Annotated in this window: 57 protein-coding genes (2 of these 57 only partly in view); 33 read left to right on the forward strand and 24 right to left on the reverse strand. The window is 69.6% G+C overall.

Annotation, left to right across the window (positions count from 1 at the left end; genetic code table 11):
• The 4 genes from ACIO52_RS00860 to puuE form a co-directional block, all read left to right on the forward strand.
• Nucleotides 1-719 carry the end of a molybdopterin-dependent oxidoreductase gene (locus tag ACIO52_RS00860; protein ID WP_402640537.1) on the forward strand. Its footprint begins 2,536 nt before the window's first position, so only the last 719 of its 3,255 coding nucleotides appear in the window; its start codon lies beyond the left edge, outside the window; its stop codon occupies nt 717-719.
• Nucleotides 716-1,948, forward strand: a complete 1,233-nt coding sequence (locus ACIO52_RS00865; RefSeq protein WP_402640540.1) for a DUF6986 family protein — start codon at nt 716-718, stop codon at nt 1,946-1,948. The genes ACIO52_RS00860 and ACIO52_RS00865 overlap by 4 nt, the downstream gene beginning before the upstream one ends.
• Before the next feature lie 168 nt (nt 1,949-2,116).
• Entirely contained in the window at nt 2,117-3,091 is a 975-nt protein-coding gene (gene alc / locus ACIO52_RS00870; RefSeq protein ID WP_402640543.1) for an allantoicase, read from the forward strand.
• Nucleotides 3,088-4,047 (forward strand): allantoinase PuuE, encoded by a 960-nt coding sequence (gene puuE / locus ACIO52_RS00875; RefSeq protein WP_402640546.1) that lies wholly within the window; start codon nt 3,088-3,090, stop codon nt 4,045-4,047. The genes alc and puuE overlap by 4 nt, the downstream gene beginning before the upstream one ends.
• A gap of 41 nt (nt 4,048-4,088) precedes the next feature.
• Here puuE and ACIO52_RS00880 read toward each other — a convergent pair whose 3' ends face one another.
• Nucleotides 4,089-4,526 carry a MarR family winged helix-turn-helix transcriptional regulator gene (locus tag ACIO52_RS00880; protein WP_218722039.1) on the reverse strand — a complete coding sequence of 146 codons (438 nt, stop codon included), beginning with the start codon at nt 4,524-4,526 and terminating at the stop codon, nt 4,089-4,091.
• 57 nt (nt 4,527-4,583) lie between these two features.
• Between ACIO52_RS00880 and ACIO52_RS00885 the strand changes: the two genes are divergently transcribed.
• On the forward strand, nt 4,584-5,420 hold the full coding sequence (locus ACIO52_RS00885; protein WP_402640549.1) for an alpha/beta fold hydrolase: 837 nt from the start codon (nt 4,584-4,586) through the stop codon (nt 5,418-5,420).
• Between the two features lie 18 nt (nt 5,421-5,438).
• On the opposite strand, the gene ACIO52_RS00890 is transcribed toward ACIO52_RS00885, so the two are convergent.
• The gene (locus ACIO52_RS00890) at nt 5,439-6,599 is read right to left on the reverse strand and encodes a lipase family protein (RefSeq protein ID WP_402640552.1); all 1,161 of its coding nucleotides are present in this window, start codon (nt 6,597-6,599) and stop codon (nt 5,439-5,441) included.
• A 505-nt stretch (nt 6,600-7,104) separates the two neighbouring features.
• On the opposite strand from ACIO52_RS00890, the gene aceA reads away from it, so the two are divergent.
• The 3 genes from aceA (at nt 7,105) to metE (ending at nt 11,981) form a co-directional block, all read left to right on the forward strand.
• On the forward strand, nt 7,105-8,394 hold the full coding sequence (aceA, locus tag ACIO52_RS00895) for an isocitrate lyase (protein ID WP_218722036.1): 1,290 nt from the start codon (nt 7,105-7,107) through the stop codon (nt 8,392-8,394).
• Nucleotides 8,395-8,555: 161 nt separating this feature from the next.
• Complete coding sequence (locus tag ACIO52_RS00900) at nt 8,556-9,425, forward strand: 3-hydroxybutyryl-CoA dehydrogenase (protein ID WP_218722035.1); 870 nt, start codon at nt 8,556-8,558, stop codon at nt 9,423-9,425.
• 225 nt (nt 9,426-9,650) lie between these two features.
• Entirely contained in the window at nt 9,651-11,981 is a 2,331-nt protein-coding gene (gene metE, locus ACIO52_RS00905) for a 5-methyltetrahydropteroyltriglutamate--homocysteine S-methyltransferase (RefSeq protein WP_218722034.1), read from the forward strand.
• Between the two features lie 43 nt (nt 11,982-12,024).
• On the opposite strand, the gene ACIO52_RS00910 is transcribed toward metE, so the two are convergent.
• Nucleotides 12,025-12,564, reverse strand: coding sequence for a TetR/AcrR family transcriptional regulator (locus tag ACIO52_RS00910; RefSeq protein WP_218722033.1), 540 nt, complete (start codon nt 12,562-12,564; stop codon nt 12,025-12,027).
• A 96-nt stretch (nt 12,565-12,660) separates the two neighbouring features.
• Here ACIO52_RS00910 and ACIO52_RS00915 point away from each other — a divergent pair, with 96 nt between their 5' ends.
• The 3 genes from ACIO52_RS00915 to ACIO52_RS00925 are packed head-to-tail and all read left to right on the forward strand — an operon-like array spanning nt 12,661 to nt 14,973.
• Nucleotides 12,661-13,938: a hypothetical protein gene (locus tag ACIO52_RS00915; protein WP_402640555.1), complete on the forward strand. Its 1,278-nt coding sequence runs from the start codon at nt 12,661-12,663 to the stop codon at nt 13,936-13,938.
• Between the two features lie 40 nt (nt 13,939-13,978).
• Nucleotides 13,979-14,398, forward strand: a complete 420-nt coding sequence (locus ACIO52_RS00920) for a VOC family protein (RefSeq protein ID WP_316576227.1) — start codon at nt 13,979-13,981, stop codon at nt 14,396-14,398.
• Entirely contained in the window at nt 14,398-14,973 is a 576-nt protein-coding gene (locus ACIO52_RS00925; protein ID WP_402640558.1) for a TetR/AcrR family transcriptional regulator, read from the forward strand. Before ACIO52_RS00920 ends, ACIO52_RS00925 begins: the two co-directional genes overlap by 1 nt.
• Here the strand turns inward: ACIO52_RS00925 and ACIO52_RS00930 are convergent.
• The 3 genes from ACIO52_RS00930 to ACIO52_RS00940 are packed head-to-tail and all read right to left on the reverse strand — an operon-like array spanning nt 14,963 to nt 18,010.
• Nucleotides 14,963-15,694, reverse strand: coding sequence for a ZIP family metal transporter (locus tag ACIO52_RS00930; protein ID WP_218722029.1), 732 nt, complete (start codon nt 15,692-15,694; stop codon nt 14,963-14,965). The two genes, ACIO52_RS00925 and ACIO52_RS00930, sit on opposite strands and share 11 nt — an antisense overlap.
• Nucleotides 15,695-15,700: 6 nt before the next feature.
• Nucleotides 15,701-16,906 (reverse strand): AI-2E family transporter, encoded by a 1,206-nt coding sequence (locus tag ACIO52_RS00935; protein WP_218722028.1) that lies wholly within the window; start codon nt 16,904-16,906, stop codon nt 15,701-15,703.
• Between the two features lie 51 nt (nt 16,907-16,957).
• Entirely contained in the window at nt 16,958-18,010 is a 1,053-nt protein-coding gene (locus ACIO52_RS00940; protein WP_218722027.1) for an NAD(P)-dependent alcohol dehydrogenase, read from the reverse strand.
• 116 nt (nt 18,011-18,126) lie between these two features.
• Between ACIO52_RS00940 and ACIO52_RS00945 the strand changes: the two genes are divergently transcribed.
• Nucleotides 18,127-19,212, forward strand: a complete 1,086-nt coding sequence (locus ACIO52_RS00945) for a trypsin-like peptidase domain-containing protein (protein WP_308248707.1) — start codon at nt 18,127-18,129, stop codon at nt 19,210-19,212.
• Between the two features lie 46 nt (nt 19,213-19,258).
• On the opposite strand, the gene ACIO52_RS00950 is transcribed toward ACIO52_RS00945, so the two are convergent.
• The 8 genes from ACIO52_RS00950 to ACIO52_RS00985 form a co-directional block, all read right to left on the reverse strand.
• The gene (locus tag ACIO52_RS00950) at nt 19,259-19,825 is read right to left on the reverse strand and encodes a vitamin K epoxide reductase family protein (RefSeq protein WP_218722026.1); all 567 of its coding nucleotides are present in this window, start codon (nt 19,823-19,825) and stop codon (nt 19,259-19,261) included.
• Nucleotides 19,822-20,580: a thioredoxin domain-containing protein gene (locus tag ACIO52_RS00955; RefSeq protein ID WP_218722025.1), complete on the reverse strand. Its 759-nt coding sequence runs from the start codon at nt 20,578-20,580 to the stop codon at nt 19,822-19,824. Before ACIO52_RS00955 ends, ACIO52_RS00950 begins: the two co-directional genes overlap by 4 nt.
• A gap of 73 nt (nt 20,581-20,653) precedes the next feature.
• Nucleotides 20,654-21,499 carry a PPK2 family polyphosphate kinase gene (locus ACIO52_RS00960; RefSeq protein ID WP_218722024.1) on the reverse strand — a complete coding sequence of 282 codons (846 nt, stop codon included), beginning with the start codon at nt 21,497-21,499 and terminating at the stop codon, nt 20,654-20,656.
• 15 nt (nt 21,500-21,514) lie between these two features.
• Nucleotides 21,515-22,972 (reverse strand): alanine/glycine:cation symporter family protein, encoded by a 1,458-nt coding sequence (locus ACIO52_RS00965; RefSeq protein ID WP_316576225.1) that lies wholly within the window; start codon nt 22,970-22,972, stop codon nt 21,515-21,517.
• 76 nt (nt 22,973-23,048) lie between these two features.
• Nucleotides 23,049-23,681, reverse strand: coding sequence for a class I SAM-dependent methyltransferase (locus ACIO52_RS00970; protein ID WP_218722022.1), 633 nt, complete (start codon nt 23,679-23,681; stop codon nt 23,049-23,051).
• Complete coding sequence (locus tag ACIO52_RS00975) at nt 23,678-24,937, reverse strand: trans-acting enoyl reductase family protein (RefSeq protein ID WP_218722021.1); 1,260 nt, start codon at nt 24,935-24,937, stop codon at nt 23,678-23,680. The genes ACIO52_RS00970 and ACIO52_RS00975 overlap by 4 nt, the downstream gene beginning before the upstream one ends.
• On the reverse strand, nt 24,934-26,352 hold the full coding sequence (locus ACIO52_RS00980) for an AarF/ABC1/UbiB kinase family protein (protein WP_218722020.1): 1,419 nt from the start codon (nt 26,350-26,352) through the stop codon (nt 24,934-24,936). Before ACIO52_RS00980 ends, ACIO52_RS00975 begins: the two co-directional genes overlap by 4 nt.
• Before the next feature lie 161 nt (nt 26,353-26,513).
• Nucleotides 26,514-27,200, reverse strand: a complete 687-nt coding sequence (locus ACIO52_RS00985) for a TetR/AcrR family transcriptional regulator (protein ID WP_308248706.1) — start codon at nt 27,198-27,200, stop codon at nt 26,514-26,516.
• 266 nt (nt 27,201-27,466) lie between these two features.
• Here ACIO52_RS00985 and ACIO52_RS00990 point away from each other — a divergent pair, with 266 nt between their 5' ends.
• The 6 genes from ACIO52_RS00990 to purU all read left to right on the forward strand — a co-directional run bounded on the left by ACIO52_RS00990 (nt 27,467) and on the right by purU (nt 32,413).
• The gene (locus ACIO52_RS00990; RefSeq protein ID WP_402640569.1) at nt 27,467-28,798 is read left to right on the forward strand and encodes a DUF445 domain-containing protein; all 1,332 of its coding nucleotides are present in this window, start codon (nt 27,467-27,469) and stop codon (nt 28,796-28,798) included.
• Nucleotides 28,799-28,892: 94 nt separating this feature from the next.
• Complete coding sequence (locus ACIO52_RS00995; protein WP_071932013.1) at nt 28,893-29,339, forward strand: helix-turn-helix domain-containing protein; 447 nt, start codon at nt 28,893-28,895, stop codon at nt 29,337-29,339.
• Complete coding sequence (locus ACIO52_RS01000) at nt 29,339-29,992, forward strand: heparin-binding hemagglutinin (RefSeq protein WP_305082669.1); 654 nt, start codon at nt 29,339-29,341, stop codon at nt 29,990-29,992. Before ACIO52_RS00995 ends, ACIO52_RS01000 begins: the two co-directional genes overlap by 1 nt.
• 73 nt (nt 29,993-30,065) lie before the next feature.
• A complete protein-coding gene (locus ACIO52_RS01005; RefSeq protein WP_342800085.1) occupies nt 30,066-30,359 on the forward strand; it encodes a DUF2516 family protein in 294 nt (97 codons plus the stop codon).
• 90 nt (nt 30,360-30,449) lie between these two features.
• A complete protein-coding gene (locus tag ACIO52_RS01010) occupies nt 30,450-31,502 on the forward strand; it encodes an alpha/beta hydrolase (RefSeq protein WP_316576223.1) in 1,053 nt (350 codons plus the stop codon).
• Between the two features lie 20 nt (nt 31,503-31,522).
• Nucleotides 31,523-32,413 carry a formyltetrahydrofolate deformylase gene (purU, locus tag ACIO52_RS01015; protein WP_218722017.1) on the forward strand — a complete coding sequence of 297 codons (891 nt, stop codon included), beginning with the start codon at nt 31,523-31,525 and terminating at the stop codon, nt 32,411-32,413.
• 4 nt (nt 32,414-32,417) lie between these two features.
• Here the strand turns inward: purU and ACIO52_RS01020 are convergent, their stop codons facing one another.
• Nucleotides 32,418-32,945, reverse strand: a complete 528-nt coding sequence (locus tag ACIO52_RS01020) for a GNAT family N-acetyltransferase (RefSeq protein WP_218722016.1) — start codon at nt 32,943-32,945, stop codon at nt 32,418-32,420.
• Between the two features lie 143 nt (nt 32,946-33,088).
• Here ACIO52_RS01020 and deoC point away from each other — a divergent pair, with 143 nt between their 5' ends.
• Nucleotides 33,089-33,760 carry a deoxyribose-phosphate aldolase gene (deoC, locus tag ACIO52_RS01025; RefSeq protein WP_255588735.1) on the forward strand — a complete coding sequence of 224 codons (672 nt, stop codon included), beginning with the start codon at nt 33,089-33,091 and terminating at the stop codon, nt 33,758-33,760.
• Between the two features lie 5 nt (nt 33,761-33,765).
• Here deoC and ACIO52_RS01030 read toward each other — a convergent pair whose 3' ends face one another.
• A complete protein-coding gene (locus ACIO52_RS01030) occupies nt 33,766-34,500 on the reverse strand; it encodes a DUF2993 domain-containing protein (protein WP_402640575.1) in 735 nt (244 codons plus the stop codon).
• A 105-nt stretch (nt 34,501-34,605) separates the two neighbouring features.
• Here ACIO52_RS01030 and ACIO52_RS01035 point away from each other — a divergent pair, with 105 nt between their 5' ends.
• Complete coding sequence (locus ACIO52_RS01035; protein ID WP_218722013.1) at nt 34,606-35,214, forward strand: hypothetical protein; 609 nt, start codon at nt 34,606-34,608, stop codon at nt 35,212-35,214.
• Here the strand turns inward: ACIO52_RS01035 and ACIO52_RS01040 are convergent.
• The 3 genes from ACIO52_RS01040 to ACIO52_RS01050 form a co-directional block, all read right to left on the reverse strand.
• Nucleotides 35,200-36,000: a class I SAM-dependent methyltransferase gene (locus ACIO52_RS01040; protein ID WP_316576222.1), complete on the reverse strand. Its 801-nt coding sequence runs from the start codon at nt 35,998-36,000 to the stop codon at nt 35,200-35,202. The genes ACIO52_RS01035 and ACIO52_RS01040 overlap by 15 nt on opposite strands.
• 24 nt (nt 36,001-36,024) lie before the next feature.
• The gene (locus ACIO52_RS01045; protein ID WP_218722011.1) at nt 36,025-36,552 is read right to left on the reverse strand and encodes a DUF2505 domain-containing protein; all 528 of its coding nucleotides are present in this window, start codon (nt 36,550-36,552) and stop codon (nt 36,025-36,027) included.
• A gap of 141 nt (nt 36,553-36,693) precedes the next feature.
• On the reverse strand, nt 36,694-37,179 hold the full coding sequence (locus tag ACIO52_RS01050; RefSeq protein WP_316576221.1) for a DUF2505 domain-containing protein: 486 nt from the start codon (nt 37,177-37,179) through the stop codon (nt 36,694-36,696).
• Between ACIO52_RS01050 and ACIO52_RS01055 the strand changes: the two genes are divergently transcribed.
• The 3 genes from ACIO52_RS01055 to ACIO52_RS01065 all read left to right on the forward strand — a co-directional run bounded on the left by ACIO52_RS01055 (nt 37,178) and on the right by ACIO52_RS01065 (nt 40,407).
• Nucleotides 37,178-38,311, forward strand: a complete 1,134-nt coding sequence (locus ACIO52_RS01055; protein WP_402640580.1) for a UDP-N-acetylmuramate dehydrogenase — start codon at nt 37,178-37,180, stop codon at nt 38,309-38,311. The genes ACIO52_RS01050 and ACIO52_RS01055 overlap by 2 nt on opposite strands.
• Nucleotides 38,312-38,474: 163 nt before the next feature.
• Nucleotides 38,475-39,650 (forward strand): Ig-like domain-containing protein, encoded by a 1,176-nt coding sequence (locus ACIO52_RS01060; protein WP_402640583.1) that lies wholly within the window; start codon nt 38,475-38,477, stop codon nt 39,648-39,650.
• A 487-nt stretch (nt 39,651-40,137) separates the two neighbouring features.
• Nucleotides 40,138-40,407 (forward strand): hypothetical protein, encoded by a 270-nt coding sequence (locus ACIO52_RS01065; RefSeq protein WP_218722008.1) that lies wholly within the window; start codon nt 40,138-40,140, stop codon nt 40,405-40,407.
• 75 nt (nt 40,408-40,482) lie between these two features.
• On the opposite strand, the gene ACIO52_RS01070 is transcribed toward ACIO52_RS01065, so the two are convergent.
• Entirely contained in the window at nt 40,483-41,841 is a 1,359-nt protein-coding gene (locus ACIO52_RS01070; protein WP_316576220.1) for an MFS transporter, read from the reverse strand.
• 178 nt (nt 41,842-42,019) lie between these two features.
• Here ACIO52_RS01070 and ACIO52_RS01075 point away from each other — a divergent pair, with 178 nt between their 5' ends.
• Complete coding sequence (locus ACIO52_RS01075) at nt 42,020-42,619, forward strand: NADPH-dependent FMN reductase (protein ID WP_218722006.1); 600 nt, start codon at nt 42,020-42,022, stop codon at nt 42,617-42,619.
• Nucleotides 42,616-44,073 (forward strand): DHA2 family efflux MFS transporter permease subunit, encoded by a 1,458-nt coding sequence (locus ACIO52_RS01080; RefSeq protein ID WP_402640587.1) that lies wholly within the window; start codon nt 42,616-42,618, stop codon nt 44,071-44,073. The genes ACIO52_RS01075 and ACIO52_RS01080 overlap by 4 nt, the downstream gene beginning before the upstream one ends.
• Before the next feature lie 9 nt (nt 44,074-44,082).
• Here ACIO52_RS01080 and ACIO52_RS01085 read toward each other — a convergent pair whose 3' ends face one another.
• The 3 genes from ACIO52_RS01085 to ACIO52_RS01095 form a co-directional block, all read right to left on the reverse strand.
• Nucleotides 44,083-44,265, reverse strand: a complete 183-nt coding sequence (locus tag ACIO52_RS01085; protein ID WP_218722004.1) for a DUF1737 domain-containing protein — start codon at nt 44,263-44,265, stop codon at nt 44,083-44,085.
• Between the two features lie 15 nt (nt 44,266-44,280).
• The gene (gene mscL / locus ACIO52_RS01090) at nt 44,281-44,736 is read right to left on the reverse strand and encodes a large conductance mechanosensitive channel protein MscL (RefSeq protein ID WP_255588734.1); all 456 of its coding nucleotides are present in this window, start codon (nt 44,734-44,736) and stop codon (nt 44,281-44,283) included.
• Nucleotides 44,737-44,925: 189 nt separating this feature from the next.
• Nucleotides 44,926-45,660 (reverse strand): SDR family NAD(P)-dependent oxidoreductase, encoded by a 735-nt coding sequence (locus ACIO52_RS01095; RefSeq protein WP_316576218.1) that lies wholly within the window; start codon nt 45,658-45,660, stop codon nt 44,926-44,928.
• An 81-nt stretch (nt 45,661-45,741) separates the two neighbouring features.
• Between ACIO52_RS01095 and ACIO52_RS01100 the strand changes: the two genes are divergently transcribed.
• The 5 genes from ACIO52_RS01100 to ACIO52_RS01120 all read left to right on the forward strand — a co-directional run bounded on the left by ACIO52_RS01100 (nt 45,742) and on the right by ACIO52_RS01120 (nt 51,067).
• Complete coding sequence (locus ACIO52_RS01100) at nt 45,742-46,566, forward strand: alpha/beta hydrolase (protein ID WP_316576217.1); 825 nt, start codon at nt 45,742-45,744, stop codon at nt 46,564-46,566.
• Nucleotides 46,567-46,693: 127 nt separating this feature from the next.
• Nucleotides 46,694-47,716, forward strand: a complete 1,023-nt coding sequence (locus ACIO52_RS01105; protein WP_218722001.1) for an alpha/beta hydrolase family protein — start codon at nt 46,694-46,696, stop codon at nt 47,714-47,716.
• Between the two features lie 362 nt (nt 47,717-48,078).
• A complete protein-coding gene (locus ACIO52_RS01110; RefSeq protein ID WP_402640594.1) occupies nt 48,079-49,062 on the forward strand; it encodes an alpha/beta hydrolase in 984 nt (327 codons plus the stop codon).
• Nucleotides 49,063-49,217: 155 nt separating this feature from the next.
• Complete coding sequence (gene mshA, locus ACIO52_RS01115) at nt 49,218-50,576, forward strand: D-inositol-3-phosphate glycosyltransferase (protein WP_218722198.1); 1,359 nt, start codon at nt 49,218-49,220, stop codon at nt 50,574-50,576.
• On the forward strand, nt 50,573-51,067 hold the full coding sequence (locus ACIO52_RS01120) for a YbjN domain-containing protein (RefSeq protein WP_218722000.1): 495 nt from the start codon (nt 50,573-50,575) through the stop codon (nt 51,065-51,067). The genes mshA and ACIO52_RS01120 overlap by 4 nt, the downstream gene beginning before the upstream one ends.
• Nucleotides 51,068-51,135: 68 nt before the next feature.
• Here ACIO52_RS01120 and ACIO52_RS01125 read toward each other — a convergent pair whose 3' ends face one another.
• Nucleotides 51,136-52,311, reverse strand: a complete 1,176-nt coding sequence (locus ACIO52_RS01125; RefSeq protein WP_308248700.1) for a lipase family protein — start codon at nt 52,309-52,311, stop codon at nt 51,136-51,138.
• A gap of 201 nt (nt 52,312-52,512) precedes the next feature.
• Between ACIO52_RS01125 and ACIO52_RS01130 the strand changes: the two genes are divergently transcribed.
• The 3 genes from ACIO52_RS01130 to ACIO52_RS01140 all read left to right on the forward strand — a co-directional run.
• Nucleotides 52,513-53,406 carry an ROK family protein gene (locus tag ACIO52_RS01130; protein ID WP_402640597.1) on the forward strand — a complete coding sequence of 298 codons (894 nt, stop codon included), beginning with the start codon at nt 52,513-52,515 and terminating at the stop codon, nt 53,404-53,406.
• A gap of 87 nt (nt 53,407-53,493) precedes the next feature.
• Nucleotides 53,494-54,231, forward strand: a complete 738-nt coding sequence (locus tag ACIO52_RS01135; protein WP_019049486.1) for a phosphoglyceromutase — start codon at nt 53,494-53,496, stop codon at nt 54,229-54,231.
• A 228-nt stretch (nt 54,232-54,459) separates the two neighbouring features.
• Nucleotides 54,460-55,325, forward strand: the 5' portion of a protein-coding gene (locus ACIO52_RS01140; RefSeq protein ID WP_402640601.1) for an Rpn family recombination-promoting nuclease/putative transposase. Its footprint extends 115 nt past the window's final position; 866 of the gene's 981 nt are visible here — the first part of the coding sequence; it begins with the start codon at nt 54,460-54,462; its stop codon lies off the right edge, out of view.

Raw genomic sequence — 55,325 nt, forward strand, 5'->3', positions numbered from 1 at the left:
TCCGGCAGTCCGACACCGACGTCGTCGGGCACGACACCGGCGCGTTCGGTTCCACCGGCACCATGGTCGCGGGCAAGGCCGCCTACGCGGCGGCGCTGGAATTGCACGCGATGCTGCTGGCCAGGGCCGCGAAGGTCAGCGGGCACCCGGAACGCGACTGCGTGCTGTCGGCGGCCGGGGTGCGATGCGGCGCCGAGCTGATGACCGCCGAGGAGCTGCTCGCCGACGGGGAGCTGATCGCGCACGGCACCCACGCGGGGACCCCGCGCTCGGTGAGTTTCAATGTGCACGCCTTCCGGGTGGCGGTCCGGCCGGGCACCGGCGAGGTGCGCGTCCTGCAATCGATCCAGGTGGCCGACGCGGGCACCGTGGTCAATCCGGTGCAGCTGCGCGGTCAGGTGGAGGGCGGGGTGGCGCAGGCGCTGGGTACCGCGCTCTACGAGGACATGCGCACCGAGCGGGGCGTGGTGACCACTCGGACACTGCGGCACTATCACCTTCCCCAGTTCGCCGACCTGCCCCGCACGGAGGTGTATTTCGCCGAAACCAGTGACGAGTTGGGCCCGCTGGGTGCCAAATCGATGAGTGAGTCCCCGTACAACCCGGTGGCGCCGGCCCTGGCGAACGCGATCCGCGACGCCGTCGGCGCCCGACCGGACCGATTGCCGATGACCGCCGACCGTGTGTGGCGGCTCATCCAGGAAGGAGCCGCCGGGTGAACTCCCAGCTACCCGAGCACATCCGCGCCCGCATCGACGCCACCCTCGACGCCGTCGACGCCGGCCTGCGGACGCGCTACCCGGGAGCGGGTGACCGGATCCAGCCGGTGCACACCGCCTATGTGGCCGCCGACCGCGCCGATGCCGACACCCCCGCCGAGTGGGGCGCGGCCGCGCTGGAGCTGCTGCACCGGCACGCCGATCTCCTCGTCGGCCTCGACGCCACCGACGCGCTGTCGGCCGTGCGCCGCAGGCTGACCGAGCAGCCGGTGCAGGACCTGCGGATCGACTTCGAGGACGGCTACGGTTTCCGCGCCGACGACGAGGAGGACGCGGCCGCGGCCGCCGCGGGCAAGGCCTTGGCGAGCTGGGCCGGAACTCCCGGCGCTCCCAGCTCGTTCGGCGTTCGCACCAAGGGATTGGCCGCCGCCGAGCGCAGGCGCGCCCTGCGGACCCTCGAACTCGTGCTCGACGCGGCGGGCGGGGTCGCGCCCGGCTTCGTGTTCACCGTCCCGAAGATCCGCGCGGCCGAACAGGTCTCGGCGATCGTCGATCTCTGCGCCGGGATCGAGGCGGTGCACGGGCTGCCCGAGCGGACCCTGCGTTTCGAACTCCAGATCGAGAGCCCGCAGGCGATCATCGCCCCCGATGGCACGGCGCCGATCTCCCGGATGATCACCCTGGCCGACGGGCGGTGCAGCGCACTGCACTTCGGCACCTACGACTACACCGCCGCCTGCGGCATCGCCGCCACCGATCAGGCCCTCGACCATCCGGCGGCCGACCACGCCAAGGCCGTGATGCAGGTCGCCGCCGCCCAGACCGGGGTGTGGATCTGTGACGGCTCCACCCAGATCGTGCCGGACGCCGATCCCGAAGGCGCGTTGCGCAATCACCATCGTCTGGTCGAGCGGGCCCTGCGGCGCGGCTACTACCAGGGCTGGGACATGCATCCCGGGCACCTGATCACCCGCTGGCTGGCCACCTACGACTTCTTCCGCACCGCCATCGACGTCGCCGTCCCGCGCCTGCTGGCCTATCTGGACCGGCGCTCCGGCGGCGTAATCGATGAGCCCGCCACCGCGGAAGCCCTCGCCACCACGGTGCTGCGCGGCCTGCGCTGTGGTGCAGTCACCGCCGACGAACTCCGCACGCGGGCACCGGAACTCACCGTCGCGGTGCTCGAGGCGCTGGTCGCGCGCACGTACGCGCCACAGGATGCGCGATGACCCACCGGGGAGTGCCGGGGCATCGGCAAGCCAACGCCATGCGGCTCGGGCGATGTCGCGCTCGGACGACCGCGGCGCGCCGCTGATTCGAGCGGCCGCGCGGCGAGACGCGCAGGCAGTACTCCATGGCGGGCTGGGCCCGCAGCACCTGAGGCATAGGAGGCAACGGTGACCACACACCTCGGCGGCGACGATTTCACGCTGCTCCCCGATCTGGCGGTTCGATCCCTCGGCGGGTCGGTGATCTGGGCGAACGACGAGTTCTTCGCGGAGAAGGAGAACCTGGTCAACCCGGGTCCGTCGGAATATCGACCGGCCACCTTCGGGCACAAGGGGCAGGTCTACGACGGCTGGGAGACCCGACGGCACCGGGGCAGGCCCGGCGACGACAGCGCCATCGTGCGGCTCGGCGTGCCGGGCGTGATCCGCGGTGTCGTGGTGGACACCGCCTGGTTCAAGGGCAACTACCCGCCCGAGGTGTCGCTGGCGGCGCTGGCGATCGAGGGGTATCCGCCCGCCGAGGAGATCGCCGCTCGCACCGACTGGGTCACCCTGCTCGACCGGGTGAAGGTGGGTGGCGACAGCCGCAATCCGTTCCCCATCGACAGCGAAAGCCGCTGGACCCACGTGAAACTCACCATGCACCCCGACGGCGGCGTCGCCCGCCTGCGCGTGCACGGCGAGGGCAGACCCGACCCGACGCTGTTGGGCCTCGGCCCGCTCGACCTGGCCGCGCTGGAGAACGGCGCACTCGTCCTGGACTGCTCCAACCGCTTCTACAGCTCGCCCAACCAGCTGCTCTACCCCGGCCTGGCCAGGGTGATGGGCGACGGCTGGGAGACCGCTCGACGCCGCGACGACGGAAACGATTGGGTGCGCATCAGATTGGCCGGTCCGGGCGCGATCCGGCTCGCCGAGATCGACACTTCCTGCTTCCTCGGCAACAGCCCCGGCGCGGCTTCGCTCACCGGCTTCACCAACGACGGCACCCAGGTCGAGCTGCTGCCGCGCACCGATCTGCTGCCCGACACCAGGCATCGGTTCGCGCTCGCGCCTGCCGCCGCTTCGGTGGAGGAGGTACGCCTCGACATCTATCCCGACGGCGGCCTCGCCCGCCTGCGGCTCTACGGGGAGCTGGGATGAGCACAGTATCGCGCGGCGATTCCGTGAGGGGCGGCGATCGGGTGACGGGTGGGCGTGAGATTCGTGACTTCGTCGGCTATGGCCCGAATCCGCCGGATCCGCAGTGGCCCGGCGGCGCGCGGGTCGCCGTGCAGTTCGTGCTGAATTACGAGGAGGGCGGGGAGAACAACGTCCTCGACGGGTCGCCGCACTCGGAGACCTTCCTGTCCGAGATGACTCCGGCCGAGGCGTTCCCGAACCGGCACATGAGCATGGAATCGCTCTACGAGTACGGCTCCCGCGCCGGGCTGTGGCGGGTGCTGCGCGCCTTCGAGCGGCGCGGGCTGCCGCTCACCATCTTCGCGGTGGCGCGGGCCATGCAGCGTAATCCCGAAGCGGTGGCGGCCTTTCGGGAGCTCGGCCACGAGATCGCCTGTCACGGGCTGCAATGGAAGTCGTATCAGCTCATCGATCGCGATATCGAGCGCGCGGACATGGCCGAGGCGGTGCGCGTGCTCACCGAGCTGACCGGCGCGGCCCCGCTGGGCTGGTACACCGGCCGCGATTCGCCGAATACCAGGGAGCTCGTCGTCGAGCACGGCGGATTCGTCTACGACTCCGACTCCTACGCCGACGATCTGCCGTACTGGACCGAGGTGCGGGGTCAGAACCACCTGGTCGTGCCGTACACCCTCGACACCAACGACATGCGCTTCGCCTCCCCGGCCGGCTTCGCCAACGGCGACGAGTTCTTCGCGCACCTGCGCGACGCGTTCGACGTGCTGTATCGCGAAGGCGCCGAGGGCAGTCCGAAGATGCTGTCGATCGGTTTGCACTGTCGCCTGGCGGGCCGGCCCGCGCGGACCGCGGCGCTGGAACGGTTCCTCGATCACGTGCAGGCCCATGACGGAGTGTGGATCGCCCGGCGGATCGACATCGCCGAACATTGGCGCAAGGTGCATCCGCCGATGGTGTGAGAAGTCCGGCCGCGCTCCCGAATTCGAGGGGCGCGGCACTTCTATCGTGGTTCCGTGCCCCGCGGGCGCAAGTGCCGGGCGAGGACGTCCAAGGCCTGGAGTACCTCGGCGGTCGCGGCCGGGTCGGCGGTGGGCAGAGCCGCGGCGACGGCCGCGTCGATGGTGGATGCGCGGATCTGGGCGACCCGCGCCGAGATCCGTTCCGCCGGGCGGATGACGGTGCGACGGCGGTCGCGCGGGTCGGTGGCGGTGGTGATCGAGCCCGCCTCCTCGAGCCGGGCTACCGCCGTCGACACCGCGCTCTGCGGCAGTCCGGTGCGGCGGGCGATCTCGCCGACGGTGCTGTCCGGGTGGGCGACGATGTCGCTGGTGACCACCAGCACCGGGCGGTGCCCGCCGCCGAGACCCGCCGTGGGCAGGGCCTCCTCGCCGATCTTCATCAGCGTTCGCCCGAGCAGGAACAGTTCGACTCCATCCATACCGCTCAAGTTACATCACTCTTGATGTATCAAATTTGATGAATTACGGTGGGTGGCATGAGCACGATTCACGCCGACACGCTGCCGGTTCCCGACGCCGAGCTGTACTACGAGGTGCGCGGCCACGGGCCGATGCTGCTGATCTCGCAGAGCGGGGAGGGGGGCGCGCGGCGCAGCGAAGCGCTGGTGCGGGAACTGGAGGCGGACTTCACCGTCATCACCTACGACCGGCGCGGGCTCTCGCGCAGCCGGATCCACGGCACGCCGGGCGCGTCGATGGCCACCCACGCCGACGATGCGCACCGGCTGCTCGCCGCGCTCACCGACGCGCCGGTGGCGATGCTCGGCTGCAGTATGGGCGCCTCGATCGGGCTGCACCTGGCGGTGACGCATCCGGGGCAACTGAGCACCTTGATCGCGCACGAGCCGGTGAGTCCGTGGCTGCTGGCCGCGACCGAGCGGGCCCATCACCTGGCGGAACTCGCGCAGTGCCAGGAGGTCTTCCGCGCGGAAGGCTGGCGGTCGGCGCTGGCACCGATGGTGCGCACGCTCGGGATCGATCCGGCGAACCAGGATGTCGAGCCCGGGGTGCGGCTCGCGCCGATCACCGCCGAGCGCGCACGCAACTTCGAGTACTTCCTCGGCCACGACTTCACCGCCGTCCGGGCCGACTGCGTCGATGTCACGGCGCTGCGGGAATCACCGGTGCGCATCGTGCCCGCGACCGGGCGCACCACCGGGCCGCAGGTCTTCGACCACAAGTGCGCGCGCGAGCTGGCCGAGCTGCGAGACGCGCCGCTGGTCGAATTCCCCGGCGGTCACAACGGGAATCTCACCCATCCCGCCGCGTACGCCGCCGTCGTGCGCGCGGTCCTGGCGCGGACCCGGCCCTGACCGGGCCGGGTCCGGTGCTCAGGCGAAGAGGCCGTGGACGAACGGCAGCGAGTCGACGAGGGAGGCGTTGACCGTGCCGTCGTGGTCGGTGGGGTAGGTGCGGACGGTGACCGGCTGGCGGTTCGCGGTCAGCACCGCGGCGAAGCGCAGGGTCTCGGGGGTGACCACATCGGTGTCGCGCAGGCCCTGGCCCAGGAACACCGGCCGGTCGTAGCCGGATTCCGGCAGGCCCATGTAGCGCGCGAGCAGCCCGCGCAGATCGGGAATCGACGAGAGCGGGCGGGCGAGCAGGCTGCCCAGGCTGGGCTTCGCGGCGGCGAGTTCGTCGCCGAGCGGGCCGATGCAACCGGTTTGGGCGCGGACGACCCAGTCGCGGCCCGACTCGGTGAGCAGGCTGTCGATGTCGAGCTCGGGGAAGGTGGTGCGCAGGCCGTTGAGGATGTAGAGCACGTAGGCCGACAGGTGCGCGCTCAGCGCGATCGGCGGCATGCCGGGGCCGAGTAGGCCGATGACGTCCTCGATGTAGGCGGGCACGCCGGTGCCGACCGCGCCGCGATAGTCGAGGGCGGAACCGCCGAACTCGGTGGCGTAGCGAGCGGTGAACACCGCGGCGCCGCCGCCCTGCGACTGGCCGACCACGGCCCACTTGTTCGACAGCGCCGGGTACTGCGTGGTGGCCGCGCGCACCGCGTCGACCACGTTGTGCGCCTCCACCACGCCGTTGAGATACGGGTGCTCACCCGGGCCGCCGAGGCCCGCGTAATCGGCCGCCACGACCGCGTACCCCTGGCTCAGCCAGGTGCCGAGGTAGGCCCAGTCGCGTTCGACCGCGGCGGGGCCCGCCACGCTGTACGCGCAGTCGTCCCCGAGGCCAACGGTGCCGTGCGCCCACGCGATCACCGGCCACCCGCCCGCGGGCGCCTCGCCCGTCGGGAAGTACACGGCGGCACTGGTCGTGGTCGGCTGGTCGCCCGCGGTCGTCGACCGGTAGAGCAACCGCTCGGCGCGCGCCGAGCCGGGCAGCGTCGCTGCCGGGGACAGTGCCTCGACGCCGACGACACTCCCGGCCCGCGGTGCCGGCTGCGCGCTCGCCGCCATCGGCACCAGGCTCACCGCGGCCGTCGCCGCGACCACCGTCAGCGCGACCTTCGACGTGGCCGCGATCCTCGAAATCCTCATGGGGTCACCCTCTCGTCTTCGCGGACGAGTGTCCAGGACTGCCCACCGCGCCCCCGCTTCCGGGGTGCGCGTCGACCTCGGGCGAATGCAGTGACGACACGCACACCATTCCTGCCCGGCGTGGTGTGTGAAACAGCTCACAAGGTGCGAGGGTTGGGCGTGTCGGGCGGCGCCCGGGCGGGAAGCGCTAACAGTACGGGCGTTATGCTAAAACTCCTGGTCAGCGCTACCGGTCGGTAGGGCGGGTGCTTGCAATTAGCCCGCAAATTTCGCAAAGTTAGCAAACGCGGCGGCAAACCTAGCTGAGATTCACATAAGCAACAGGTAGACGGCTATTTCCTGGTGTGCCATCGTGTGGAAGTACACCCCTCAGGCCCTAGCTAGTCCTAGCAAGCCTGCAAATTGCTTCAGCAGTACGAGTCGCGCAACCGAAAGCGTTAAGCCGCCGGTTGTTTCACGGCTGGACCGTAGGAGCACCGACCACACCGAGGAAGTGGAGTCAGAGATGTCGACTGTCGGCACCCCGAAGACCGCTGCGGAGATCCAGCAGGATTGGGACACCAACCCGCGCTGGAAGGGCATCACCCGCAACTACACCGCCGAGCAGGTCGTCGCCCTGCAGGGCAACGTTGTCGAGGAGCACACCCTCGCCCGCCGCGGTGCGGAGATCCTGTGGGACCTCGTGAACAACGAGGACTACATCAACTCCCTCGGCGCCCTCACCGGCAACCAGGCCGTGCAGCAGGTTCGCGCCGGCCTGAAGGCCATCTACCTGTCGGGTTGGCAGGTCGCCGGTGACGCGAACCTGTCCGGCCACACCTACCCCGACCAGTCGCTGTACCCGGCGAACTCGGTCCCGTCGGTGGTCCGTCGCATCAACAACGCGCTGCTGCGCGCCGACGAGATCTCCAAGGTCGAGGGTGACAACTCGGTCGCCAACTGGCTGGCCCCGATCGTGGCCGACGCCGAGGCCGGCTTCGGTGGCGCGCTGAACGCCTACGAGCTGCAGAAGGCGATGATCGCCGCGGGTGCCGCCGGTGTCCACTGGGAGGACCAGCTGGCGTCGGAGAAGAAGTGCGGCCACCTCGGTGGCAAGGTGCTGATCCCCACCCAGCAGCACATCCGCACCCTGACCTCCGCGCGTCTGGCCGCCGACGTCGCCGACGTGCCGTCGGTGATCATCGCCCGCACCGACGCCGAGGCCGCCACCCTGCTCACCACCGACGTGGACGAGCGCGACCGTGAGTTCCTGGACGGCACCCGTACCGCCGAGGGCTTCTTCGGTGTGAAGAACGGCATCGAGCCCTGCATCGCGCGTGCCAAGGCCTACGCCCCCTACGCCGACCTCATCTGGATGGAGACCGGCGTGCCGGACCTCGAGGTCGCGCGCAAGTTCGCCGAGGCCGTCCGCAGCGAGTTCCCGGACCAGCTGCTGGCCTACAACTGCTCGCCTTCCTTCAACTGGAAGGCGCACCTGGACGACGCGACCATCGCGAAGTTCCAGCGTGAGCTCGGCGCGATGGGCTTCAAGTTCCAGTTCATCACCCTGGCCGGCTTCCACTCGCTGAACTACGGCATGTTCGACCTGGCGTACGGCTACGCCCGCGACGGCATGACCTCGTTCGTCGACCTGCAGGAGCGCGAGTTCAAGGCTGCCGCCGAGCGTGGCTTCACCGCCGTGAAGCACCAGCGTGAGGTCGGTGCCGGCTACTTCGACACCATCGCCACCACCGTGGACCCGAACACCTCGACGGCTGCCCTGAAGGGCTCCACCGAAGAGGGTCAGTTCCACTGATCCGCCGGGGTTGCTTCGACTAGCAACACCATTTCCTCTACTCCGGTAGGGGTGTACGCCCTCCCACGCCGAACAGCCCCGGTGTGGGAGGGCATCCCTATAACTTGGTCGTCATGACCACCCCAGCCACCCCAGAGCCAGACACACAGCAGGAGCGGGACGTGAGCAGCGAGAAGATTCAGCGCGTCGGCATCATCGGCGCCGGACAGATGGGCGCGGGCATCGCGGAAGTGTGCGCACGCGCGCACGTCGACGTCCTCGTCTACGAGACCAGTCGCGAACTCGCCGCCGCGGGCCGCGCTCGGATCCTGCGCTCGCTGGACCGTGGCGTGAGCAGCGGCAAGATCACCGAGCGGGAGCGCGAGCAGGCGGCCTGGCGGCTGCGCTTCACCTCCGATCTCGGCGACTTCGCCGACCGTCAGCTGGTCGTGGAGGCCGTTGTCGAGAACGAAGAGGTCAAGACGGCCATCTTCAGCGAGCTGGACAAGGTCGTCACCGACCCCGACGCCGTGCTCGCCTCCAACACCTCCTCCATCCCGATCATGAAGATCGCGGTCGCCACGGCGAACCCCGAGCGCGTGGTCGGCCTGCACTTCTTCAACCCGGTCCCCGTGCTGCCGCTGGTCGAGCTGGTCACCACCCTCAAGACCAGCGAGCCGGTCGCCAAGCGCGCCGAGCAGTTCGCCGCCGACATCCTGGGCAAGCAGGTCGTCCGCTCGGCCGACCGCTCCGGCTTCGTCGTCAACGCGCTGCTGGTGCCGTACCTGCTCTCGGCCATCCGGATGGTCGAGTCGGGCTTCGCCACCAAGGAAGACGTCGACAAGGCGATGGTGCTCGGCTGTGCCCACCCCATGGGCCCGCTGGCGCTGACCGACCTCGTCGGCCTCGACACCGTGAAATCGATCGCGGACTCGATGTACGCCGAGTTCAAGGAGCCGCTGTACTCGGCTCCGCCGCTGCTGATGCGGATGGTCGAGGCGGGCCTGCTGGGCAAGAAGACCGGCGCCGGCTTCTACCAGTACGGCAAGTAGGGGTTTGCTCCCCGGAGGCCACCGTCATCACCGACTACGCGATGACGGTGGCCTTCGGTCATTTCGGGGGTGTTTGCAGGGGGAACGGCGAAGGCCCGCGCGCGCGGCCTAAGCTGCTGTTGCCGGACGCGTCAGCGTGGCCCGGCGATATGTCGAGCGCAGCAATGCGCGGGTCCGGCGTCGTCCGGGTGCCGGCGCAGGTGATCGAAAGGGAGTATCCCGGTCATGGTCAACGTCACCGATGGATTCGGGTCGAGCGTTCTCGGATATCCGAGGATCGGTCCGCACCGCGAGCTCAAGCGTGCGCTCGAGTCGTATTGGCGCGGATCGCTGGAGCGCGAGGAACTGCTCGCCGTAGGCCGGGACATCCAGGAGCGCCAGTTCAACGAGCTGGCCGCGACCGGGCTGACCCAGGTGCCCGGCAACACCTTCTCCTTCTACGACCACATCCTGGACAACGCGCTGCTCTTCGGCGCCGTGCCGTCGCGGTTCAAGGAGCACCAGGAGGGCATGCACCCCCTGGACTTCTACTTCCTGATGGCGCGCGGCAACCCGGACCTGCCGCCGCTGGAGCTGGTGCGCTTCTTCGGCACCAACTACCACTACCGCCAGCCCGAACTCGACGCCGACACCACGTTCTCGCTGCATCCGGAGGCCCTGCTCGACGAGTGGGACCGGGCGATCGCGCGCGGGATCGAACTGCGCCCGGTCGTGCTCGGCCCGGTGTCGCTGCTGCTGCTGTCGAAGGCGGGCCACGTGCCCGGCGAGGCCGAGTTCGACACGCTGAGCCTGCTCGACAAGCTGCTGCCGTTCTACGAGGAACTGTTCGAGATCCTCGCCAAGCGCGGCTCGACCTGTGTGCAGCTCGACGAGCCCTGCTTCACCGGCGAGCGATCGGCCGCCGAACTGGCCGCCTTCGACAAGGCCTACCAGCGGCTGGCCAAGGCGCCGCTGCGCCCGCGCATCCTGGTCACCGGCCAGTACGGCGATTTCGGTGAGGCGCTGCGCATCCTGGCCGCGAGCAATGTCGAGGCGATCGGCCTTGACCTGTCGTCCTATCGGATGACGCCGGAGGAGCTGGCCGCGATCCCGGGGATCAAGCGCAAGCGTCTCTACGCCGGTGTCATCAGCGGCACCAACGTCTGGCGTGCCGACCGTTTCGTCACGTTGAGCTACCTGAACTCGATCGCCGAGGTCTGCCCCGACCTGGTCGTGTCCACCGGCACCACGCTGCTGCACGTGCCCTACGACGTGCTCGCCGAGTACGACATCGACGGCAACGTGGCCGACCGGCTCGCCTTCGCCAAGCAGAAGGTGGGCGAGGTGGTCTCGCTGGCCAAGGCGCTCACCGAGGGGCCCTCGGACAACTGGCGCAAGCGCCCGACCGAGGTGCACTTCAAGCAGAAGCACGCCGTGCGCCAGCGCGTGTACGCGGTGACCCCGGAGATGCGCGAGCGCGAGCCGTACATCGAGCGCCGCGCCGCCCAGCAGGAGCGGCTGAACCTGCCGGTGGTGCCCGCGACCACGCTCGGCTCGTTTCCGCAGAGCGTCAGACTGCGCCAGGCCCGCCACGAGGTGGCCCAGGGCCGGCTGTCCGAGCAGGACTACCGCAAGCAGGTCGAGGCCGAGATCGAGGCGACGATCCGGCTGCAGGAGGACATCGGCCTCGATGTCTTCGTGCACGGTGAGCACGAGCGCAACGACATGATCCAGTTCTTCGCCGAGCAGTTGGACGGCTTCGCCACCACCCGCTTCGGGTGGGTGCAGGTGTACGGCTCGCGTTGTGTGCGCCCGCCGATCATCTACGGCGATGTCTCGCGGCCCGCGCCGATGTCGGTCGACTGGACCACCTACGCCCAGTCGCTGACCGACAAGCCGGTCAAGGGCATGGTCACCGGTCCGGTGACCATGCTGGCCCGCTCGTTCGTGCGCCAGGACCAGCCGCTCTACGAGACCGCCGACCAGGTGGCGCTGGCCATCCGCGACGAGGTGGTGGACCTGGAGAAGGCGGGCATCGCGATCATCCAGGTCGACGAGCCCGCCATCCGTGAGCTGCTGCCGCCGCGTCCGCAGGGGCGCGAGGAGTACCTGCGCTGGGCGGTCGGCGCCTTCAAGCTGGCCACCTCCGGTGTGCGGGCCGACACCCAGATCCACACCCACATCGGCTACTCCGGGCGCACCGAGGTGGTCGACGCGATCGAGCAGCTCGACGCCGACGTCACCGCGATCGTGGCGACCCGCTCGATCGAATGGGTGATGCAGGCGCTCACCGAGGACGTCGCCACCGGCCACGGCCTCAGCCACGGCGTCGGCCCCGGTGTGTACGAGAGCCGCTCGGCCCGCATCCCCGATATCGACGAGCTCGACGAACTGCTCACCCAGGCCGCCGAAGCGGTGACCCCGCAACGACTCTGGGCCAACCCGGACGGCGGCCTGAAGACCCGCCACTACTGGCAGCTCGAGCCCTCGCTGCGAAACATGGTCGCCGCCGCGCGCCGCGTGCGCCGCCGGGCACTGGCCGCCGAGGCGGCCGAAGCCGCGACCGCGGCCGAATAGCTCGAAGGGACAACGGGCGCACCGGTATCCGGTGCGCCCGTTGTCATGTCCGGGGGAGCAGGGCCCGGACCCCTGCGGTGAGCTGGGTGGGGGTGGGGGCGTGCTCGGGGTCGATCAGCCATTGCAGCAGCAGGCCGCCGATCATCGTCTGTAGGACGGCGCCGAGATCGCGGTCGTCGCCGAAGGCCTCGGACAGACCGCTGCGGGCCAGTTCCTGGGCGGCGCCGAGTTCGGCGCGGAGTTCGGGGGAGTGCAGCGCCTGATTGAGGCATTCGGCGTTGGCCTGCCAGAGCGCGCGGTCCTCGCCGAACGAGGTGATCAGGCGCTGCCAGAAGTCCTCGAGGCGGGCGGTGGGGTCGGTCGGGTCCGCGGCGGGCAGCGAGTCCAGGATGTGCTGCACCGCGGTGGCGCTGGACTCCAGCATCGCCTGTTGCAGCAGCTTGTCGCGGGTGCCGAAGTGATAGTTGATGGCCGCCAGGTTGGTGCCGGAGGCGGCGACGATGTCGCGCACGGTGGTGCGGGCGTAGCCGCGTTCGGCGAGGCAGCGCTTGGCGGCGTCGAGCAGATCTTCTCGGGTTCCCACCCGCGCACGATAGCAAGGACCGCATACGCCTGTTTGTGACATCGGTTTCAAACAAACGTCAGTGACAAGTGTTTGAAACAGTTGTATGTTGGCGTCATGACCGCTCAGCGCCCGATTTCCCCGCTCGAATCCACCTACTTCGGCACCGACACCACCCTCGGCAACGTGCCGACCGCCGGAATGCCGCTGTTCCTCGCCAGCACCGTCTACGGCTCGCTCGACCTCGCAATCCTCCGACGGGTGCTCGACGAGCTGGCCGCCGCGCACCCGCTGCTGCGCAGCCGGGTGGTGGGCGATCGCTTCGTCCGCGACGACGAGTTCCGCCCGCGCCTCGATGTCGTCGAGGGTGGCGACGCCGAGTACCTCGCACTGATCAACGCGCCGCAGGACTGGCGCGACGGGCTGTTCCGCGCCTACCTGCTGCGCGCGGGCGCGCGGCAGCAGATCGTGCTCGTCGTCCATCACGGCATCTCCGACGGTCGCTCGGGGTTCGCGCTGCTGGATCGGCTGTGGCGGCACTACACCGCGCACGTGACCGGAGACGCTGTGCCGCAGCCTGATCCGGATCAGCGGCTGCCAGAGGCGATGGACACCCGCCTGGCCGAGGTGGTGACGGCGGCCGAAGCGGACTCGTGGCTGGACGACTTGCGGGCGGGCGCGATGACGATGAGCCCCGGCGACGCCCCGCGCGTGCTGCCCCGCGACGGTGACGGGACCGGCGCCGACCCGCTCGGCCGGTTCGCCATGCAGCGCATCGAATTGTCCGCCGAGGCGACCGCCGACCTGGTGGCAGTGGCACGCGCGCAGGGGATTTCGGTCAACAGTGTCGTCAGCGGCGCGGCGCTGGCCGCCGTTCGCAGCCGGTTCCCCGAGCCGGGCGCGCTGCCGCTGTTCTTCGGCTACGCGGCTGATGTGCGCGGTGCGGTCCACCCGCCGGTGCCGGTCGAGACGATGGTCAACTACGCGTCGGGCTCCGGGATTCTGGTGCGTGCCACCGGTGACGCCGGTCCGCTCGAGCTGGCCCGGATGGTCGAATCCGGCTTACGCGCCGGGCTGGAACGCCGCGAGCCCGCCCGCTTTCCGCTCGCGGTCCAGCGGGTCGCCGACGAGTTCACCGCCGGCCTGCTGTCGTCCCCGCCGACGCTGGCCATCTCCAATATCGGCCGCCTGCGGCCACATTCGTTCCCCGACGACCTCGCCTTCCTGCGTGACGACGTCTTCGCCATGGGCCCGGCCATGCCGCCGAAGCTCACCGTCTTCACGATCGCCGGCCGACTCACCCTCCAGCTCGAATACGACACCGCCCACTACAGCCGTTCTCGCATGGACAAGCTGCGCCTCACCCTCGCCGAGCTGCTGCACGACCTGCACTGACGACCTGGCTTCGTTACGGTACGTACTGTACTGTTTTGGCTTGGACCCGACGACCTGGCCGGACTCCCTGCGCGTCGCGCAGGTCCGGATCGCCCGCCCGACGGACCGTCTCGACGAGGTGGTGCGCTTCTACGTCGACGGGCTGGGCCTGCGTGAGCTGTACCGATTCGACAACCACGCCGGCTACGACGGAGTGATGCTCGGCCTGCCCGGCACCGACTACCACCTCGAATTCACCACCCACGTCGACGGCAGTCCCGGCACGGCGCCGAGCGCCGAGAACCTGCTGGTGCTCTACTTCGACGGCGAGTCCGCCATGTTCGACGCGGTGCGCAGGCTCGGCGAGTTCGGCGCGCAGCCGGTCCCCGCCGAGAACCCGTACTGGGCGGCCAACGGCGGCATGGCCTTTCCCGATCCGGACGGATGGATCGTCATGCTCGTGCCGCGGCCGGTGTTCTGATGCCGGGACGCGCGCGCGAGGACCGCATCGACGCCGCGGTGCTCGCCGCGACCCGGGAAGTGCTCGCCGACAGGGGTTATGCCGAACTGTCCATCGGCGAGGTGGCGACCAGGTCGGGGGTCCATCGGCCCGCGATCTACCGGCGCTGGCCGTCCAAACGGCATCTGGTCGTCGCGGTGGTCGCCGAGATGCTGGGCGTGCGGCCGACACCCGATACCGGCGACCTGCGCGCGGATCTCACCGTGGCGCTGCGTGAGCTGGTCGCCGCGCTGCGCGACACCTGCCTCGACCGGGTACTGCCCGCGCTGGTCGCCGACCTCGCCAACGATCCCGACCTGCGCGCGCACTTCCTGGCGACGGTCTTCGAACCGCGCCGGGCGAGCACCGCGACCGCCCTGCGCGCGGCGATGGCGCGCGGTGCGGTCGATCCGGGCGTGGACCTGGACTTCGTGCTGGACGCGGTGGCCGCGCCGATCTACTTTCGCGCGCTCTTCGGACACCTGCCGCTCGACGACGCGCTGGTCGATGCGTCGGTGGACGCGGTCGTGCGCCTGGTGCGCCCGGTCAGTGACTGATCGCGGCGACGCCGAACATCGCGGCCACGCCGGTGACGGTGCTCAGCAGGGTCAGCCGGGACGGGTGCTCGGCGTGCGCCTCGGGCAGGATGTCGGCGGTGGCCAGGTAGAGCAGGAAACCGGCGAAGTAGCCGAGGTACAGGCCGATCCACTGCTCGGGGACATGGATGAGGGTGCCGAGGATCGCGCCGATCACGGGGGCGACGGCGTCGAGCCCGAGTAGGGTCAGCGCCCGTTTGCGGGCGTTGCCGTACAGCGTGGGGATGGTGAAAGTGTTGAAGCCGTCGGCGAAGTCGTGGCAGATCACCGCGATCGCCACCGACATGCCGACGGTGGCGCCCGCCTGGTAGCCGAGGCCGATGCCGAAACCGTCCAGGGTGCTGTGGAAGATCAGGCCCGCCGCGGCGAGCAGCCCGACCGACTCGAATCCGTGGTGGTGCGAACCGAATTCGCCTTCGTGACCGGTGTGGATCGCGACCGCGCGCTCGAGGATGTGGATGCTGAGGAACCCCACCACCGCCGCGATCAGCACCACCGGCACGCCGTACACCTCGCCCGAGGACTGCTCGAGCGCCTCGGGGATCAGATCGAAGGCGACCAGCCCGAGCATGACGCCGGCGGCCAGCCCGAGCACCAGATGCTTGCGGTCGCCGATCCGCATGGCGACGAAGCCACCGAACAGCGTCGACAGCATCGACACCAGGGACAGCAGGATCGCCATGACGGCCTACTCCTCGCTCTGCTCGGCGGGTTCCGGCTGCTTGGACTTGCGCTTCTTCTTCGTCGGTGGCGGGGTGTCGGCGTCCTCGGTGACCTCGTAGCGCCGCACATAGGCCCCCGCGAAACCCTGTAGCGTCGCCGTCACCGGGATGGCCAGCAGCGCGCCCGTCGGGCCGAGCAGGGCCGCGCCCGCGATCACCGCGCCGAAGGCCACCGCCGGATGCATGTCCAGGGTGGTCGCCGTGATCCGCGGCTGCAGCACGTAGTTCTCGAACTGCTGGTAGCCGACGATGAACAGCAGGATCCACAGCGCGGTGATCGGATCGTGCACCAGCGCGACCAGCACCGGCAGCGCGCCGGCCAGGTAGGTGCCGACGGTCGGGATGAACTGCGAGACCACGCCGACCCACAGCGCCAGCGCGAACGCCGACGGCACGTCGAGCACCCGCAGCGCGACGTAGTGGGCGACCGCCGAGCACAGCGCCAGCAGCGCGCGCGAATAGATGTAGCCGCCGGTCTTCTCGACCGCGATGTCCCACGCCCGCAGCACGTGCTTCTGCTGCTTGGGCGGCAGCAGCGAGCACACCCAGGTGCGGAAGCGCGGGCCGTCGGCGGCGAAGTAGAAGGTGAACAGCAAGACCCCGAGCAGTTGGAAGATCGCGCCGATCGCGACCGTGCCGATGCCCCAGACGTTTCCGGCCAGACCGACCAGATAGCCCTCGATCGTCGAGCTCCACTCCGAGGCGTACTTGGTCAGGTCGTCGCCGGAAAGATCCTGGTGGAACGTCGAATTGAACCAGTCGACGAGGTCCTGGACATAGTCGGGCGCGTTGCCGACCAGCATCGTCACCTGACTGATCAGCAGCGCGCCCAGCGTCCACACGAACGCGACGATCACCAGCAGCAGCACGCCGAACACCGCACCGGTGCCCGCGCCGCGCCGAACACCGCGGGCGGCAAGCCAATTCACCGCGGGCTCGATCGCGAACGCCAGGAACAGCGAGACCAGCAGCACGGTCAGCAGGCCCTGCAACTTACCGAGGATCCAGAACGCCGCGATCAGCCCGGCGACGGCCAGCATGGCATACAGCAGGGACCGGGGCAGCCAGCGCGGCGGCGTGCGGACCGTCCAGAACGCGGGCAGCGCCGGGCCGGTCGCCGGCGCCTGCGCCGGTGCGGCGGGGCCAGAGGTCGATTCGTCGTCGGCAGCCACCCGGTCACGGTACCGAGGACGCGCCGATTTCCGCGCGCTGGCGCGCGGGGCTCAGATGGTCGCGGTATCGATGACGAAGCGGTACTGCACGTCGCTGGCGACGACCCGCTCGTAGGCGGAATCGATCTCGTCGGCGGAGATCAGTTCGATCTCCGCGCCGATGCCGTGCGCGGCGCAGAAGTTCAGCATCTCCTGGGTCTGGGCGACGCCGCCGATCATCGAACCCGCCAGCGAGCGGCGGAACGCGGCCAGGTTGCGGCCGGTGACGCTCATCGGCTGATCGGGCAGACCCAGGATGACCAGGGTGCCGTCGAGCGCGAGCAGGCGCAGGTAGTGGTCGATCGGCAGGTTCGCCGAGACGGTGTTGATGATCAGGTCGAACGTGCCGCGCAGCTGGCGGAAGGTCTCCCGGTCGCTGGTGGCGTAGTAGTGGTCCGCGCCCATCCGCAGGCCGTCGTCGCGCTTGCGCAGCGACTGACTCAGCACCGTCACCTCGGCGCCGAGCGCCGCGGCGATCTTCACGCCGACGTGCCCGAGGCCGCCCATGCCGATGATCGCGACTTTCTTGCCCGGCCCGGCGTTCCAGTGCCGCAGCGGCGAGTACAGGGTGATGCCCGCGCACAGCAGCGGCGCGGCGACGTCGAGGCCGATGCCCTCGGGAATGGCGACCACGAAGCTCTCGCCGACCACGATCTGGGTCGCGTAGCCGCCCATCGTGTAGCCGCCGGGCTGCACGGACTCCGGGACGGGGGTGTTGTAGGTCCAGGTGGCGCCGTTGGTGCAGTACTGCTCCTCACCGGCCAGACACGGCACGCACTTGCCGCAGGAGTTCACCAGGCAGCCGACGCCCACCCGGTCGCCCACCTTGTACTTGCGCACCGCGGAGCCGGTGGCCGCGACGATGCCGGCGATCTCGTGACCGGGCACGCACGGGTACTTGCTGCCGCCCCACTCGTCGCGGGCGGTGTGGATGTCGGAGTGGCAGATGCCCGCGTACTTGATGTCGATCAGGACGTCGTCGGGGCCGAGTTCCCGGCGCTCGATCGTGACCTTCTCGAAGGACCCGTCGGGGGCGGGGATGGCGTAGGCGGCTGCGGTGCTCATGAGGACATGCCTACCGCCGCATGCGTCGTTTGCCAACCGGCGCGGCCGGATCGATACCGGACATCCGCGTATCCGGGTCACAATGGAGGAGTCGGCTCGCGAGAGAGGACAGGCTCGTGCACGCTGTCGGACGGGTGTTCGCGACGGTGGTCGTCGCGCTGATCGGCGTGTGCGCCTTCCTGGGATATCGCGGTGACCTGGTACTTCCCTGGAAGCCGCACGCGCAGGAGTACGTCGCGGTCGCCCAAGCGCCGCCGCAGGCGCCGCTGGATCCGGTGGTGGTCGCGGCCCGGGTACAGCCCGTGCTGGTGAATATCTCCGTCGACGCCGCGATGTTCGGGACCAGCGCCGCCGGTTCGGGGATCGTGCTCACTCCGGACGGACAGATCCTGACCAGCCACCACGTGATCAAGGGGGCCGAGGCGGTCTCGGTGACCGATATCGGCAACGGGCTGGTCTACGAGGCCACCGTGCTCGGTTACGACTCGACCGCCGATATCGCGCTGTTGTCGCTGGCGGGGGCGTCCGGCTTGCCGACGGCCCGGCTCGGGTCCTCGGCCGAGCTGCGGATCCGTCAGGACGTGCTGGCCATCGGCGACGCGGGCGGTGACGGCGGCGAACCGACCTCGGTCGCCGGGCCGATCACCGACCTGGACGCGAGCATCGTCGCGATGAACTCCGCCGACCTGACCCGCAAGTCGCTGCGCGGGATGGTGCAGATCGCCGCGCCCGTCGTGGGCGGGCAGTCCGGCGGCGCGCTGGCCGACAGCTCGGGCGCGATCGTCGGGGTGATCACCGCGGCTTCCGGCGAGCGCCCCGGCTCCGATCGGCCCAAGCAGGCCAACGGCTACGCGGTGCCCATCGATACCGCCATGGGCGTCGTCGCCCAGATCCGCTCCGGCACCCCGACCGAGACCGTCCACATCGGCCCCACCGCCACCCTCGGCGTCCAAGTCGTCGACGCGAAACCGGCGGGCGCCCAGGTCAACTGGGCCTTCTACGGCCAGCCCGCCCGCGCCGCGGGCATCACCACCGGCGACATCATCACCGCCGTGGACGGCCGCCCGATCACCACCGCCCGCGCCCTCAGCGCCGCCATCAACACCCGCAAACCCGCCGACCGCATCCGCCTCGACCTCACCGCCCCCGACGGCACCACCCGCGCGATCGACGTGGTCCTCGCCGAAGGCACCCCGAACTAGACCAGCGGTTACCGCCGCTCTCCGGGGGTTCGCCGGGACGTCGGGCTCACACCAGGCTCAGCCAGTAGTCCTGGAACTTCAGGAAGACGAGGAGCAGGACGACGGCGTAGAAGACGACGACCAGGGTCCAGCGCCATTCGGCGAGGATGGCCATGATGCCGCGGGAGCGGCCCCAGGTCTCCTGGGTCGTGACGGCGAACAGCAGGGGAGTGACCGCCCAGACGACCATGCAGTACGGGCACAGGGCGTTGATGCGGTAGAGGCTCTGGAAGATGAGCCAGCAGATGGCGGCGACGCCGAGGACGGTGCCGAGCCACAGGCCGCCCCAGATCCAGCGGGGGAAGCCGACGCCGACGACGGCGAGGACGCCGAGGGTCACCACCACCGAGAAACCGACGATGCCGAACAGCGGGTTCGGGAAACCGAAGACCGCGGCCTGATCGGTCTTCATGATCGACCCGCACGAGAGCACCGAGTTGATGCTGCACGAGGTGACGTAATTCGGGTCGACGAACAGTTTGAAACGTTCGACGGTCAGCGTGAACGACGCCAGCCACCCCGCCAGCCCGGCGATCAGCAGCAGCCACGCCGAGCGGGCGGGGGCGGTGATCACTTGGCCGCGTCGGCGATCACGGACGCCAGGCCGTTCTCGGTGAAGATGGCGTCGGACTGGTTGAGCTCGCCGTTGATGAACACCGACGGCGTCGACTTCACGCCACTGCTCAGGGTCTGCTGGGTGACCTGGGTGATGTAGTCGTTGTACGGCTTGTCGTTGATGCAGGTGGCCACCGCGGGATCGGTGTAGCCGGCCTCGGTCGCGATCTGGACCAGCTGCTCGTTGCTCAGACCCGCGGTGCCCTCGGCGGGCTGCTTGGCGAACATGGTCTGCAGCCAGCCCTGGTATTTGCTCGGGTCCGACTTCGCCACGCAGAACGAGGCGTTGGCCGCGCGCGAGGAGTACTGGGTCGAGGACGCGCGATCGAGGAAGGAGATGATCTGGTACTCGATCACGGCGGTGCCGTTGGCGGCGGCCTCGGCCAGCGCCTCACCGTTGGCGGCCTCGAACTGCTTGCAGGCCGGGCACTGCAGGTCGGCGACGACGCGGACCTTCACCTTGGCGTCCGGATTGCCGATGCGGACCGCGCCGGACTCGGTCACCGAGCCGCCGGTCGCGGGCAGCTGGGCCGCGGACGTGGCGGTGTTCTCGGAATCGGAGCCCGACTTCTTGACGGCGATGCCGATGCCGATCGCCGCGACCAGGGCCACCAGGACGGCGGCGACGCCGACCTGGATCGCGATCTTGCGCTTCCTGTCGGCTGCTTCGGCCGCCGCCAGCGGATTCTGCTTGCCCGTGCTCACCGTTGTCACACGCCTTTCGTTCGTGGTCTCCCCACCGGGGACATCATGCGGGCCGAACCTGAGAGTTTCTTCAACGATCCGGTCAGGACTCCTCGAGCCTGCGCAGCTGCTCGGCGACATCGAAATCGGCGGGCGGCCAGTCCAGGTCCAGTCCGGTCAGCGCGTCGATCAACAACTCGGTCACCGCCAGGCGCGCGTACCACTTGTGGTCCGCGGGCAGCACGTACCACGGCGCGTAGTCGGTGTTGGTGCGTTCCAGAATGGTCTGATAGGCCTTCTGGTAGTCGGGCCAGAAGCCGCGCTCGGTGATGTCGGCGGGGTTGAACTTCCAGTACTTGTCGGGGCGCTCGAGCCGCTCGCGCAGTCGGCGTTTCTGTTCGTCGAGGGAGACGAACATGGCGACCTTCACGATCGTGGTGCCGGTGTCGGCCACCTCACGTTCGAAGGCGTTGATCAGGTCGTAGCGCTGTTCCCATTCCGACTGCGGCACGAGCTCGTGCACTCGCACGACCAGCACGTCCTCGTAGTGCGAGCGGTCGAACACGCCGATCTGGCCGTGCGCGGGCAGGCGCTTGCGGATGCGCCAGAGGAAATCGTGCTGCTTCTCCTCCTCGGTCGGGACGCCGAAGGACGCGTGGTCGACCCCCTGCGGATCGACCGAACCGATCACGTGGCGCACGATGCCGCCCTTGCCCGCGGTGTCCATGCCCTGCAATACCAGCAACACACTGTGCTTACCGCCCGTGCGACCGTGCGCGAACAGCTTCTCCTGCAGATCCGACAGCACGATGCCACGCTCGGTCAGCAGCGTCTTGCCGCGCTGCTTGTCACCGATGAACCCCGGCGTCGCCGAGGTGTCGAGATCGATGATCCGCTGGCCGTCGGCCCGCAACGCGGTGGTGACGGGTTCGGCCCAGTGTTTCGCCATTTCCCATGCCTACCACTACTGCGCGCGATCGACCGGCAAGCTCGACGCAATCGTTGCCTGCCAGCAGGCGACGCCGGCCGGGTCGGCGATCTCGGGCCGGTGCACGTACACCGGATCGGCGCCCGCGGCCTGCTGCGCGCGGTAGTCGGCCAGCAGCCGGAACGCGACGACGCCGAGCGGGATGATCGCGGCCAGGTTGACCAGCGCCATCACGCCCATGAACACATCGGCCAGGTTCCAGATCAGGCTCACCGAGCCGAGCGCCCCGCCGAACACGGCCACCAGCACCGCCACCCGGAAGGCCGTGAGCACCTCCGGCCGGTCGGTGATGAACTCGATATTGGCCCGGCCGTAGTAGAAGTTGCCGATCATCGAGCTGAACGCGAGCAGGAACACCACCGCGGTCAGCACGTGTCCGGCCCAGCCGCCGAGGCTGGTCTGCAGCGCGCTCTGAGTGAGGTCGGCGCTGCGCCGCTCCGACAGGTCGGGGTCGCTGGTCAGGATGATGAACGCGGTGATCGAGCAGATCAGCAGGGTGTCGAAGTAGACGCCCAGCGACTGCACGAGCCCTTGCTTCACCGGATGCGAGACGTCGGCCGCGGCCGCCGCGTTCGGCGAGGAACCGAGACCGGCTTCGTTGGAGAACATGCCGCGCCGGATGCCCTGCGCGATCGCGACGCCGACGCCACCGCCGACCACCTCGCGCAGGCCGAACGCGCCGCCGACGATATCGGCGATCACCCGCGGCAGATCGTCGATGTTGAGCACCACCACCGCGATGCCGAGCAACAGATACACGATCGCCATGACCGGTACGAGCACCTCGGTGATGTGGCTGATCCGGCGCACTCCGCCGAAGATCACCACCCCGAGCAGGGCGATCAGCGCGAGCCCGACAGCCACGGGGAACCAGTCGCCGTCGAGGTCCGGCAATGAGGCCCTGGTGGTGGCCACGATGGTGTTGGATTGCACGGCGTTGAACACGAAACCGAAGGTCACCGTGATGATGACCGCGAAGATCATGCCCTGCCAGCGCCGCCGCAGCCCGTACTGCATGTAGTAGGCGGGGCCGCCGCGGAAGGTGCCCGGCTCGTGCTCGGGCCGCTTGTACAGCTGGGCGAGGGTGGATTCGACGAAGGCCGAGGCCGCGCCGAGGGTCGCCATCGCCCACATCCAGAACACCGCGCCCGGCCCGCCGACGCTGATCGCGGTGGCGACGCCGGCGATATTGCCGGTGCCCACCCGCGCCGCCGCCGAGATGCTGAACGCGCCGAACGCCGACACCGACTTCTTGCCGTCGGCGGCGGGCTGTCCCTTCTCGGCGACCACCCGCAGCATCTCCGGCAGCATCCGCAACTGCACCACGCCGCTGCGCACGGTGAAGTACAGCCCGGCCGCGATCACCAGGGGGATCAGCAGCCAGTTCCAGAACACGTCGTTGCCATCGACGACGACCGAGTTCAGCGTGTCCATGCGGCGAGGCTACCGTCGGGCAATCGCGCGACCGGTCAGGCCGCGCCCGATGTCGCCCGATCCGCGTCCTGACCGGTCAGGCGGGCCGGGTGGCGTCGACGTACTGCATGAAACGGTGCACGCGCTGGTCGATTTCGACCAGCCCGGCCTCGGCGAACAGACGCGGGAAGGTGTCGCGACCGAACAGCCGCAGCCCGCTCAGACCCGCGGCCACGGTGCTGGCCCGGCCGAACAGGTTGTCCTCGCGAAAGCTGGTGGTGATCGCGATCCGGCCGCCCGGCGCGAGCACCCGGATCATCTCGCGGGTGGCCGCGATCGGATCGGGGATCAGGTACAGCGCGCCGAAACAGCAGACGGCGTCGAAAGTTCCGTCGGCGAAGGGCAGCATCCGCGCGTCACCGCGGACGTAGCCGACCCGCGGGCCCGCGTTGTCGGCGGCGGCCTTGGCCAGCATCGGCTCGGAGTAGTCCAGCCCGGTGACGAAGCCGTCACCGGCGAGGAACTCGCTCAGGTACCGGGTGAAATTGCCGGGGCCGCAGGCCAGATCGAGCACCTTCTTGCTACCGCTGAGCCGCAGCGTGTCCACGGCCTCGCGGCGATCGCTGCCGGTGGTGCGGCCGCTGGCCAGGTAGAACAGCGTGGGCCGCCACGCGTGCTCGTAGACCGCGGCCAGCGCGGGCGCGTTCATGGTCCTGCGGGCCAGGTTCACTGCCGTGCGACCTCGATCGTCATGCCCGCGCCGCGCAGCCGCTCGGTGAGCGCCTCGCCCATGGCCGAGGCGGGGGTGAGAATGCCCGCGCGCGGCGGGAGTTCGTCGAAGGCCAGGCTCAAACCGGCCTGGCCGAGCAGGACGGCGGTGGCCTGGTAGCCGGGGTCGCCGGTGCCGGAGAAGGTGGCCTGGTACTTGGCGCCGGAGCTGGTGCGGGCGAAGGTCTTCATGGTGAACCAGCCGCTGAGGCGCGCCTTCTCGCTGGGCCCGGTGCCCGGCTTGGGCAGGATGCGGTCGAGCAGCTTGCGCCCGAACGAGACGCGCGAGAGCACCGCGCCCGAGGCCATGCCCGCCACGATGCCGCCCGCGATCCCGGCCGCCACCAGCGGCGCCGCCGCCGAGTTGCCCGCGTTCATGACCTCGCGGTAGCGGAACTGCTTGCCGTAAGCCCAGCCGAGCAGGCCGTTGGTGCGGCGCACGACCTTGGTGTTGTGCGAGGCCATGATGAACGTGGTGACCCAGCCGTTGAGGCTCGGGTCGATGCTGTCGGCGCGGGCCAGCGCCTGGTCGGACTGGCGGCCGACGTCGGGCTCCATCGAGCGATCGGGGCTCAGCGAGTACGGGTGCGCGAGGATCTTGCCGCGGCCGGAATCGGCGGCGATGTCCTCCATCATGGCGCGGCCGGAATCGATGGTGCCGCCGCTCATTCCGCCCTTGAGGTAGGCGACCAGCGTGGTGTCCTCCAGCTCGCCGGTGTCGTCGGCGACGCTCGCGCGGTAGATCTCGTAGACGCTCAGATCCGACGGAATCGAGTCGTAGCCACAGGAATTCACGATCTTGGCACCGGAGTCGACGGCGACCCGCTCGAACTGCTCGATGGCGTCGTGGATGAACAGCGGCTCACCGGTGAGGTCGGCGTAGTGGGTGCCCGCGGCGGCGCACGCGCCGAGCAGCGGCATGCCGTAGCGCAGGTACGGGCCGACCGTGGTCACCACGACCTTGGTTCGCTCGGCCATCGCGGCGAGCGAGGCCGGATCGGTCGAATCGGCGACGACCAGTTCCCAATTCGCCGCGGCGGGGCCGAGTTCGGCGCGCACGGCGGCGAGCTTGTCGGCCGAGCGGCCCGCCAGCGCGATCCGCGCGTCGGCGGGGGCGGCGGTGAGCAGGTATTCGGCGGTGAGTTTGCCGACGAATCCCGTCGCGCCGAACAGGATCAGGTCGAACTCGCGGTGCTGCGGCACAGGGGCGCCTTTCATCGAGTGCTCGCCTTGCGGGCGCGCGGCTTCTTCGTCGGTTTCGGCGGGTGGGTGGTGAGCCAATCACGGTGGGCCAGACCGAGTTCAGTGACCGGGGGCTCGTCGTAGAGCCATTCCCGGGCGATCAGGTGCCAGTTGTTGGTGCTGTCGAGCTGGCCGAGCATGCCGAAGGTGAGGAAGTCGGCCCGGCGGGAGAACAGGTGCTCCGGCGGCAGATTCTGCTGCTTCATGCCGGTGAACTCGCTGGCCCTGGGGTCAACGGCCAGCAGGAACGCGCCGCTGGCGAGTTCGGGGGTGATGGTCAGTTCCTCGTCGACCAGACACCATTCGGAGGCGGCGAGTACGTACTCGAGACATTCCTCGGCGCCGATCTCGTCCGGCGAATCGATCACGCCGCGCTCGATCATCAACTGCCGCAGGTCTTCCGCGCGGTCCTCGGCGGCGGCGCGCAGGCAGAGGATCTCGAAGTGCACGAGTTTGGGGTCCATGCGGTTGAACAGGCCGAAGTCGAGGAAGGCCACCCGGCCGTCGCGGGCCAGCAGCACATTGCCCGGATGCGGGTCGCCGCAGAACTCGTTGAAGGTGAACAGCGAGCCGACGTAGAAGCGGTAGATGATCTCGCCGACCCGGTCGCGTTCGGCGGCGGGCAGATTCCGGATCTCGTCGAAGCCGGTGCCCTCGATGAACTCGCTGACCAGTACGCGGGTGGTCGAGAGCTCGCGCACCGCGTCGGGCACCACGATGAACGGGTGGTCGCGGTAGAGGTGCGCGATCTCGGACTGGGTGACCGCCTCGGCCACGTAGTCGAGTTCGGCCTCCATGTTCAGTTTCAGCTCGTCGAGCACCGCCGGGGTGATCCACGGCATGGCCGAGGCCAGCACCCGGCGGAACATGGTCAGGTTCTTCAGGTCGGCGCGTACCGCGGCGTCGACGCCGGGGTACTGGACCTTCACCGCGACGGCCCTGCCGTCGGGCAGGGTGGCCCGGTAGACCTGGCCGATCGAGGCCGCCGCGATCGGCTCGGGGTCGAATTCGGCGAACACCTCGGTCAGCGGACGGCCGAAGTCCTCCTCGACGACCGCGCGCATCGCGTCGAACGAGACGGTCGGCGCGGCGTTGCGCAGCACGGCCAGCCGCTGCTGGAACCGGTCGCGATGGTCCGGCGGCACCAGATCCAGGTCGAGCACCGACATCATCTGGCCGAGCTTCATGGCCACGCCCTTCATGGTGCCCAGCACCATGACCACCTGCTCGGTGGTGCGGATCATCGACTCCTCGGCCATTCTGGCGCGCACGGCTTCCGAGCGGCCGCGCATGGACAGTCTGGTCTTCTTCGAGCGGATCACCGAGCTCGCCGCTACCGCCCCCAGCTTCGTCCCGCGGGCAAGCCGGGATGTCGGCACGTTTTTCGCCATCGAGGTACCTCCATTGGTGCCGACGCGCAGGGTGGCCGCCGACGACACGAAGCGCACGCGACCACCCGCGGTGACGCAAGCCACAGCGCCCCGCTCGGTTCAGCGTAACGAACCGGGCGGCGATGTCGAGCCCGGCTCCGGCGATCGCGAGGATCGCCCGGTCAGGAGGGCTGGACGGGAATCTCGGGCAGCTGGTGGCTCTGCGAGGTGAAGTACTCGGGCGACCCGCCCGCCCTGGCGACACCCTCGATCGCCGACCACGCCATCATCGTCAGGTAGTCGATGACGTCCTGGCGCGGCATCGCCTTCTCGGTGGTCGTCCACCAGTGCGTGGCCAGCTGGATGCCGCCGACCAGCACATACGACCACAGCATCGCGCCGTCGGTGCGCACGCCCTTGGCGCCGGCCCGGTCGACGAGCACGGCCGTGACCACCTCGGCGAAGAGCCGTTCGAACTCCGCCAGCGAGGACTTGTCGCCCGCGGAGTTGCTCATGATGAACCGGTAGACCTCGGGGTCGTCGTCGACGGTGCCGACGTACTCGGTCATCGCGGCGCGCACCAGCTGGTACTCGTCGGCGTCGAGGTTGATCGCGCCGTACACGCGCGGCAGCAGCGTGGTCTCGATGAACCGCTGCATGGTGGCGTGCACGAGGTCGTTCTTGTCGGCGAAGTAGCGGTACAGCACGGTCTTGGACACGCCGATCTCGGTGGCGATCTCGTCCATGCCCGCCTGGCTGCCGCGCGCGCGGATGGCGTTGAGCGTGCCGTCGACCAGCTCTTCGCGCCGGTCGATCTTGTGCTGTCGCCACCGCCGTTTGCGGCCGTCGACAGGACCGCCGCCGCGCACGGTGGCGGCGCGGCCCGTCTGCTCGCCGATCTCGACAAGGTCTTCGGTGGACAGAACAGCCCCCTTGTGATCGATAGTGGCGTCTCTGGTTCTACAGCTTAGGCGCGCCGGTGTGGGGTGGCGCTCGTTTGGTCGACGTTGCGGCATTTACCACACCTCGGTGCTTACCCGCGCGTAAGACGAACCGGGCGGTTTTGCGGCGTCGGGGCGGGCGCCACGCGGGTTGGCGGCGGCGCGCTCGCCGCGCGCACAGCAGAATGGGGGCTATGGAGAAAGCTCCCGGCAACACGGCGGTTCTCACGCCGCGCACCGAGCCCGCCGCGCAACCAGCGGGTTTCGCGGTCATGACCGACGAGGCCGGCAAGAAACGTGACCTCTTCAAGATGAAAGCGCTGGCCACCGGATTCCTGCTGGTGGCCAGCGCGGTGTACCTGTTCTGCCGTTGGCTCGAATCGCGCGGCTCCGGCGGCGAGTGGGTCGGCTACGTGCGGGCCGCCTCCGAGGCGGGCATGGTCGGCGCGCTGGCCGACTGGTTCGCGGTGACCGCGCTGTTCAAGCACCCGCTGGGCCTGCCGATCCCGCACACCGCGATCATCCGCAAGAAGAAGGACCAGCTCGGGTCGAGCCTGGGCGCCTTCGTGGGGACCAACTTCCTCGCGCCGGACGTGGTGTCGGCCCGGCTGGACTCCGCGCAGATCTCGCTGCGGGTCGGGCGCTGGATGGCCGATCCGGGCCACGCGGCGCGGGTGGCCCAGGAAAGCGCGACGATCCTGACCGCGGTGGTCGGCGTGCTGCGCGACGAGGACGTCGAGCAGATCATCGACAACACGATCGTCAAGCGGATCGCCGAACCGCTGTGGGGTCCGCCGCTCGGGCGGGTGCTCTCGGAGATGATCGCCGACAATCGCCAGCTGCCGCTGATCGACCTGCTGGCCGAGCGCGCGCATCAGTGGGCGCTGGGTTCGCAGGCGACGATCGATCGGATCGTGCTGCGCGACGCGCCGCAGTGGGCGCCGAAATTCGTCAACACGCTGCTGTCCGAGCGGATCTACCGGGAACTGGTCGAATTCACCTGGAAGGTGCGGTCGAATCCCGATCACGAACTCCGCAAGGCCGCCGATCGCTTCCTCCAGGATTTCGCCGACGATCTGCAGCACGACGACGCGATGATCGCCAAGGCGGAGAAGGTCAAGGCCGAGATCATGGGCCGCGAGCAGATCACCGGCATGGCCGAGGCGACCTGGCGCGCGGCCAAGCGGCTGATTCTGGAATCGGCCGACGACCCCGATTCCACGTTGCGCCGCAAGGTGGCCGAGAATGTGCAGCAGCTCGGTGAACGCTTGCGCGACGACCCGGCCATGCGCGGCAAGGTGGACGGCTGGATCGACCGCGGCGCCCGCTATCTGGTCGGTAACTACTCGGCCGAGATCACGACCCTGGTGACCGACACCGTCGCGCGCTGGGACGCCGACGAGGCGAGTCGCAAGATCGAACTGCAGGTCGGCCGGGATCTGCAGTTCATCAGGATCAACGGCACGGTCGTCGGCGCGCTGGCCGGCCTGGCCATCTACACGATCTCGCAGTTGCTGTTCCACTGAGCCGAACTGTTAGCCGAACCTGTGCTAACAGGAGTGCTTGCAATAGCTAGCACCCTGATTTAGTATTGACCGTACAACCGCCAGAAGGTGAGTGATGGCAGACCAGCCCGAGGGACGTGTAGCGCACGCGGCACAAGACATCGGAGGGTTCATCAGGTCCCAGCGCGAAGCCGCGCAGGTGTCCTTACGTCAGCTCGCCGCACTGGCGGGGGTGAGTAATCCGTACCTGAGCCAGATCGAACGCGGATTGCGTAACCCCTCCGCCGAAGTACTCGCGCAGATCGCCAAGGCGCTGCGGGTGTCCTCGGAGGTGTTGTATGTGCGGGCCGGATATCTCGAGCAGCGCCCGCACAGCCCGGTCAGGGACGCCCTGCTCGCGGACACTTCGGTGACCGAGCGGCAGAAACAGGTGTTGCTGGAAATCTATGAGTCGTTTCGCCGGGAAAACGGGGAAGAAACCGGCTCAGGGGGGATCGAACGGGACAGCGACGTTTCGTTCACGACAACTGACACTCCGCCACGCCAGGAGAACGAAGACTGATGACCGAGAAGACCGCTACCGTGACCAAGCCGCTGTTCGCCACCGTCGGTGCCGGTGACGCCATCTACACCGCCGTGAACGAGGTCGTCGCCGACGTCCGCGAGCGCGTCGCCACCACCGATGTGCAGGCCCGCGTCGACGAGGCCCGCGAGCGCATCGCCAACGTGCCCGCCGACGTGCAGGCCCAGTTCGACACCATCCGGGAGCGCATCGCCGGCCTGCCGTCGGAGCTGCCCGAGGACCTCGCCGAGCTGCGCGAGAAGTTCACCCCGGAAGAGCTGCGCAAGCTGGCCGAGCAGTACTACCGCCAGGCCCTCGACATCTACGCCGACCTCGCCGTCCGCGGTGAGGAGACCGTCGACCGCCTGCGCGCCAACCAGGCCGTCGACGAGCAGATCGGTCGCGTGGAGAGCCTGTACAAGGATGCCTCCGCCCGCGCCGAGGATGCCCTCGCCAAGGTCACCGACCTGCTGGGCCGTGGCAAGGCCGAGGCCGAGGCCGTCGCCGACGAGGTCGCGGCTGTCGTCGATGCCGAGGTCGTCGCCGTGACCACCGAGGAGCCCGCGCCGGCTCCGGCCGCCAAGGCCCCCGCCGCCAAGAAGGCGCCGGCCAAGAAGGCCCCCGCGAAGAAGGCCGCCCCCAAGAAGGCCTGACGCAGCACCGCGCACAGCGGCCCCGCACACCACTGGTGAGCGGGGCCGCTGTTCGTATGATGGGGGAGTGAACATGGTGAACGGTCTGACGTCGCTGATCCTGCTGGCCCTGTGGGTGGCGGCCTTCGGCGCGACGGTGTTCGCGCTCATCCACGCTGTGCGTCAGCGCGCGGACGCCTTCACGGCGGTCGACAAGATGACCAAGCCGATCTGGCTGGCGATTCTCGCCGGCGCGCTGGTCTTCCTGCTGCTCGGCATCGCCGGCTTCGGCATGTTGACCTCGTTCATCGCGATCATCGCGACGGGTGTGTACCTCGCGGATGTGCGTCCCAAGGTCGACGAGGTGCAGCGCGGCCCGCGCTGGTGACGACGCGCGCCGAATTTCCGGCGCGGATCCCTCGCGGTTCAGTGGTACGCGGTGTTACTGTATCTGGCAGTAGCACAAAGGAGTGTGCCGATGCGTGCAAAGCTGCCGACGGCTCTGCTGAACCTGGTCGATTCCGCGTCCCTCGTGGTCAAGACCACCCTGGCGGCCCACCGGGCCGATCTGCGGACGCGAACCCACGGGGTCGCGGCGTTCGATCCGCCGACCGTGCCCGCGGACGTGATCCCCGTGGTCACCGCCGACGGCGCCCGGCTGCGAGTGCACGCCTACGGGCCCGTCGACGCGCCGGTCATGGTGCTGGTGCACGGCTGGACCTGCTCCATCGAGTACTGGAACGCCCAGATCAACGCCTTCGCCGGCGAGTACCGCGTGGTCGCCTACGACCAGCGCGGCCACGGTGAGAGCACCAACGGCTACGCCAAGCCGAGCCCGGCCCTGCTCGCCGACGACCTGGCCGACGTCCTCGACGCCGTGCTGCTGCCCGGTCAGCGGGCCGTGCTCGTCGGCCACAGCATGGGCGGCATGACGCTGATCTCCTGGGCCGGTCGTTTCTCCGAGCGCGTGGCCGATCAGGCCGCCGCGGTGGTGCTCACCAACACCGGCGCGCATTCGCTCGTCGAGGTGTCGACCATGGTCCCCGGCCTGAACCGGCCGCTGCGGATCCTGCGCGGCAAGCACCTGCCGACGCCGGACTGGCTGGGCAGGATCATCCTCGGCACCCCCGTGCTGTTCCCGCCGATCAAGCCCGTGCGCTGGATCTTCGCCCGCCAGGTGATGACGCTGGACACCCCGCGCCCGACCCTCGACTACGCGCTCTCGGTGGTCCGTGGTTGTCCGGCGATGACGCGCTCGCGCTGGGGCCTGGTCCTGGCCGAACTCCACCTGGGCGACGACGCCGCCAACCTCGTGGTGCCCACCACCGTGCTGGCCGGTGACCGCGACGACCTCACCCCGCCGCTGCACGCCGAGCGCCTCGCCGAGCTGCTGCGCCGCGCCGGCAACCTCGCCCGGCACAAGGTGCTGCCGACCGGCCATCTGGGCAACGTCGAACGCCACGACCTGTTCAACGCCGAACTGGCCGAGGTCATGGCCGCCGTCCGTGAGCCTGTGTACGCGGTGAGCTGAGCGCCTGCGAGGATGGGCGGATGAGTTCTGCCCCTGTGACCTCGGATGACCGCCGGTTCGTGCTGACCCTGGGCTGCCCGGACCGGCCGGGCATCATCGCCCGGATCTCCTCGTTCATCGCCGATTTCGGCGGCTCGATCGTAGAGGCCGGCTACCACTCCGACGGTGACATCGGCTGGTTCTTCACCCGGCAGGCGGTCAAGGCCGCGACCGTGCCGTTCGGCATCGACGAACTGCGCGCCCGCTTCGCCGAGGTGGCCGCCGAGTTCGGTCCCGAGACCGACTGGCAGCTGCACGACTCGGGGGCGCCGCGCCGGGCGGTGCTGCTGGTCAGCAAGGACGGGCACTGCCTGCACGACCTGCTCGGGCGCGCGGCCGCCGGCGAGCTGCCCGCCACCATCGAGGCCGTCATCGGCAACCACCCCGACCTGGCCGGGATGACCGAGGCGCACGGCGTGAAGTTCCACTACGTGCCGTTTCCGAAGGACCCGGCCGAGCGGGGCCCGGCCTTCGAGCAGGTCCGCGATCTCGTCGACGCCCACGATCCGCATGCCGTCGTCCTCGCCCGCTTCATGCAGGTGCTGCCCGCCGAACTGTGCGCGCACTGGGCGGGCCGGGCGATCAACATCCACCACAGCTTCCTGCCGTCGTTCGTCGGCGCGCGCCCGTACCACCAGGCCTACGCGCGCGGGGTGAAGCTGATCGGCGCGACCTGTCACTACGTCACCGCCGAACTGGACGCGGGGCCGATCATCGAGCAGGACGTCATCCGCGTCGACCACGCCGACGACGTGCGTGACATGGTGCGGCAGGGCCGCGACATCGAGCGGGTCGTGCTGGCGCGCGGGCTGCGCTGGCACCTGGAGGGCCGGGTGCTCGTGCACGGCCGCCGCACGGTCGTCTTCGAGTAACCGCTCAGAGGTCGTAGAACGGCGCCGGGTAGCGGAACTCGCCGGTGACGGCCGGGTCGTAGGCCGTCATCGGACGGACCTGGAAGAACTCCGTCCAGTCGGCCTCGTCCGGCACGATGCCGAGCCGGGCGCCGGGCACGAACCCGAAGCGGGTGTAGTAGTCGGGATTGCCGACCAGGCCGACGACCGATTCGTCGAGCGCGTCGGCGGCCCCGAGCGCGGCGTGCATCAACGCCGAACCGACCCCGGTCTTCTGATGGTCGGGATCGACGCCGAGCGGGCCGAGCGCGAGCACCGGGAACGGGCCGATCCCCGCCCTGGTGAGGCACAGGTGCCCGACGACGGTGTCGTACTCGAGCGCGACCAGCGACAGCGTGGGCATCCACGATTCGTCGGTGCGCAGCGCGTCGACGAGCGCTACCTCGGGTGGTTCGGTGATCGCCGGGTCGTCGGCGTAGTGGGGGGTGAAGGCGTCGCGGTGAATGGCGGCGATGGCCGCGGCGTCCGCTGGGGTCTCTCGACGGATCAGCACAATCGTCTCCGTATCCTCGGCGGCCGGCGCCGGTCGAAAACCGCCACGCTTAAGTCTCCCGGATTCGGGTACACCCGCGCAACGCTGTTCGCGTGGCGGCCTGCGCGGCGGCGGCCGTGTTGCGGTGTGTCATGCTCGAGACCATGACCGTCTCGACACCGCTGACCCGGGCCGACGTGGCCGCGATGATCGATCACACCCTGCTCGCCCCCGAAGCCACACCGGCCCAGGTCCAGGAGCTGATCGCCGAGGCGCGCACGCTCGGCGTGTACGCGATCTGCGTGTCGCCCTCGATGCTGCCGGTGCGGGCGCCGGGACTGGTCGTCGCGACCGTCGCCGGTTTCCCGTCCGGCAAACACCACTCGCTGGTCAAGGGCGCCGAGGCGCGCTTCGCGGTCGAGCAGGGCGCGGCCGAGGTCGACATGGTCATCGATGTGGGCGCCGCGCTGGCCGGTGATTTCAACGCCGTGCTCACCGACGTCATCACGGTGCGCGAGGCGACCACCGATCGCGGCGCCGTGCTCAAGGTGATCATCGAATCGGCCGCGCTCACCGACGAGGCGATCGTCGGCGCGTGCCGGGCCGCCGAGGAGGGCGGCGCCGACTTCGTGAAGACCTCCACCGGATTCCACCCGGCGGGCGGGGCCAGCGTGCACGCGGTCCGGCTGATGGCCGAGACCGTCGGCGGCCGCCTCGGCGTCAAGGCCAGCGGTGGCATCCGCACCGCCGAGGACGCGGCCGCGATGATCGCGGCGGGCGCCACCCGGCTCGGGCTGTCCAAGTCCGCCGCGGTGCTCGACGGGTTTCCCGGCTAGCGCCATCAGCAGGTGAAGTCGGCCTGCCGACCGTCGGGCGCGCTCTCGAGCGTGGTCTTGCCACCCGCGAGGTGCACGGTGACGCCGTCGTCGGTGACCCGCACCTCCTGCGCGCGCAGGCCGAGCGGGTAGCTCTGCAGGCTCTGGGTGAAGGTCTCGACGATGCCCTGCACCAGGTCGGTGGGCAGGCCGATGCCGAGCAGCTGCGCCGACTTGGTCTCCACCACGACATTGCCGTTGCGCACCATGGGCTGCACCTGCAGCTGGGCCAGGCCGCCGATCACGTCGAGGGTGAGCACGCCGGTGGTGCGCGAGGAGCTCACGCCGCTGACCATGCCGCCGAGGGTCTGCTGGATGCCGTCGTTGTTCCAGGTCACCTCGGCCGAGGAACCGCCGATGGTGCCGCCGCCGCGGCCGTGGTCGGTGAGCTCGATGTCGTCGAACTCCGCGTGCACCACCATCCCGACCGCGGGACCGAACTCGTTGTCCTCGCTGTCGATGGTGACCGAGCCGACCTTGCCGTCGAGGTAGGTGAGCAGCATCGGCTTCGGGCCGAAGCCCACGTCGATGGTGGACCCCATCTGCTGCTCGAACGAGCTGCTGATGCAGCGCGAGATCTGGTGGCGGGCATAGGCTTCGGTGCCCACGATCGCGGCCACCAGCAGCGCGGCGACCACGACCAAGGCGATCACCAGCGTGCGCCGACCTACCTTGGGGTGTTGGGGTGTCTGCGTGGTCATGGCATCGGATTCTTCCCGAACTTTCTGTGTCTGCTCTGAGGACGGCGTGAAAGCCTTCGCAGCAAAGTGTGACCTGGCACACTCCGGCGGGCGTAGCCTGGATCCATGACTGGCGAGGGTGTGCGCCGGGTGCAGGGGACGGCGGATCATCGGTGGCGCGTGCTACGGCGGCTCGCCGGTCGGCACGCGGGCTTCTTCACGACCCGTCAGGTATTGCGGACCGGGTGTGAGGTGCAGGTCAGAGCGGCGCTCGGGGACGGCTCGGTGACCAGGGCCGGTGTCGGGATGATGCGGCTGGCGCAATGGCGGGCCGGTCCGCTCGACGAGTACGCGATGTGGGCGGCCTGGTTCGACGGCGCCGCGGCGGTGTCGTATCAGAGCGCTGCCGAGCTGCACGGGATCGGCCGATTACAGCCGCGGTTCCTGCACCTGTCGGTGTCGGCGGGGCGTCCGCCGGTGACGCCGCGGCTGGTGCTGACCCGGCGCAAACTGGACGGGCCCGATGTCGAGTCGGCCGGGCCGTTCCTGGTCACCACGCCGGTGCGCACCGTGCTCGATCTGGCCGAGACCGAGATCTCGCAGTCGGCGCTGGACGAGGTGGTCGCCGACGCGGTCGCCATCCACCGCTGCGACATCGACGAGATCTGGTGGGGCGGACAGCAACTCGCCCCGCGTGCGGCCGCACGGGTGCGCCGGGCGTTAACCGGCGTCTGACCAGCCGTTCGGCGCGACCACCTGCCACGGCACCGACAGCACGCAGTCGCGCATCCGGCGGCGATACGCGCGCACCGGAAAACCGCTCTCGCGCAACAGCTCCGCGGCCCCGCGCCAGCGGATACGCGGACCGAACGGGGCCAGCGCCGCCGAGCGATCCCAGGCGCGGTCGGCCGCGGTGAGCAGCGCGTGCACCGGTTCGCCCGGAATATTGCGGTGGATCAGCACTTTCGGGAGTCGCTCGGCGATTTCGGACGGGCGCTCGACGGTGAACGGGTCCCAGGCCAGCGTCAGCGAGAGCGGGCGGTGCCGGTCGAGCAGCACCCAGGCGCAGCGGCGGCCGAGTTCGTCGCAGGTGCCGTCGACGAGCAGACCGCCGGGCGCGAGATTCGACCGGATGCGCGACCACGCGTCGGGGACGGCGTCCTCCGGGTACTGGCGCAGCACGTTGAACGCGCGGACCAGCACCGGGCGCAGTCCGGCCAACTCGAAACCGCCGCGGGCGAAGCGCACACCGTCGCGACCCTCGACGACCCTGGCGGGGTCGATCTCGAGCCCGACCACCCGCAGATCGGGGCGCACGGTGCGCAGCCGCGCGGCCAGTTCGAACGTCGTCCACGGCGCGGCGCCGTAGCCGAGGTCGACGATCAGCGGATCGGCGGCCGCGCGCAGGCGCTCGGTCACCAAGTCGTCGTGGGTCAGCCAGCGGTCGCTGCGGCGCAGGCGGTTGACGCCGGTCGTGCCGCGGGTGATGGTGCCGACCGGGAGCGGTCGTTTGCGGTCCACGGCGGTCGTCGGGGCGCGAGTGCGTCAGACCGTCTTCTTCGCGGCGGCCTCTTCCAGCCAGCGCGAGGTCTCCTCTTGCTCGGCCCGGAACAGGTCGACGAGGTTCACCAGCATCAGCTGTTCCAGGCGCGGGCCGACCATCGGGATGAACACCTTGGCGGTGGGGGAGAAGCGCATGGTCGCGCCGGTCTCGGTGGGGAACAGCCGGATGTCGCCGTTGAGGCTGCCCGGGCCGGCCGGGATCGAGGCGGAGAAGGTGCCCTCGGTCTCCTCGCGCTCGAACGGGCCCCAGCTCTCCTTGCGGGTGATGACCATGTCCTTGCGCATCACCGTCTGGGCGATCTCGGGGAGCATCTCGCGCGGCAGGGTGTGGGCGAGCACCACATCGATGCCGGAGTCGCTCACCTCGTGGCTGATCACCTCGTTGTGCGGGGAGTACTTCCGCATCTCGGCGACGCGCGCTTCCCAGTAATCCCTGCTCTGCAGCGCCGCGTAGAGCTCTTCGGCGGTGTGCAGCGGGTAGCGGGCGGAGTAGTCAAGTCGACGTGCCATGAGGGAGCAGTGTATTTGGAGCGCTGGTGCGCTCGAGTCGGCGGCCCCTTGTGTCCCGGCGGGACGGCCGCCGACGGTCGACGTCGTCGGCCTGCCCTCCCTCGGGTCGGGCCCGCCGGGCTTCAGGTGTGCGGAGCGGAATCAGTGGGCGGCGAGCCACTGCTCGGTGAAGCCGGCCTCGTTGGCCAGCAGTTCCAGCAGGTGCTCGGAGATCGCGGCCTCGATCTTGCCGCCGAACAGCGGGATCTTCACCTCGATGCTGCCGCTGATGGTGGCGACCGAGCCGGTGCCCTCGTCGGTCAGGGTGACGATGGCGCTGACCTTGGCGGGCGCGCCGTCGACGTGGGCCTCGATGGTGCCGGTCGTGCCGGTGTAGCTTTCGGTGCGCGGAATCACCAGGTCGCCGGGGCGCACCGCGGTGATCGCGGGCGGCAGCTGATCGGCGGGGATCGACTGGACCATCTGCACGCGCACCTGGTCACCGGTGATGCCGAAGGAATCCAGCCGGGCGCCGGGCCCGCCGACCTCCTCGATACGAGCCTTCCAGTACTGCTCGTCGGAGAACGCCGCGCGCACGGCCTCGACCGGCTTGGTGTAGCGAGCCGTGTACGCCAGAGGTGTAGCCATGCGCGACAGGCTACCGTCTTGTGACGTGGGAACAACTCAGGTGGTGTCCGCCGATCAGGTGCGTGACCTCCTCGCCGATACCGGCGCGGTGGTGCGGGAATCGGTGCGTTTGTCCGAACTGACGACCCTGCGGGTCGGCGGGCCCGCGCTGGTCGCCGAATGCGACAGCACCGAGGCGCTGATCGCCACGGTGTCGGCGCTGGACGCGGCCGGGATCCGGGTGCTGCTGATCGCCGGTGGGTCCAACCTGCTCATCGACGACGCCGGCTTCGACGGGGTCGTCGTCCGGGTGGGCACCACCGGTGTGCGGATCGGCGCCGACAGCGTGTTCGCCGAGGCGGGGGCGAACTGGGACGCGGTCGTCGCGGCGACCGTGGCGGCCGGCCTGGGCGGGCTGGAATGCCTGTCGGGGATTCCCGGCTCGGCCGGGGCGACGCCGGTGCAGAACGTCGGCGCGTACGGCGCCGAGGTGTCCACGCTGCTGCGCCGGGTGCGGTTGCTCGATCGCACGACCGGTGCGGTCCGCTGGGCCGAGCCGGGCGAACTCGGCTTCGCGTACCGCACCAGCGTGCTCAAGCACAGCGACGACGCGGTGGTGCTGGCGGTGGAGTTCGCGCTCGACCCGTCCGGGCTGAGCGCCCCGCTGCGCTACGGCGAACTGGCCAGGGTGCTCGGCGCGGGCGACGGCGAGTCCCGTCCGGCCGCGGCCGTGCGCGCGGAGGTGCTGCGGCTGCGCGCGGGCAAGGGCATGGTGCTCGACCCCGCCGACCACGACACCTGGAGCGCGGGCTCGTTCTTCACCAATCCCGTGGTGCCCGAGGACCGGCTGCCGCAAGTGCTCGGGGCCATCACCGCTCATCTCGGCGAGGTGTCGGTGCCGACCTACCCCGCGCCCGACGGCACCAAGCTCTCGGCGGGCTGGCTGATCGAGCGCGCCGGCTTCGCCAAGGGCTTCCCCGGCGAGCAGGCCGCGGCCCGGCTCTCCACCAAGCACACCCTCGCGCTGACCAACCGTGGCGCGGCCACCGCCGCCGACATCGTCGAGCTGGCTCGCACGGTCCGCGCCGGCGTCGAGGAACGGTTCGGCGTGCGGCTGGAACCGGAGCCGGTGACGGTCGGCCTGACCCTCTGAGCCCGGCGGTCGCGCGGCCCGGTCGGTAGCCCGGCGTACATTCGATGCCGTGAGCAAACCTTCGGTAACCGCCTCGTCGCGTGCGCGCGGGACGGCAGTTCGGCATGTCCGGCGCGCGTTGGCCGCCGACAGGCGTGGCGTGGGAGTTCGGCGCGGACGCCCCGTGGTTGCGGTGATCTTGCTGGCGGTGCTCGTCGTGCTGACGGGCTGCACCATCGACCGACCCGGCGGCGACGCCGCACCCGCGGGCCCGGTCGCCCGGGTCACCGTGACGCCCGCGGCGGGCGCGACCGACGTCGCGCCGGTCACCCCCGTGTCGGTGACCGTCGCCGACGGCCGGATCGATCAGATCGCACTCACCAACGCCAACGGCAAGCAGGTCGCGGGCACCTTCGGGCCCGATCGCGCGAGCTACCAGGTCACCGAGCCGCTGGGCTACGACACCACCTACACCTGGACCGGCACGGCGATCGGCACCGACGGCAAGCCGGTCCCGATCGACGGCACCTTCACCACGTTGACGCCGAAGTCGACGATCCCGGCCACGATCAACATCGGGGACGGTCAGGAGGTCGGCATCGCGGCCCCGATCATCATCAAGTTCACGGGCCCGGTCACGAACAAGGCGGCGGTGGAGAAGGCGCTCACCGTCACCACCGACCCCGGCACCGAGGGCTCGTGGGCGTGGCTGCCCGACGACGGCGGTTCGCGGGTGCACTGGCGGCCCAAGGACTACTGGACGCCCGGCACCACCGTGCATGTCGCGGCCGAGCTCTATGGCGTCGACCTGGGCGGCGGCGCCTACGGCGACTCCGACCTGACTTCCGATTTCACCATCGGCCGCAGTCAGATCGTGATCGCCGACGCGCCGAGTCATCGCATGCAGGTGGTCCGAGACGGCGTCACCGTCTTCGATTTCGCCGTCTCCTACGGCGAGGGCAACGAGCCGCGCAACGTCACCCGCTCGGGCACCCACGTGGTCACCGAGAAGTACGAGGACTTCATGATGTCGAATCCGCCGTACTACACCAACGTTCGCGAACGTTGGGCCGTGCGCATCTCCAACAACGGCGAATTCATCCACGCCAACCCCGAATCCCTGTCGGCCCAGGGCTCGTCCAACGTCACCAACGGCTGCATCAACCTCTCACCCGCCGACGCCCAGGCCTACTTCCCGACCGCCCGCTACGGCGACCCGGTCGAGGTCACCGGCACCTCCATTCCCCTCTCCCAGGCCGACGGCGACATCTACGACTGGTCCATCGACTGGCCCACCTGGCAGTCGATGTCGGCCCTCCCCGCGGGTGCGCCCACCACCGGAGCAGCTGCGCCGAGGTAGCTTCGCGGAACGTGTCCACTCTGTTCAAACTGTCAGTGCGCGAATAGCATTGGCCGATGTGAGCATCTCCGGGGGACCCGGAATCCGGGTGACGGTCTGTCCGTCGTATCCGATGAAGTAAGTGGGCTCGGCAATTATCTGTCCGACCTGATCTATGACGGGGGCTCGCAACTGCTGAATTCCCTTGCCGCGCTGGACCAGTTTCGCTCGGAGTAGCGGTCGGCAGCTATCTGCAACAGGGTGAGACCAACGCCGCTGAAGCTCGATAGTCTCGACGGCCGCGTCGGCGAGGTCCTGTCTGGCAGTTGGAGCGGTATCGCCGCATCGACAGCGTGCGTACCGCGGGCACTTCGGCCCGACAGGCGCGAGACCGCTACGTCGCTGTGGGCGAGTGTGGGCTGGGACATCGATGCCAGGGATTATCAGAAAATGCACCCCGCGGGAGACGAGTAGGTACCAGGTGGCGTTGGACATTGTTGTGCAGGACATGAACCACGCTGAGCTGCAGCGCTTCGGGGACGATGCGGAGGAGACGTTGTTCCGGCTGTGCGCGGCCCAGCCCGATACCAGCGTGGTCCGGGGGGTCTACCGCTACGGCGACACCATGTTCAACCGGCACCAACTGGGCATGATCCTCGATCAGATCGACGGAATCGAGGTGCGGACCGATGCCGAACGGGTGGCCGTCGACCTGCTGCGGAGGTCCGCGTCGATCGCGCTCCGCGCCAATGGGTATCTCATGTTCATCGGTGACTGACGGGCTCGATCCTGGTTCTGATCCGAAGAATGAACCCCGGCCGAGACGGCTCGGGGTTCATTCCGTTCGCGACGGTCAGACCAGGGCGGGGACGCGGGTGGGCCAGCGGGTGTGGTTGGGGTCGATGACGTAGGGGTGGGTGTGCTGGTAGCGGCCGGGGGCGATTTCGGTGGCGTCGGTGAGGATGGCCGGGTCGACGGTGCCGAAGTCGTGGATGTGGGTGATCTCGGCGGGGTCGTGGCGGGGCCACAGGCGGATCGCGGCGGTGACGCCGAGGGCGGCGATGACGGCCAGGGTGATCCAGGTGGTGGTGAAGCCCGCGGTGGTGGCCAGCCAGCCGGTGATCGGGTAGGTGATCAGCCAGGCCAGGTGCGAGAGCGAGAACTGGGCGGCGAAGAGGGCGGGGCGGTCCTGCGCGCGGGCCGAGCGGCGCAGCACGCGACCGGTGGGGGTGAGGACCAGGCCGGTGCCCGCGCCGATGACGGCCCAGGTGGCCAGGGCGGCGGCCCAGCTCCAGTCGCCGATGCTCGCGGTCGACAGGGTGATCGCCGCGACCAGGCCGGTGACCAGGACGGCCGCGCCGGTGAGCATCACCGGACGTTCGCCGCGCCGGTCCAGGATCTTGGGCAGGGTCAGGGCGACGAGCATGGTGCCGAACCCGTTGGCGGCCAGCAGCAGCGCGACGCCGGACTGGTCGCCGCCGAGCACGTCGCGGGCGTAGTTGACGGTGTTGACCATGACCACCGAGCCCGCCGCGGCGACCACCAGGTTCAGTCCGAGTAGCCCGCGCAGTCGTGGGGTGGCCGCGAACAGCCGCAGGCCGGCGGCGAGACGCTGCCCGATCGCGCCGTCGCCGACCACCGCGTTCGGGATCCGCGCCGCCATGACCAGGGCGACCGAGACCGCGAAGCCGATGCCGGTGCCGACGAACAGCCAGTGGAAGCTGATCAGGCTCAGGGCCAGCGCCGCCAGCATCGGGCTGAGCAGGGTTTCCATGGTCGCGGCCAGCTGGGCGGCCGAGAGCGCCTTCGTGTAATCGCGCTCGTCGGGCAGGATGTCCGGCAGCACGGCCTGGTAGGTGGGGGTGTAGGCGGCTGAGGCGATCTGCAACAGGGTGATCAGCACGTAGATCTGCCAGATCTGGTCGACGAACGGCAGGGCCAGCACGATGCCGCCGCGAATGCCGTTGAGCGCCATCAGGAATTGCCTGCGCGGCAGCAGTCCCGCGTAGGCGCCCGCGATCGGGGCGACGATCACGTAGGCGACCATCTTCAGCGTCAGCGCGGTGCCGAGCACGATCGCGGCGTTGCCGCCCGCCAGCTCGTAGGCGAGCAGGCCGAGGGCGACCGTGGTGAGACCGGTGCCGAACAGGGCGGCGACCTGGGCGGTGAACAGCAGGCGATAGTCCCGGTGGGCGAACAGTGAGGTGGTCATGATGGTCGGCCCTTCTGGGTAATGCATGGTCTCTTATCTGCGTATGGATGCAACTATATACCCATGGGGGGTATTCCCGTCAAGGGGTGGACTGCGTCCGCTTGACCTGAAGGGAGGTTGAGGTAGCACCGTGGTGCGCAGCGGCGGCCGAGCGGCTGCCACCTAGTCGGAGGAACACATGAGCGCCACGGTTGAGCACGCCCGCACCGCCATTCGCCCGCTGCGGGTCGTCGTCGTCATCGGCAGCACCAGGCAGGGGCGCTTCGGTCCCACCGTCGCCGACTGGTTCGTCCGGCAGGCGGCGCTGCGCGACGCGATCGAGGTCGACGTGGTCGACGCCGGGCAGGTCGAACTGCCGCGGGTCTTCGGCGCCGCCGCCGAGCACCCCTCGGTGGCCGAGGCCACCGACAAGCTCGCCCGCGCCGACGCCTTCGTCGTGGTGACGCCCGAGTACAACCACAGCTACCCGGGCACGCTCAAGAACCTGATCGACACCCACCACACCGAATGGCAGGCCAAGCCGGTCGGCTTCGTCTCCTACGGCGGTATCTCCGGCGGCCTGCGGGCGGTGGAACACCTGCGCCCGGTCTTCGCCGAACTGCACGCGGTCACCGTCCGCGACTCGGTCGCCCTGCCCAATCCGTGGGGCCGGTTCGACGAGGCGGGCGCACTGAGCGACCCGGGCGCCGCCGATGCCGCCGCGGTCCTGCTCGACCAGCTCCTCTGGTGGGGCGAGGCCCTGCGCGCCGCCCGCGCCGTGCGCCCGTACGGGAAGTGATCGCCGTGCTGACCCCGACCACGACAGCCCCACCCATCACCCGCGATCCGATGCGCATCGCGCTGGTGCTGGTGGTGGGCATGATCATGGCGACGCTCGATCAGACGATCGTCAACGTCGCCATCAACAAACTCTCCGTCGAGTTCGACGCGGGACTGAGCACGATCCAGTGGGTGGCCACCGGCTACTCGCTCGCCCTCGGCGCCGTGGTGCCGACCTCGGCGTGGCTGGTCGGTCGCTTCGGCGCCAAACGGCTGTATCTGACGGCGATCGCGGCGTTCGCGGTCGGCTCGGTGCTGGCGGGGCTGGCCTGGAACATCGAGTCGCTCATCGCCTTCCGGCTGGTGCAGGGCGCGAGCGGCGGGCTGCTGATGCCGGTGGCGATGACCATCCTGCTGCGCGCGGCCGGTCCGGAGCGGCTCGGCCGGCTGATGAGCACCCTCGGCCTGGCGATCCTGGTCGGCCCGCTGCTGGGGCCGGTGATCGGCGGTTACCTGATCGACGAGGTGTCCTGGCGCTGGATGTTCTTCCTGAACCTGCCGCTGGGCGCGCTGGTGCTGGTGTTGGCGGCCCGGGTGGTGCCCGACGACGCGCCGGAGCCGCCGCGCCCGCTCGACGTGCTCGGCCTGCTGCTGATGTCGCCGGGGCTGGCGCTGGTGATCTACGGCGTGACCGCGGCTGGGGAGAACGCGGGCTTCGCTTCGGCCGCGGTGCTGGTGCCGCTGCTGGCCGGCGCCGGGCTCATCGTCGCCTTCGTGCTGCGCTCGCTGAGCATCCCGGTTCCGCTGCTGGATCTGCGGGTCCTGGGCAATCGCACAACCGGGATCTCCGCCGCGTTGCTGGCGTTGTTCGCGAGCGGCTACTTCGGGTCGATGCTGTTGCTGCCGTTGTACTTCCAGGTGGTGCGTGGCGAATCGGCGCTGGTGGCCGGCGCTCTCGGGATTCCGTTCGCGCTGGCCTCGGGCGCCACTATGCAGGTCGCGGGCCGGCTGATCGATCGGATCCCGCCCGGCCGCTATCTGCCGGTGTCGATCACGGTGGCGCTCACCGGTTTCGTGCTGTTCGTGCTCCAGCTCGACGCGGACGCGCCGTACTGGGCGCTCGGCCTGACCATGCTGCTAATGGGCGCCGGTGGCGGCGGCACCATGATGCCGGTGATCACCACCGCGACCCGGCCGCTGAGCCGGGCGCAACAGCCGGCCGGGTCGACGGTGCTGAACATGATCAGCACCACCGCGATGGCGGTCGGCACCGCGGTCAGCTCCGTGACACTGGGCGCCCTGCTCCCGGTGACCGGCGGGCTCCAGGCCCTGCACGGCATGAGTCGCGACCAGCGCGCCGACCTGGCTCCGGCACTGGCCGAGGCGTTCCAGCACACCTACTGGATCGCCCCGGTCATGATCGCCCTGGCGATGATCCCGGCGCTGCTGCTGCCGCGCCGCGCCGAAGCGTGAGGTCGACCGTCACCCGGTCGGCCACACCACCGCCTGGGCGACGATGACGTTCGTCCCGTCGAAGGTGACTGCTGGGCCCTCGTGGAGTTCGTAGCCCAGGGCCAGCGCCGCGCTCACCCGTCGGCAGAACGTCTCGTCGTCCGGGCCGGTCAGGACTCGATAGGCCGGTAGTCCGTCCGGTGGTTCGCTCATGCGGGCGATTATCCGCTACGCGGACTCGGTGGCGCGTTCCTTGCTCAGCGCCTCGGTCTGCTCGGTGCTCAGTCCCTGCTGCTTGGCCAGCAGATCGCGGATCTCGATGAGCAGCTCGGTCTCGGTCGGCTCGGCGGCCTTGGTGGTGCCGAACTTGTTCTTCAGCGACTTCATCGGCAGCATCAGCACGAAGTACAGGACCGCCGCGACCATGAAGAAGTCGATGAACGCGGTGATGATCGGGCCGAGCGCGATGAAGGTGGCCGGCTTGTCGGCGATCAGCTGGACGCCGAGACCCAGTTCGTTGGTCGAGCCGAACACCGCGAGCAGCGGGTTGACGATTCCCTTGGTGAACGAGGTCACGACGGCGGTGAACGCGGTGCCCATGACCACCGCGACCGCCAGATCGATGACGTTTCCACGCATCAGGAAGTCTTTGAACCCGTCGAACACGGACTTGATACTGCGCATCGGTGAAGTACTCCTAGGACTGGCTATCGGCAAACGTGGCGATGTTATCGACCGTTCCAGTCGGTAGCGAATTCGCAGCTATGCCTCGGCCCGGTCCTGGGCAGTATCGGTTCCCCCGGTCCGGCCCGCCACTCGGGCAGCCGTGGCCCCCGGATTCGGTTGCCCGGTCCGGGGATTGAACGTCGCAGGTCAGGAGCGTCGCGCGAAGCTGCCGGGGCCTGCCTGGTCACGGGGCTTGACGACGATCGTGTCGAGGTTCACGTGCGCGGGCCTGCTCGCCACGAAGCCGACGATCTCGGCGATGTCCTGCGCGTAGAGCGGATCGATGCCCTGGTAGACCTTCGCCGCGCGCTCGGCGTCGCCGTCGAAGCGGACCAGGGAGAACTCGGTCTCCACCGCGCCGGGCGCGATCTCGGTGAGCCGCACCGGCTGCCCGAGCAGTTCGTCGCGCAGGGTGCGGTGCAGCACGGCCTGGGCGTGCTTGGCCGAGGTGTAGCCCGAGCCGTTCGGGTAGGCGTGGAAGGCGGCGATGGAGGTGATGGTGACGATCAGGCCGTCGCCGGAGTCGATCAGCTTCGGCAGCAGCGCCTTGGTCAGGCGCAGGGTGCCCAGGACGTTGGTCTCCCACATCCAGCGCCAGTCGTCGAGGTCGGCCTCGGCGACCGTGGCCAGGCCCTTGGCGCCGCCGGCGTTGTTGACCAGCACGTCGACCCGGTCGATCGAGTCGGTGAACGCGCGCACCGATTCCTCGGCGGTGACGTCGAGCTCGACGGCGGTGCCGCCGATCTCCTCGGCGAGCCGCTGCACCCGGTCGAACCGCCGGGCGCCCACATAGACGTGGTAGCCCTGCTTGGCGAGTTCCCGGGCGGTGGCTTCACCGATTCCCGAGCTGGCTCCGGTGACGACGGCGGTGCGAGTGCTCATGTGGATTGATCTTATTCGCCGTGGATTCGCCGTCGCCATGGCTGGGATCACGCTGATGTGGACCGGCGTTAGCCTGTCGGCATGGCTATTCGTGATGCTGTCAGTGCCGACGGAACCAGGATCGTCTACCGGGTCAGCGGCCCGGAGACCGGCAGGCCGCTGGTGCTGCTGCACGGCTGGGCGGGCAATCTGCGCTGCTGGGGCGCGGCCGCCGACGATCTGGCGCAGCGCTACCGCGTCGTCGCCGTCGACCTGCGCGGGCACGGGTACTCCGACGATCCGGGCGCCGGGTACGACGATCCCAAGGCGTGGGCCGCCGATGTCGCCGCCGTGCTGGCGGCCGAGGGCATCGCCTCGGGGGCGGTGTTGCTGGGCTGGTCCTACGGCGGCATCGTCGCCACCGACTACCTCGCCACCTACGGCGCTGCCGCCGTCGCCGCGGTCGTCTACTGCGGTGCCCCGGCCAATATCGGCCCGAAGGTGCCCGGCGCCGCCACCGGTCCGGCCATGGAGAAGGCGATTCCGGGCGTCTTCGACGAGGCGGCCGGGCGCGCGGTGCGCGGTTTCTCGGCGTTCGGCAACGCCAACACCGGTCCCGGCGCGGACAAGGGCGTCGACGCCCAGCGCCTGTTCGGCACCAGCCTGGCCACCCCGCCTTCGGTGCGGAAGGCGCTGTTCTACCGGACCATCGACAACACCGACACCCTGCGCGGTCTCGACATTCCGGTGCTGGTCCTGCACGGCACCGAGGATCCGGTGGTGCCCGCCGCCAACGGCCGCTACATCGCCGACAATGCCCCTAACGCCCGCCTCTCGCTGTGGGAGGGCGCCCAGCACGGGCTCTTCATCGAGGACCGCCCGCGCTTCTTCGCCGAGGTCAGCGCGTTCGTCGACGCGCTGGACTGAGTCGGGCGGCGGACCCGCGCCCCCGCCGCTGTGAACTGTGAATGTTTCAGAAATGCGGGTGGGGGCAGCCTGACCTGCCTAACCTCTCTCGCACGGTCTCGTTCTCGGCCGGGCAGGGAGGTGACGCATGAGCGTCCTGGCACGGTGTGGGTTGCTTCTCGTCGCGGGGCTGGTGTGCGCCCACGCGGTCGCGGGCGCGGCGCCGCCCGATCCGCGCGGTGTGGACGCCGCGCGGCTGATCTCGGCGACGCCGGGGCAGGGTCGGGTCGTCGACCTGGTCGTGTACTCGGGGGCGATGGGCAAGCCGGTGCACGTCGCCGTGCTGCCCGCCGCCGACCGCGCGGCCGCGGCGCCGGTGCTGTACCTGCTCAACGGGGTCGACGGCGGCAGCGCCACCGGTGACTGGCGCGACGGCGGAAACTGGCTGACCCGCACCGACTCCGAGCAGTTCTTCGCCGACGAGCAGGTCACCGTGGTGATGCCGATCGGCGGCGCGGGCAGCTACTACGCCGACTGGCGCGCCGACGATCCGGTGCTCGGCCGCCAGCGCTGGACGACCTTCCTCACCCGCGAACTCCCCCGGGTGATCGACGCCGAATTCCGCGGCACCGGAGCCAATGCCATCGCCGGGGTCTCGATGGCGGGCACCGCGGCCTTCCAACTGGCCCTGGCCGCGCCGCAGCTCTATCGCGCGGTGGGCAGCTACAGCGGTTGCGTGTCCACCAGCGGCCCGCAGGGCCACGCCATCGTCAACACTGTCGTCTCCGGCCAGAACGGCGACCCGGTGAACATGTGGGGACAACCCGGCGACCCGCTCTGGGCCGCCAACGACCCCTTCCTGCACGCCGACCGGCTACGCGGCCTGGCCATCTACGTGGCCTCCGGCACCGGCCTGCCCGGCGACCTCGACACCACGGCGGGTCCCGGCATCGGCGGCGACCCGATGAAACTGCTCGACCAGCTCCTCGTCGGCGGCGCACTCGATGCCGTCACCGGCCTGTGTACCCGCCAATTGGCCGTCCGCTTCGGCGAACTCGGCATCCCCGCCACCGTCGACCTGCGTCCCGCCGGCACCCATTCCTGGGGCTACTGGAACGACGATCTGCACCGCTCGTGGCCGCTGTTCGCGCGCGCTCTGCGCCTCGGCTGAATCGAATATTCGCTGTCCGATCACGCGAGCGAACGGTGCCGGAAAAGAATCCGGTGGGTCTTTTCACAGCAAATGCGAGGCGATTCCGGCTGCCCGCGGAGTTCGCAATATTGCACTCTATGGGTACGGGTTCGGGCGCTGTTACCGCAGGTAGTCGGCGCTGTTTCGGCCGGTCATCGTGGTGTCGGGAGCCGATGTGATACGACTGTGATTGTGTCCTGTGCCTAAGGAGTTCGAACGCACAGGCGCGCCATAAATCTTCTGGTAATCGTCACAATGTTTCGGTGAATTCGTGTGTAGCGTTCGGGAATGCCGTTTGATCGCAGAGGAAGTGGGTTCGGCGTCGAGAGCGGAGTTCGATGATGTTCGGTCGGGCAGTGGGCACTCGGATCGCCGGGGTGATGCTGGCGGTGCTCGCGGGGTCGGTGGTCGCGGTGCCAGCCGCGGCCGAGCCCGTGGCACGGATCGAGGACCGGCGGATCGAGGCCGATCGCACCATCGACATCGGGGTGTACTCGCCCGCGATGGACACCGTCGCCCGGGCACGCGTGCTGCGGGCCGCCGACCCGAATTCGCCTGCGCCGACGCTGTATCTGCTCAACGGGGTCGGCGGCGGCAGCGACGGGAACTGGCTCGATCGCACCGACGTCGTCGAATTCTTCAAGGACAAACAGGTCAATGTGGTGATCCCGTTCGGCGGGGCGGGCAGTTACTTCGCCGACTGGCGCGCCGACGATCCGGTGCTCGGCAAGCAGCGCTGGACTACCTTCCTCACCAAGGAGCTCCCGCCGGTGATCGACGCCGCGTTCGGCGGCACCGGCGCCAATGCCATTGCGGGACTGTCGATGGCGGGCACCGCGGTGTTCCAGCTCGCACTCGCCGAACCGGGGCTGTATAGGGCGATCGGGTCCTACAGCGGGTGTGTGCGCACCAGCGACCTGCGGGGACAGGCGATCGTGAGCGCGGTGGTCGGCAGCAGGCTCGGCAACGTCCGCAACATGTGGGGGCCGCCGACCGATCCGGCGTGGACGGCCAACGATCCCTACCTGCACGCCGAGATCTTTCGCGGCACCGAGGTGTACCTGTCCTCCGGCAACGGGATTCCCGGACCGTTCGACACCATCGGCGTCGGGGACGACCCGGTGCAGCGGACCATGGAACTGCTCTTCGGCGCGTCGCTGGAGGCGGTCACCGGCACCTGCACCCAGCAGCTGCGCGACCGGCTGCAATCGCTCGGGATCCCCGCGACCGTCGATCTGCGACCCAACGGCACCCACTCCTGGGGCTACTGGCAGCAGGATCTGCACAAGTCCTGGCCGCTGTTCGAGAGGGCGCTGCACCGCTGATCCCGCCGCGAACGCCATGTCCGAAATTCGCTGGCACACAGGCCGCGTATCCGGCAGGCTCGTGTCGAAGCACAGGTGAACTCACTCACGAATACGCTGTGACTACCGTCACCGATCCCGGTAGGGATGTCGGCGGCGGCGTCGCGGCGTGCACACTGGAGTGTGTGAGTCAGCGTCGTCCGGAACTTTTGCCCCACCGCATCGCGGTGCTCTCGGTGCATACGTCACCGCTGGCGCAGCCCGGAACCGGCGATGCGGGCGGCATGAACGTCTACGTGCTGCAAACCGCGCTCGAGCTCGCCAAACGCGGCACCGAGGTGGAGATCTTCACGCGCGCGACCTCGTCGGATCTGCCGCCGGTCGCCGAGGCGGGCCCCGGTGTGCTGGTGCGCCACGTGGTCGCCGGACCGTTCGAGGGGCTGGACAAGAACGACCTGCCCACCCAGCTGTGCCCGTTCACCGCCGAGGTGCTGCGCCAGGAGGCGCGCCACCTGCCCGGCCACTACGACCTCGTGCACTCCCACTATTGGCTCTCCGGCCAGGTCGGCTGGCTGGCGCGGGACCGCTGGCGGGTGCCGCTGGTGCACACCGCGCACACGCTGGCCGCGGTGAAGAACGCCGCGCTCGCCGAGGGCGACGCCCCCGAACCCGAGACCAGGGTGATCGGGGAGAAGCAGGTCATCGCCGAGGCCGACCGGCTCGTCGCCAACACCGGTGACGAGGCCCGCCAGCTCGTCGACCTCTACGGCGCCTCGCCCGATCGCATCGACGTGGTGCCGCCCGGCGCCGACCTGACCCGCTACCGGCCCGGCGACAAGCTCGCGGCCCGCGCCGAGCTGGGCCTGCGGGCCGACGAGCAGGTTGTGGCCTTCGTCGGCCGCATCCAGCCGCTCAAGGCGCCCGACGTGCTGGTGCGCGCCGCGGCCGCGCTGCTGCGCCGCGATCCCCGCCGCAAGCTGCGGGTGCTGATCGTCGGCGGACCGTCCGGCTCCGGCCTGGCCCGCCCCGACGCGCTGATCGAGCTGGCGGCCGATCTCGGGATCACCGAGCACGTCACCTTCCTGCCGCCGCAGCCCGCCGACCGGCTGGTGCGGGTATACCGCGCGGCCGATGTCGTCGCCGTGCCCAGTTACAACGAATCCTTCGGTCTGGTCGCCATCGAGGCGCAGGCCAGTGGCACCCCGGTGCTCGCCGCCGACGTCGGCGGTCTCGGCACCGCGGTGCGGCACCGCGAATCCGGTCTGCTGGTGCCGGGCCACCGCACCCCGGACTGGGCCGACGCGCTGGCCGCCCTGCTCGACGACCCGGATCGCCTGACGCGGATGAGCGCCACCGCCGTCGCGCACGCCAGCGAGTTCTCCTGGGCGCACACCGCCGAGGGACTGCTCGACAGCTACGCTGCCGCGATGGCCGGGTTCCGCGCCGAACGCGGCCCGATCGCCCTGCACGCGGGCGAGACCAGCCAGGCCAGATCGCGGGCGCTGTGGCGGCGCCGGACGGGAGTACGCAGGTGAGCGCCGTATCGCAGGTCATCGACGAAACGCTGCGCGACCGCGAGATCGAATACACCCGCCATTCCGACGACACCTTCATCGTCGTGTTGCCCGGCGAGCGCAAGCTCAAGACCACGGTGATGCTGACCGTCGGCAAGCACGGCGTGCGCATCGAATCGTTCGTCTGCCGCAAGCCCGACGAGAACTTCGAGGGCGTCTACAAGTACCTGCTGCGCCGCAACCGCCGCCTCTACGGGGTGGCCTACACCCTCGACAATGTCGGCGACATCTATCTCGTCGGCCGGATGTCGACCGAGTCGGTCACCCCCGACGAGCTCGATCGGATCTTCGGCCAGATCCTCGAGGCCGTCGACACCGACTTCAACGTCCTGCTCGAACTCGGCTTCGCGGAATCCATCCGCAAGGAATGGAAGTGGCGTGTCTCGCGCGGTGAGTCGCTGAAGAACCTGCGCGCCTTCGAGCATCTGATCGACGAGGCCGACCAGGTCTGAGTCCTGGTCCTCGACAGAACCGAAGCCCCGCCGGTCACGACCGGCGGGGCTTCGGCAACTCTGTCAGCTCAGCAGTTCGACGGCACCGGCTCGTTGCGGAACCGGGACTCGACGTAGTTCCAGGCGTCGACGAAACCGGCCGCGGCGGCGGTCATGTGCTCGGAGATCTCGATCGTCGTCAGCTGCACCGGGGCACCCTTGGCGCAGAAGTGGGCGACGGACTCGGCGACCGGACCGTACGGGGTCAGGGTGTCGTACTTGCCCTGCCAGATGTAGGTCGGCGCGGTGGGCGCGCCGGTGAAGTGCACCAGGCTGTTCTCGCGCAGCACGCCGCGCGCCACCTGGCTGGTCATCAGTTCCTTGGACGCCGCCATCTGCTCGGCATTGCGGAAGATGCCGTGGAACAGCAGGAATCGACGGCACGCGTCCTTGGTGAACTCACGGAACCACAGGCCGTTCTCGTTGAGCTGGTCCGAGACCGGCACCTGCTCGGGGTACTCGCGCTCGATGCCCATCGCCGCGGCGAAGGCCAGGCCGAAGCCGGGGTGCGGGGCGAAACCGAGGGCATCGGCCATCAGCTCCAGGTCGGCGGGGATGCCGCCGGCGACCACGGCGGACAGCTTCAGTTCCGGCGCGTAGGTCGGCTGCAGCGCACCCGCCCAGGCGGTGGCCATGCCGCCGCCGGAGTACCCGGCGATCGCGACCGGCGAGTTGCCCACGCCCAGTTCGGCGACCCTCTGCACCGCCCGCACGCTGTCGAGGGTGACCATGCCGCTGAGCCGCGCCGCGCCGTAGGCGACGGTCGGGCCGAGGTAGTCCGGGACCGAGATGGCCCAGCCGCGCTGCAACGGCAGCATCGCGCCGGGCGCGTCCTGCAGCTCGCCGTTGAACAGCGACTGCGACGGGTTGCAGCGCGTGCCGATGGAGTTGATCAGCGCCTGGTAGGACACCAGCGGCGGATTCTTCACGCCGATCGGCATCAGCACGGTGGTGACGCCCATGATCGCGTTGCCCGCGGAGTTGGTGGAGCGGAACGCGATCTGCCAGCCCTCGGTCCCGGGGTAGAGCAGGGTGTCGATACGACGCTTGCGCACGACGTCACCGGGCGCCAGCGCCGCGATGTCACTCGGCGCCGTGAAGAACGGATCCGGATCGGGGGTCGGATACAACGGGTTCGCGCCCGCCGGTGCGGCGAGGAACCCCACCGACAGCAGGCTCAACACCAGTACAACGAATTTCGACACAGCTATCCTTCATCAGAGTTGTGCTGCCCAGCTGACAAGACCCGACCCGCGTCGAAGTATCTAACGAAAATGGGCCGTGCGTACCAACCAGTAGTCAAAGTGTCGCGCGCCACACGCTGTGATCTCTCACATCGGATAGGCCGCGCGGCCCTGTTGTACTGCGGCGACGAGGTGCCGGGCGGCGCGCGGACAGGAGTGGTGATGACGGCACTCGCGCTCGATATCGGGGCGACGAAATTCGCTGCGGGACTGGTAGATCCGGATTTCACGCTGCGCGGAGTGCGCCGCGCCGCCACCGCCGCCGACGATCTGTGGGCGGTGTGTCGGGAGCTCCTGCGCGTTGTGGCGGGCGACACCGTCGTCACGGCGGTCGGGATCGGTTCGGCCGGACCGGTCGACGTGCCCGCCGGGGTCGTCCGTCCGCTGAACCTGCCGCCGTGGCGCGCCGGGTTCGCGATCGTCGAGCACGTGCGGGCGCTTTTCCCGGCCGCAGCGGTCCGGCTGGCTATCGACGGCGCGTGCCTGGTGCTGGCCGAACACCGGGTCGGTGGGCTGCGCGGAGTGGACAACGGGCTGGCGCTGACGGTGTCGTCCGGGGTCGGCGGCGGGATCATCGCCGACGGGCGAGTCCTGGTCGGGCGCACCGGAAACGGCGGCCATGTCGGGCACATCGTGGTCCCGGGGGACGACACCCCCTGCGGCTGCGGTGGGTTCGGTTGCGTCGAGGCGGTGGCGAGCGGCCTGTCGTCGGTGCGCTGGGCGCGCGAGCACGGCTGGACCGGCACGACCGGCATCGAGCTCGCCGAGGCCGCGCGCCACGGCGACGGCGTGGCCACCGCCGCGCTGGCGCGGGCGGGAACCGCACTGGGACAGGCGGTGTCCAGCGCGGCCGCGCTGCTCGATGTGGACCGGGTGGTGATCGGCGGCGGCTTCGCGCACGCGGGCGAGCCGCTGTGGGGGCCGTTGCGCGCGGCGGTCGCCCGACACGCGCGCCTGGAGTTCGTGCGCGGACTCTCGGTGGAGTTGTCGACCCTGGCCGACGGCGCGACGCTCGTCGGCGCGGGGGTGTTGGCGGTGGAAGCCGCGGCGGCGTGAACCTCGCGGGGCATCCCGGTGGCCGTCATCCCGCCCGCGTAGCAGGTGGGTGGGCCCGAAGTATCGGCGAAATGCCAGAATGACCCCATGACCTACACCCTCGTGCTGCTGCGCCACGGCGAGAGCGAATGGAATGCCCTCAACTTGTTCACCGGCTGGGTGGATGTCCACCTGACCGACAAGGGCATCGCCGAGGGCAAGCGGGCCGGCGAACTGCTCGCCGAGCACGACGTTCTGCCCGACATCGTCTACACCTCGCTGCTGCGCCGCGCGATCAGCACCGCCAACAACGCGCTCGACGCCGCCGACCGGCACTGGATCCCGGTCATCCGCGACTGGCGCCTCAACGAGCGTCACTACGGTGACCTGCAGGGCAAGAACAAGGAGCAGGTCCGCGAGCAGTACGGCCAGGACCAGTTCATGCTGTGGCGGCGCAGCTACGACACCCCGCCGCCGCCGATCGCCGACGACAACGAGTACAGCCAGGAAGGCGACCCGCGCTACGCGGGCATCGAGGTCCCCAAGACCGAGTGCCTGAAGGACGTCGTCGCCCGGATGATCCCGTACTGGGAGACCACCATCGCCCCCGAGCTGCTCACCGGCAAGACTGTCCTGGTCGCCGCCCACGGCAACTCCCTGCGCGCGCTGGTCAAGCACCTCGACAACATCTCCGACGAGGACATCTCCAGCCTGAACATCCCCACCGGCATCCCGCTGCGCTACGAGCTCGACGAGAACCTGCGCCCGGTCAAGCCGGCCGAGTACCTGGACCCGGAGGCCGCCGCCGCAGGCGCCGCCGCCGTCGCCAACCAGGGCGGCAAGTAGTCGTTTCCCGATCGGCCCCGCACCGTCCACCGGTGCGGGGCCGATCTCGTTCGGTACGAGGTCGGGTCGATGCCACACTCCGGGGTCCGGCATCGCCGCTCGACCGGATGGCTCCTGCGCGATGATCGCCAGGCCGGCCCCACATTTCTGACCAGACTGTATTCCATTGCTGCACGGCCGATTTGGGTGATTCGCGGTCCGGCAGGCGATGGGCGTACCTTCGCGCGCATGGTCTCGCCTCCGTCGAATCCACATGATGCCTACTTCCGGTGCGTCATGGCCAGGCCTGTCGACGCCGCCAGCGAGATTCGCGCGGCGCTCCCCGCCGCCATTGCCGCCGAACTCGACCTGGCGACCCTGCACCTGCAGCCAGGCAGTTTCGTATCCCGGGAGTTGCGCTCGCGCTACAGCGACCTGCTCTACAGCGTGCAGTTCGACGGCAGGGACGCCTACCTGTACGTCTTGATCGAGCACCAGTCCGGCAATGACCGCTTCATGGCGCTGCGAATGCTGGAGTACGTGGTCAACATCTGGGCCCAACACCGCCGCGAATACCCCGAGGCACAAACACTGCCGCCGGTGATCCCGCTGGTGGTCCACAGTGGGCACGCCAGCCGCTGGACAGCCCCCACCGAACTGCGCCCATTGTTCGACCTCGACGGACCGACATACGACCTTCTCGATCCCTACCTGCCTCGATTCTCCTTCCTCCTCGATGACGTCGCCGCCTTGGACCTGGCCGCACTCCACACCCGCGACCTCACGCCGGCGACTCGCGTGATGCTGATCCTGCACAAGATCGCACCCGGCAGCACTCACCTCGGGGACGATATGCTGGACCTGATCGAGGATCTGCAAGCCATGGAGGCCGATCCCGATATCGACCTCCGACCGACGTTCAGCTACATCCTGATCGTGGGTGATACACCCCAGGAAGACCTGGATCGGGTGATCGAGCAACTCGGTCCGCGCGCGAAGGAGGCGATCGTGACGACAGCGGAACGTCTACGCGCTGAGGGCGAAGCCAGGGGCGAGGCCCGGGGCGAGGCCAGGGGACGGGCGGAGCAACTCATCGAGCTCCTGGCTGGGAAATT

The organism is Nocardia sp. NPDC087230 (assembly GCF_044744725.1).
Classification (GTDB): Bacteria; Actinomycetota; Actinomycetes; order Mycobacteriales; family Mycobacteriaceae; genus Nocardia; species Nocardia canadensis.

What these genes read in the sequence shown, in the direction of transcription:
- ACIO52_RS01135 (WP_019049486.1), top strand. Translation starts at nt 53,494, where the DNA reads ATGACCTACACCCTCGTGCTGCTGCGCCACGGCGAGAGCGAATGGAAT.
- ACIO52_RS01100 (WP_316576217.1), top strand. Translation starts at nt 45,742, where the DNA reads ATGGCTATTCGTGATGCTGTCAGTGCCGACGGAACCAGGATCGTCTAC.
- ACIO52_RS01030 (WP_402640575.1), bottom strand. Translation starts at nt 34,500, where the DNA reads ATGACCACGCAGACACCCCAACACCCCAAGGTAGGTCGGCGCACGCTG.
- metE (WP_218722034.1), top strand. Translation starts at nt 9,651, where the DNA reads ATGGTCAACGTCACCGATGGATTCGGGTCGAGCGTTCTCGGATATCCG.
- puuE (WP_402640546.1), top strand. Translation starts at nt 3,088, where the DNA reads ATGAGCACAGTATCGCGCGGCGATTCCGTGAGGGGCGGCGATCGGGTG.
- ACIO52_RS00880 (WP_218722039.1), bottom strand. Translation starts at nt 4,526, where the DNA reads ATGGATGGAGTCGAACTGTTCCTGCTCGGGCGAACGCTGATGAAGATC.
- mscL (WP_255588734.1), bottom strand. Translation starts at nt 44,736, where the DNA reads ATGCGCAGTATCAAGTCCGTGTTCGACGGGTTCAAAGACTTCCTGATG.
- aceA (WP_218722036.1), top strand. Translation starts at nt 7,105, where the DNA reads ATGTCGACTGTCGGCACCCCGAAGACCGCTGCGGAGATCCAGCAGGAT.
- ACIO52_RS01005 (WP_342800085.1), top strand. Translation starts at nt 30,066, where the DNA reads ATGGTGAACGGTCTGACGTCGCTGATCCTGCTGGCCCTGTGGGTGGCG.
- deoC (WP_255588735.1), top strand. Translation starts at nt 33,089, where the DNA reads ATGACCGTCTCGACACCGCTGACCCGGGCCGACGTGGCCGCGATGATC.
- ACIO52_RS01070 (WP_316576220.1), bottom strand. Translation starts at nt 41,841, where the DNA reads ATGACCACCTCACTGTTCGCCCACCGGGACTATCGCCTGCTGTTCACC.
- ACIO52_RS00975 (WP_218722021.1), bottom strand. Translation starts at nt 24,937, where the DNA reads ATGAAAGGCGCCCCTGTGCCGCAGCACCGCGAGTTCGACCTGATCCTG.
- ACIO52_RS01110 (WP_402640594.1), top strand. Translation starts at nt 48,079, where the DNA reads ATGTTCGGTCGGGCAGTGGGCACTCGGATCGCCGGGGTGATGCTGGCG.
- ACIO52_RS01010 (WP_316576223.1), top strand. Translation starts at nt 30,450, where the DNA reads ATGCGTGCAAAGCTGCCGACGGCTCTGCTGAACCTGGTCGATTCCGCG.
- ACIO52_RS00890 (WP_402640552.1), bottom strand. Translation starts at nt 6,599, where the DNA reads ATGAGGATTTCGAGGATCGCGGCCACGTCGAAGGTCGCGCTGACGGTG.
- ACIO52_RS01095 (WP_316576218.1), bottom strand. Translation starts at nt 45,660, where the DNA reads ATGAGCACTCGCACCGCCGTCGTCACCGGAGCCAGCTCGGGAATCGGT.
- ACIO52_RS00965 (WP_316576225.1), bottom strand. Translation starts at nt 22,972, where the DNA reads ATGGACACGCTGAACTCGGTCGTCGTCGATGGCAACGACGTGTTCTGG.
- ACIO52_RS00925 (WP_402640558.1), top strand. Translation starts at nt 14,398, where the DNA reads ATGCCGGGACGCGCGCGCGAGGACCGCATCGACGCCGCGGTGCTCGCC.
- ACIO52_RS01055 (WP_402640580.1), top strand. Translation starts at nt 37,178, where the DNA reads ATGCGCGACAGGCTACCGTCTTGTGACGTGGGAACAACTCAGGTGGTG.
- ACIO52_RS00885 (WP_402640549.1), top strand. Translation starts at nt 4,584, where the DNA reads ATGAGCACGATTCACGCCGACACGCTGCCGGTTCCCGACGCCGAGCTG.
- ACIO52_RS00930 (WP_218722029.1), bottom strand. Translation starts at nt 15,694, where the DNA reads ATGGCGATCCTGCTGTCCCTGGTGTCGATGCTGTCGACGCTGTTCGGT.
- purU (WP_218722017.1), top strand. Translation starts at nt 31,523, where the DNA reads ATGAGTTCTGCCCCTGTGACCTCGGATGACCGCCGGTTCGTGCTGACC.
- ACIO52_RS01065 (WP_218722008.1), top strand. Translation starts at nt 40,138, where the DNA reads ATGAACCACGCTGAGCTGCAGCGCTTCGGGGACGATGCGGAGGAGACG.
- ACIO52_RS01130 (WP_402640597.1), top strand. Translation starts at nt 52,513, where the DNA reads ATGACGGCACTCGCGCTCGATATCGGGGCGACGAAATTCGCTGCGGGA.
- ACIO52_RS01085 (WP_218722004.1), bottom strand. Translation starts at nt 44,265, where the DNA reads ATGAGCGAACCACCGGACGGACTACCGGCCTATCGAGTCCTGACCGGC.
- ACIO52_RS00995 (WP_071932013.1), top strand. Translation starts at nt 28,893, where the DNA reads ATGGCAGACCAGCCCGAGGGACGTGTAGCGCACGCGGCACAAGACATC.
- ACIO52_RS01050 (WP_316576221.1), bottom strand. Translation starts at nt 37,179, where the DNA reads ATGGCTACACCTCTGGCGTACACGGCTCGCTACACCAAGCCGGTCGAG.
- ACIO52_RS00915 (WP_402640555.1), top strand. Translation starts at nt 12,661, where the DNA reads ATGACCGCTCAGCGCCCGATTTCCCCGCTCGAATCCACCTACTTCGGC.
- ACIO52_RS01000 (WP_305082669.1), top strand. Translation starts at nt 29,339, where the DNA reads ATGACCGAGAAGACCGCTACCGTGACCAAGCCGCTGTTCGCCACCGTC.
- ACIO52_RS00990 (WP_402640569.1), top strand. Translation starts at nt 27,467, where the DNA reads ATGGAGAAAGCTCCCGGCAACACGGCGGTTCTCACGCCGCGCACCGAG.
- ACIO52_RS01045 (WP_218722011.1), bottom strand. Translation starts at nt 36,552, where the DNA reads ATGGCACGTCGACTTGACTACTCCGCCCGCTACCCGCTGCACACCGCC.
- ACIO52_RS01035 (WP_218722013.1), top strand. Translation starts at nt 34,606, where the DNA reads ATGACTGGCGAGGGTGTGCGCCGGGTGCAGGGGACGGCGGATCATCGG.
- ACIO52_RS00960 (WP_218722024.1), bottom strand. Translation starts at nt 21,499, where the DNA reads ATGGCGAAACACTGGGCCGAACCCGTCACCACCGCGTTGCGGGCCGAC.
- ACIO52_RS01105 (WP_218722001.1), top strand. Translation starts at nt 46,694, where the DNA reads ATGAGCGTCCTGGCACGGTGTGGGTTGCTTCTCGTCGCGGGGCTGGTG.
- ACIO52_RS00940 (WP_218722027.1), bottom strand. Translation starts at nt 18,010, where the DNA reads ATGAGCACCGCAGCCGCCTACGCCATCCCCGCCCCCGACGGGTCCTTC.
- ACIO52_RS00980 (WP_218722020.1), bottom strand. Translation starts at nt 26,352, where the DNA reads ATGGCGAAAAACGTGCCGACATCCCGGCTTGCCCGCGGGACGAAGCTG.
- ACIO52_RS01075 (WP_218722006.1), top strand. Translation starts at nt 42,020, where the DNA reads ATGAGCGCCACGGTTGAGCACGCCCGCACCGCCATTCGCCCGCTGCGG.